Consider the following 41,441-nt stretch of genomic DNA (forward strand, 5'->3'; position numbering starts at 1 on the left):
ACTGCGGTAAGCTTTCGATTTTGTATGTATTGATACCGGTACAGAGAAAATTCAAGATCCGGGAATAAGTATCAATCAGCGGTAAGGCAGGATCCAGATTTTTGGATATTTAAATTCAATGATACATCCCTCACATATTCAGTAAATTTGTCAAACGTTTCATATCCTTTTTAAAGTTATCAGATCTCAAAAACGATGTTTATATTGAACAGTGATATCAATCAGGTAATCAAAAACAAAAGAAGCTGATGTATGGGAAAACGATGAAGCGGTAAAATATTTAGGAAAACTAATTGGAATTCCGGTTCATTCAGCACAATTTAATAATTTTACAGCTATGTTTAGCCAATTCAAAACTTACCTGGAACAGTTTACGGAAATTTCAGAAGATGAGATCCGGATGATCTGTGAAGCAGGGAGGGAACGTACTTTGCGGAAATCACAATCGCTGCTGCATGATGGGGAAGTCTGGAATTATAACTGTTTTATCGCCAGCGGATGTTTCAGGCTGTACCGTTTCGGCGAAGACGGTACCGATCATACGATGCGGTTCGGTATTGAGAACTGGTGGATGACCGATCAGGAAAGCTATAACAACAGCACACCGTCGGTATATAATATTGAAGCACTCTCCAAAAGCACCGTTATCCTCTGGACAAAAGAAACCTGGCAGCATCTGCTGTCGGCAATTCCGGTACTGAAGGTATTTGAAGAGGGTTTGCAGGCACGTGCCTATGAAGCCAGCCAGCGGAGGATCTTTTCCCTGATCAGCGGTTCGGCGGAAGAAAAATATACCGAATTTCAAAAGACGTATCCTAATGTTTTTAATAAAGTCCCTTTGTATATGGTAGCTTCCTACCTGGGGATGTCGCGCGAAACGCTGAGCCGGATCAGGAAAGACGGCAGCATAAAAAATAAGGCCTGACCATTTGCGCCAGACCTTAAATTTCAGATTTTTTAGCTGTTTTAAACAGCAGGGTGGAGATCCGAAACGGTGCCGGTACTTTCAAGCAAGGAGGCCACATGAAGAATCGTGGATTCCGCGTGCCAGCTTCCTGCAATCTGCACATTGATAGGCAGGCCCTCACGGCTGGTTCCGAACCGCATGGAAATGCCGGGAAGTCCTGTAATATTTAGAGGTACGGTGGCCCCCTGAAGATAGGTAGCGTCAACGGTTTCCCCATTGATGACAAAATGCTCCTCACCGTGCTTGTAAGCCGGAATGGGCAGCACATGGGTCAGCAGCACATCGTACTGGGAGAAATATTCTGCAAAACCGTCTCTTAAACGTTCGGCGGCCTGCTCGGCATTGAGGTAATCCTGCATGGAAGTATCCGGTAAAGAAAGCATTGTTTTTGCCATCTTGTACAGCTCATGTTCACTTCTTCCCGCTGTGGCCTGTCTGAATGCTGCTTTCATTTCCATCACATGGATACGATTGAAAACCTCCAGTGCAAAGTCTTTCTCAAGCGCCGGAATTTCAACCGGCTCTACCGTGTGGCCCAACGCTTTCAACGCGAGGGCTGCCGATTTTACAACATCGGTTACCTCGGGATCTACCGGTCCGAAACCGGGTCCTGTCATCCATCCGATCCGGAGCGGGCGATCCGGCAGGTTTTTCTGAAAATATCCTGATGAAAATCCATCCTTTCCATCGGGCCCCGATAAGACGGAAAATGCCAGGGAAAGGTCGCGGATGCTTCTTGCCATAGGCCCCACATGCCAGAAGCGTCGTGGAGCACGGGGCCAGATTCCCGTCATCGGGATACTTCCGTGAGTGGCTTTTAAAGAAACAATTCCGGTCTGTGCAGCAGGTCCGCGGACGGAGATGGCAAGATCGGTACCCAGTCCGACCGGTGAAAGGCCCGCCGCAACTGCTGCCGATTCGCCGCCGCTTGATCCGCCGGGAGTCAGGCTTAAATCCCATGGGTTATTGGTACGGCCGCTCAGTAAATTATCACTTTCGATCCAGTAGGAAAATTCAGGTTTTCCCGAGCAAAATTCCGCCGGCCGTCTTCATTCTCGCCACACTGGTGGCATCCGCATCCGGAACCCGTCCTTTAAAAACAGGCGATCCCCTCTGGGTGAGTACATTTGAGGTGTCGATAGAATCCTTTACGGTAAAAGGAACCCCGTGGAAAGGCCCCAGCTTTTCACCGTTCAGAACCATCTTTTCAGCCGTTTCCGCTTCCCGGATGGCACTGTCGGAAAGGGTGACAATTGCATTAATGGACGGGTTCAGCGAATTGATCCGTTCATGGTGGATTCTCAAAACCTCAACGGGTGAGATTTCCCGGTTCCGTATGAGTTCTGCCAGGCTGCTTGCGTCCTGATAATAAATAGGCTGTGTGCTCATATTCTTTTGAAAATTAAGGTTGGTTGTATAAAATGATTACCGTTACATTTTATTACATAGCAAAAGTAGCATGAGATCCCGTCCCGGGACAACGTCTTTTGACACAATATGAGCGTGACAATTGTCACAGAAACAGGCAGGTGTATGTGTCAAGGTGTCTGTTATCAGTAATATATGAATGGGGAGTCCAATCAAATGAAATGATGGCCTGTCGGAACTTTAAATCAAATCTCTTCATCAGGCTAATTATTCGGAATCCTGCTGTTGTTTTTTTAAGCCGGCATAGCCTCACCAATTATACTTATCTTTGCCCTTCTTAAAAACAAATCGGAAAAACACGGACTTCACTTGAAACAGCTAAAATATTATCTTGCCGCCATGATTGCCTTTGCCATCTGGGGGACGTTCAGCCTTGTTTTAAAACCGCTGCACGATTATTCATCTCTTGATATCCTTTTTTACAGGGTGTTCAGCTGCGCCGTCATCATGTCTCTGATTTCCGCCTTATTCAGAACGCAAAAACTGAAAGAAAACCTGGAGATTTTGAACAGCCTGCCTAAAAAAGCCAGGAAACGGACAATAGGGCTGAATATAGTAAGTAGTTTGCTTCTGACCGCCAACTGGTTTTCATTCATCTATGTGATGAACCACATCAGCGTAAGGGCTACTTCTGTCGCTTACCTGGTTTGCCCGATCATTACCACCATCCTGGCTTTCCTGATCCTGCGGGAAAAACTCAACCGGCTGCAGTGGCTGTCTGTAGCCTTAAGCGCACTGGGATGCATCCTGCTGTCGTATTCCAACCTGATGGATATGCTGTACAGCAGCCTGATCGGATTCAGTTATGCCGGTTACCTTATTCTCCAGAGCATCAACAAGAGATTTGATAAATTTATGATCCTTAACATCCACATCATTCTGGCTTCCCTGATCTTATTGCCGTTTTTCCCATCCTATTCGGGTACCGTTCCCGTTGAATTCAGATTTTATGTATTGATTGAGATTATTGCCGTTATGTATACCATTGTTCCGCTGCTTTTGAATCTCTATGCGCTGTCCGGGATTTCATCCTCCAAAGTGGGAATGATTTTAAACATCAATCCCATTATCGCTTTTATTCTGGCAGGAGCCGTTTACAGCGAAAAGCTTTCACTCGTACAGATCCTGGCTTATTCCATCATATTTTTAGCAGTAATTATTTTCAATGCGAAAGAAATCCTTTCCTTCAGGAGAAAATTGGCAGATTAAAACAGGATTAGTCCTCTGTCTGGTTAAATATCAATAGATAGTTTCCGGTATGATAAAACGATTAAAATCCGGATTTCATAATGAAAAGAATGTTTCAACGGAAGATTGTTTGAAAATAAGTAATAAATAAAATTTTATGATACCAATGTTTTATTAACTTTGAGAATATCAAGAATCATAAAAAATTTATAACTAAACAATTGTATTACTATGAAAAATTTAAAAAGTCTGTCAAGAAAAGAACTGAAAGGAATTAAAGGTGCCGCATCCGGTTCAAAATGTCCTCCGTTAACGTATTATTGTCCTGAAGCGGACGTTTGTGTCGCAATCAATGCAGAATGCTATATTATCGTGCCTGAACCGGTAGAAGGATAAACTTCTTCCCCGTTACATTTTAAAAAGTTCTTCCTCAGGGGAGAACTTTTGATTTAAATACATGGCGGTAATTTTTAATTCTGTCGATTGCTTCTTAAATAATCCGGAAAAGCAGGTGAAAGCCGATCTGTGATACACTTCCGTACAGAAAGAAATTCACCGGGAATCAAACGGGTTCTGATTCTTTTTGTTTCAGCACAAAAGAACATAACAGAATATTTACCTTAAATTTGTACGACTTTGAATTTCCAAACTATGAATACCAAACAGGAAAAGCTGGAAGCTTTCGGAAGATTACTGGATATAATGGACGACCTGCGCGAAAAATGCCCGTGGGACCAAAAGCAGACCCTGGAATCGCTCCGGCATCTGACGCTGGAGGAAACCTATGAATTGTCGGATGCGATTTTACAGAACGATCTTCAGGAGATTAAAAAAGAACTCGGCGACGTTCTGCTGCATCTGGTCTTCTACGCAAAAATCGGTTCTGAAAAAGAAAGCTTCGATATCGCCGATGTCATCAATTCCCTAAACGAAAAGCTGATTTTCAGGCATCCCCATATTTATGGAGATACCGAGGTGAAAGATGAAGAAGAGGTAAAGCAGAACTGGGAAAAGCTGAAACTGAAGGAAGGCAACAAATCCATTCTGGGCGGTGTCCCGAAAAGCCTGCCGAGTATGGTAAAAGCTTACCGCATCCAGGATAAGGTGAAAGGTATCGGGTTCGAGTTCCATGATGCGGAAGATGCCTGGAAAAAAGTGGATGAAGAAATCCGGGAATTCCATGAAGAAACCGATCCCGTTAAGAAAGAGCAGGAGCTGGGCGATGTCTTTTTCTCACTGATCAACTATGCGAGAATTTCAGGGATCAATCCGGATTCCGCCCTGGAAAGAACCAATCTCAAATTCATTTCAAGATTTCAGAAAATGGAAACCCTGGCTGCCGAGCAGGAAGTCAATCTTGCGGATCTGTCGCTGGAAGAAATGGATGTCCTTTGGGAACAAGCCAAACGCCTGCAGAAATGAAAGTAGAAAATCCGCTGCATCACCGGTTTCAGTACCTGCTGGAAATCAAACAGACGGAAAGGAAATGGCATTTTCCATTTCTGGCAGCCCTGTGCATCGGCAGCTGCCTGTTCATCGGGTATTTCCTGGGAAAACCGAACTACGGTGCACTTTCCAGCCTGGGGGCTTTAACGATCCTGTATTTCACCTCAGCTCCGATGGCCCAGCGGATGATCCATCTTATGGTCTGTGCTTTCGGGATTGTCTTTTCATTTACCGTAAGTTCCTTTTTCGGATTCAATATTTATTTTGCCGCTTTGTCGGTGGCCGTGATTTCATTCCTGGCCCATTTTATTTCGTCCTATTTTAAAATTCCGCCGCCCGGCAATTTTTTCTTTATCATGGTGGCAGCTATGGCGAGCACTTATCCGTTTGATCCGGAACTGATTCCGGTGAGGGTCGGTCTTGTGGCGATGGGGGCTATCCTGTCATGCTCACTGGCCTTCCTGTATTCGGTTTTTGTTGAAAAAAGTGAAGTGGTAACGGTTCCGCGGAGGATTTTCAACAAAAGAAGATATACAAGGTTCGTCGAAAGCACCATTATCGGATTTTTTATGGCCCTGACGCTGATTACCGGCCATCTGCTGGAATTTAAAAATACCTACTGGATTTCCATTGCGGCTGTAGCCATTATCCAGGGACGGAATTTCGAACACGTCAGGCAACGGAATACCCACCGGATCCTGGGGACTTTTATCGGCATCGGACTGGTCTGGCTGATTCTCCTGTTGGATCCTGATAAAATAACCATGATCATCATGATTACAGTCTTGCAGTTTATGATCGAATTTTTAGTGGTGAGAAATTACGGACTGGCGGTTATCTTTATAACACCGCTGACGATTCTTCTGGCGGAAACGGCAAGCGGTGCGCCTCATCACGTCGGCAGCCTGATGCAGGCCCGGCTTATCGATACCATCATCGGGAGCCTGATCGGTCTGGCAGCAGGATTTTTCCTCCACCATCAGCAGATTATTAATAAATTAGAGAAAAATATCAGGTTCTCTTATTTCCGGTTTAAAAAATTAAAAAAATAAATATGTTGCGCGTTGTTATTGTTTCTGCCTTTTTCCTCTGGAGCTGCAATCCGAAAGCCCAGGATTCGTCTGCAACCAACGAATTGAAAGTGGAATTTTCTCTGCCTAAAAAGCTGAAGGAAGTTTCAGGAATCGCCTTGTCTTCGGATAAGAAAACCCTCTGGACCATCGAAGACCAGGGAAATAAAAACGTGGTGTACGGCCTGAACCTGCAGGGAGAACTGACGGCAGACGTATTGGTGGAAAATGCAGAGAACCACGATTGGGAAGATATGACGGCAGATGCCCGGGGCAACCTGTACATCGGGGATTTCGGCAATAACGACAATGACCGGCAGAACCTGTCAATTTTAAAAATCGACCTTAAAAAGGCTGACCAGAAATCTACCCGGGTAACCCAGGAAACAAAATTCCATTATGAAGGACAGACGGAATTTCCACCCAAAAAATCAAACCTGCTGTACGACTGTGAAGCTTTTGTAGAGATGGACGGAAATTTTTACCTCTTTACCAAAAACCGGAGCAAAGGCTTCGACGGGACGTTTCTCGTTTTTAAAGTTCCCAATCAGCCCGGCGACTTTCAGGCTCAATTAATAGGTAAACTGAAGCTGAAAGGCGGATACAGCGATGCCGCCATTACTTCCGCGGCTGTTAACAGTGCCAAAGACCAGATCGTTTTATTAAACCACAAAAATATTCAGGTGCTGACCGGTTTTAGCCCTGATGATTTCAGCAAAACAAAAATCCGTACCGTCTCCCTGAATCACAATTCCCAAAAAGAATCCGTTGTTTTTTTTGATGACCATACTTTGATGATCGCCGATGAAAAGGACAAGAAAACGGGTGGAAAGGTGTACCGGTTCAATCTGAAATAAAATTCAGATCCGACTCATCGTTTGAGCTACAGAAATTTTTCAACGCAAAGATGGATGTTTCATACTGCAGATTTTGCAGATTTGTAAATAAGAAATTTTCAATACATGTCCATTAATGATATGACACATAAGCCACAGAAGAATTTTAGACAGGCTGAAAATATTTGTAGAACACATTAGAAAAAAAATCAAAGATTTTTAAATACTCATGCATTCTGAAATATTTCAAAGCATTTAACTGATCGTTTATGTTCACCACAGGTATAAAATTAGATCTACATACCTTAAATTACCCTATTTGTCATTAGCTGCATTGAATCTTTGATTTCCCGAAGGGAATCTCAACATCATATCAGAGCATCACAAGGAAAGATCTGCATTGAGATTTCTATTTAAATTCCAGATCTGATGTTGACGATGACAGGCGGGATGGATATTCCGGCATTCCGGTGAAAATCTTTGATTTTCTTCTTATATGCTCTACAATATGCGTAAAGCTTTATCTTTAATCTTATGTTTCTAATGTGTCAAAAGCCTTTTCGGCATTGTTGATGGTAACCTAGAATGCAAGCCCGACCCCGCCTGAAATCCTGCCGCCGTCTTCACCGGTAAAATAATCTACCCTTGCAGAGAACATTTCCAGGATATTGAGCCAGAATCCGGCACCTATGCCCTGATGCCATTTATCGGAAGATTCGCGGTCCATCCAGACCCTTCCGAGGTCATACCCGATCAGGACTCCCATATTGGCAGGTGCGATCCTGTTTTTGATGCGTCCGAAATCCCAACGGACTTCCGTATTGTTGACGAAATAGGATTTTCCGGCAAACCTTTCGTTCCGGTAAGCGCGCATTTTATTGTTTCCGCCGATGGCTGCAGCCTGGTAGAATTCAAAATTATTGTTGTTGATGATCATGGCATTGGCAGAATTGGCGAGGACAAATTTTCCGCGCTTATCGATCCGGTGAAAGATATTCAGCGTTCCCTGGAACGAAGCGAAATTCTGGCTGAATTCCGATACATTCGCTTTCCATCCTGCATTCAGGGCCAGCTCCAGTCCGAGGGTAGGAAAGGCAGTATTGTCGATATTCCTGAAGCCGAAGGTGTAATTGGCTCCGGCAAACTTCTGCCCGTTGAAAACCTCAGGATTCACATCCGCAGAAACGGCAATGAAGCGGTCATCGTTTCTCTGCACTTTGGCCTGTTCGAAATTCAGCTGGAACTGGTGTTTCAATCCGTTCCAGCCGGTGGTGGAAACGGAAGGTGCAAATTTAAATTGTGAAATCCTTACCCGGTTGTAATCGCGGTCCACCGCCTCTTTGTCATATACCGTCTCATTGCCCAGTCCGAAGAAGGTTCTTGCAAAAAACGGGGTGGTATAAGAAGCGTCAATTCCCGCATCCCAGCCGCCGATGGCTTTTTTAAAGACCCCTTTGTAGCCGACGTTGAATCCGCCTGTTGCGGTATACATATTTGCTCTGAGGGTATGTTTTTGGGTAAACGGGTCACGGATGAAATTATTCACCGTATAATTGGCCACAACGCCCAGAATCACCCCATCGTCAGGATTGAAATTGGCGTTCGGATAGCCTGCAAAGAAATTGTATTTCGGATGCTTATAGTCGTAGGTGTTGGTGTTGTAATCATCAGAAATATGCTTTGAGGCGCCCTTGGTATTATAGGTATTTTTCTGGGATTTAAAATCGTAAATCTTTACTTTGCGGCCGTCGGCAATGTTGTAGGTATCATGATTGTAGCCCCCGATCAGGCGGATATTCATCTTCGGCCTGCCGTCACCGGATACTTCATAGAGATCGTCATCTTCAAGCCCGTAGATCCAGAGTTCTTTGGTTTTGGAATCGTCGTAGGTCTTTTCGAAAACCAATTCCGGATTTTCTTTCTTTTTATCTAATCTGTACTGCTTTACATGAACGGTATTTCCCGTTTTTGTAATGACAAATTTATCGGGATGTACGGTTCCTGCCAGCGGCACTTTTTTCTGAAGGACATCATAATACTCGGAAGCATAAGTACCGAGTTTTGCTTTTCTTGATTTTAATTTCCGCTGAATACCGGCAAGGGTTTCATCCTGTACTTCTTCCGGTAAATTTTTGAAGGCTTCGTCGATATCCTGATCCGTAAGATGCTCCTGGATATATTTCGCCTGTGCCGCCCAGTCTGCTTCGGTAGCTCCTTTCAGGAACACCAGGTCGAGAGGATAGGGTTCCATAGAAAACCATTTTACGTTTTTAAGGTCGTCCTTAAAAGTTTTCATATGGCGGATAGCCGGAATGTTCATGATGACTTTAAACGCAGTTCCGTCGTAATTGCTGAAAGCCTGGTCCCGGTCTCTCGGAATCGGTTTATACAGCACTTTGTCGCCGTCTTTGTATTCGGCCCATTTCCATTGGTCGGCATGCCGGTCCCAGTCGCCGATCAGCATATCGAAAATCCGCGCCCGGATATACGTTTCCTGGTCAACGGAATATTTATAGCTTTTACTGAAATTTTTCAGGACGTCGTCCGTAGAGACAATATCGGTTGCATTGTCAAGGGATGCCAGTGTTTTCGGGTCCGATGAAAAGCGTTCTTCGATCATGTACAGCTCATCACCGTAATGCTGGTTGTATTCTCCCAAAGCCTTCTGCTTGGGAATATAAAACAACCTGGGGTTGCTGTGGTAAAGATCGATCTTATCAGCCATGTTCCCGACGGCAAACGGCGTAAAAGGGTGGTTGGTGGTATAAAAATCAAGGAGGAACCTTTCCGGAAAGGTATTGTCCAGCTCGTTTCCGAAAGTACTTTTCCTGAATGCCATGTTGTTGAGGAAACGGACGGCACTTTTCTTCACGCCGCGCATCACGAATTCCTGTCCGTCCTTCGCTTTCAGCCTTAAGCTGTTCGACTGGTTTCCGCCGCCTTCGCGGAAAGGCGTATAGCCGCCGTCCAACGTTGAAATATTGGCTGTCGGCGCTTCAACAGGCAGGCTGTAGTATCTCCGGTAGTGCTTTCCCCAAAGCCAGGTATAGAACTTTCCTTTTTGGGTTAATCTTTCAGGATAAATAGTGGATGTAACGGTGGCAGGAAAGGAATCGGGATAATTGTTTACAAAATCTTCAGGCTTGTCCATCACCTGAATGTGGGAAAGACTTTGCAGGGTATTGTCTTTGGTCGAAAAATATTCCACATCGGAACTTTGGTCTTTCCTGAGGTTTAGCACGGCAAAACCGCTGCCGCCGTAAGAAAAGTCGGTATTATCCCTTATCGAAGCAGGATCTACCTTGGAGCCGGCACCGCTGATGATCTGGCGGATGTTGCGGCTTTTATGATACTGCAGGTTATGGTCGTGGCCAGAAACAAAGATAATGTTTTCCCTGTCCTGGACGATGCTTCGGATACGGCCGGCCAGAGCAGCATAACGGCTGTTGTTGATATCCTCCGGGCTGGCTCCGGAAGCGCTTCTGGCCACATTCAGAAGGCTGGCTACGCCGGGTGCCGGAATCCTCCCTTTGAAAGGATAAAGGTTGGAGCGTGCAGAAGTGAATCCTGCGTGGGTCCCGCTGCTGATCAGCGGATGGTGCATCGCCACGATGATTCTTTTGTCCTGGTTTTTATTGATTAAATCTTTGAACTCCACAAAAAGGTCTTCGCGGGTTTTGATATCACAGTCTTTATTGATGCCGGGGTATTTGTCCCAGTTCAAAAGGGCCCACTCCGAATCGATTACGATCAGCCTGATGTCTTTGGTTAAGCTGATGTCATCAATCGGGCAGGAATTTTTCGGGAGAAATCCCTTTTTATCATTTAAATAATCTTTCACGAAATCTTCCTGTGCCTTAATCCCTTCAAGCCCGCTGTACCAGTCGTGGTTCCCGGGAATCACCAGGGTTCTTCCTTTAAAGTTCTTTGTGATGGCCAGCTGGTCTTCCAGTTTCTTTCTGGCCGTATCATAGTTTTTATCGGATTTTTCCGGCATTCCTTTCGGGTAAATGTTATCACCCAGGAAAATCAGCATGGAATTGGTGCCGGCACTATCCAGCTGGCTCTTCAGCAGGTCCAGGGTCTGCCGGGCCTGTGGCTCGTCCGCATTTCCCGCATCACCTACCAGGAAAAGCTTAAAATCATTTCCGGACGGGGTGCCGGTACGGTTTATTTCAGATAAGTTTTTGCCCTTTTTTACGTTATAGGTTGCGCATGAATATAGAACTCCTGCTGACAGGACAAGCCTGAGTGCAACGGAAGTATTTTTTAAATGCGTTTTCAAGTATAAATTCATAAATTTACATTAATAAAATTGCGGTGATGACTATTTTACACAAAGCCAAAGATTATGTGGAAACCTTATTCAAAGATAAACTATCTTCGGTTTACTTTTATCATAATTTCATACATACTACCTTTACAGTAAATAAAGCTGAGGAGATTCTCAGGAATACGGAAGTTTCTGTGGAAGATCAGGAAAAAGTTCTGCTGGCCTTATGGTTCCACGATACCGGGTACATAGAATGTGCCAAAGAGCACGAAGAAGCCGGCGTACGGATTGCAGAAAGATTCCTGAAGGATGAGCATTATCCTGAAGCAGGCATAGAAGAAATTTCCAGGCTGATCCTGGCGACGAAAATTGCCTACAAGCCCCAAAATCTCCTGGAGAAAATCGTAAAGGATGCCGACTGCAGCCATTTTGCCAGCCACGACTACAATGATATTTCCGATGCGCTGAGAAAAGAATGGGAACTGACGAACGTCCGTTGCTACTCTAATGATGAATGGAATGCCGGAAATCTGGATATGCTTAAAAACAAGCACCGCTTTTATACGGATTATGCCAAAAAGAACTGGCAGCCGCTGAAGGAAAAAAACATTAAAAGAATCGAGAAAAAGCTTGAAAAGGACGACGGTAAAAAACAGCCTTCCGAAAGCAGGAAGGAAAAGGAGCCGAAATCCGACCGGAGCGTGGACACTCTATTCCGGATTACCCTGGGCAACCATACCCGGTTAAGTGATATTGCGGACAGCAAGGCAAATATCCTTCTGTCGGTTAATGCCATCATTATCTCGGTCTGCCTTTCCGTACTGGTACCGAAGCTCGATGCCCCGAAAAATTCACATCTTATAATTCCGAGCTTTATTTTACTGGTGTCCAGTGTTCTGACGATTATTTTTGCGATCCTGTCAACCAAACCCAATGTCACCAAAGTACGGTTTACGGCCCAGGATGTAGCCGACCGGAAGGTCAATCTTTTATTCTTCGGGAATTTTAACCGGATGATTTTTGAGGATTACCAGAATGCCATGGATATTCTGATCAAAGACCGGGATTATATCTACGATTCCATGGTAAAGGATCTGTATTACCTGGGAAAAGTGCTGGACCGGAAATACAGGCTGCTGTCGATTACTTACCAGATTTTCATGGCCGGGATTATTATTTCCGTGCTGTCTTTCGGATATGCTTTCCTGAGCCTGTAAAATCCGTGAGAAAATTTTACCGCAAAAGTCATAAAAGATATGCATGTCGGATAAAAAGTTGACTGCTTAACGTTGCAAAAGCACTCAAAACTTTAAAAAGCTTTGATTTTTAATCTGATGTGGTTTAAAATATCCATAATCATTAAAATCTTTCTCCGTGACTTAGGTGTCAAAACAAAGTGAAATCATTCGTGAATATATAAGGGACTGGATTCATTTTCACTGCGCTAAAGAAACCCTTAAAGCCAGCAGTCCGGTGATTCCCTGAAGGTCTTCCACTTTTAAAAATTCGGTATCGTTCTGAAGAATTCCTTTTTTCTGGAGCCTGCTGATGTAATCCAGATATTCCCGCTGGTTTTCCATGCCGAAATACACGACGGTGATTTTTCCGGGACAGGTAATCCGGTCGGCAGAATCTTTCACATGGGCTTTGTCCAGGCGTTTTTTAATGACTTCATAGTAGGAATTATAAGCGCCGTCCACATCAAACCGTTTTTCGTCCATTCTGAAACGGATATCTATTTTTTCATTATACACAAAAACCAGAGAGGCAATTTCCAGGTCTACCGGGAGGTCTTTTTTGAAATTACGGAATTCCAGTTCCATATTGCAGATGGTCTTCAGCTGCCAGTATCTCAGCTTATGCACTACTTTGGAAGAGTAGTGAAGATCCGGAGCAATGTTCTGGCCGGTATATAAATTATGCTCGATACCATCCGATTTAAATCTTTCATAATAATGCGGAAAGATCTGCTGGGCCTCAAGTTGGGCCTCGTCCAGGACATCGGCCAGTTTTCTGTTGACCAGGGTTATGGAATCGTCCAGGCTCTTTCTTTTGGCGTAAAAGAGATCGGTCTGGATAAAAACCTGGGCAAAATAGTCTTTGATTTTTGCCTTTACTTCGCTGGACGATTTTATTTCCAGCTTTCCCTGGAGGAACGGGTGGATTTCGTCCCTTACCAATCTCTGGAAACGCTGCTCGGTATCGGCTTTGATGTCACTGTTGAGTTCGTATTCGAAAATTTCCAGTGCCAGCAGGTATTTTTCCGAATCGGAATGGATCATCATAAAAATATCATGAAGGCAGCCGATCTGCCGGTTAAGATCCTCCAGCATCAGATGGAATCTTTTTTCCGAAGAGGAACGGATATCGGAAAAGCCGAAAAGCGGCGTCAGATTTTTAAATGAAATCTGTTTTAAAGTATAAATCTTTTTAGACAGGGAAGCATTGAAATATTTTTCGGCTTCGTTCCTGAACTTCCAGACTACACTGTCGTGGATCGTTGTATATTCCCGCTGGATGATGGCCTCGATCTGATAATTTTTTTCAAAGCTGAACCGGTTGATCGAAAACAGGATCATATCCGTAAAAAACTCCATTTTTTTTAGCTTTAAACCGTTAAAGCTGTTGGCAATCGGGGAGGTGAATTCCATCATGGCCATGAGTTCGCCATCCTTCATGATCGGGATGACCATAAAGCTGTTGATGTTATTATCCCTTAAGATGCTGAAAGACGGCAGGGATTTGACAGAATGGTCCAGGTTTTCAATATTGGAAACAACAATAGGCCTGGAATTATAATTCAGATTGGTAAAGGTCTCCTTTCTGGTTTCCGCATCGAAGGTATTGATCCAGAAATCCAGGATATGGTTGGTAAAGACGTTTTCATAAATCGGCAGCTTTTCCAGCCGCTGGTCCTTTTTGTTGAAGAGCATCAGCCCGAAGCTCAGTTCGGCTACATCGAAATACGATTTGAAAATTTCAACCAGGTTTTCATCCGGCTTTATATTTTCAGGATCAATCCGGATCATGGTAGACTTCAGGTCGGACAATGCCACTTCGGAAGTGCAATCCACAAGAGAGACAATGGAGAACCCTTTCAGGACCCATGATTTTGAAGGGAAATATTTCTTCCAGAGCTTAAAGTCATCCAGGTTTTCGAGAAGCATATCAACTACCTCTTCTGAAGGGATTCTGGTACCTTCCGTAGGATAGACTTCCGTAAAATCGGCATTTACCGATATTTTATAGTGTTTCATGATGCCCTGCCGGTTGGGGATGTCATAATAAAAAGGCAGGTTGCTCTTGATGTCTCTTTTAAAGTAGCTTTGCAGGATCAGGCAGCAACAGAACACATAAAATTCGTCATCGTCGATATTCCGGAGTTCGATGGAAAAATCTTTTCCTGCATCTTTAAGAATGGCCTTAAACCTTTCGGTATAGTTGAAGGTAATATTGGATAGCGGAATACTGGCTGCTTTTATTTCATTATGCGTTAAGCCGGTAGGGAAGAGGTCTGCCAGCAAAAGCCGGATGAGGTCTTCATTTTTTTCCAGCAGGGAAGTATCCTGGAAGCCGTCTCTGAGTTCCCGGAAATTTTTCGTCTTTTCTATTAAAGATTCTGCATAGTTGACGCGGTATTCCAGCCGGTCGTTGTACCGGATATGTTCCAGTACATCCAGATAGCGTCCGAATGAGATATATACCTGAAAAGGGGTGTCTTTTTTATAAAGGTCTGACAAAGCTGAAATTTAGAGTAAAGGTAAAAAAAAACCACAACTTTAAGGTTGTGGTTTCTATTTTATAAGACTTTTTACAGCCCGAACAATCTTGCAAAGAGATCAGGGAAAATTCCCAGAACTACTACTGACGCAATCACGAATACGCCAACTATATTATAGGTAACGGTTACTTTTTCAGAAGATTTGAATGTACTTTCTTTAAAGAAGAACATGGAGATAATCAGTCTCAGATAATAAGCAATGGAAACCGCAGATCCCAATACAGCTACCAATACTAAGAATACCCCGTGTTTTGAATTCATCGCCTGAGAGAATAAGGCAAATTTCCCCATGAAACCGGCAGTTAACGGAATCCCGGCCATGGAAAGCATGGAGATTGCTGCAGCAGTGGCCAGTAAAGGCTCTGTTTTTGCCAATCCTTTGAATGCTCCGAAGGAGGTTTCCCTCTTCAGCTTTTCAACATAGATCAGGGCCATGAAAACCCCTACAGTGGATAAAGCGTAAGCAAACAGGTAGAAAGCCAGGTTATAAGTAGAAAGGCTGGTCATTCCGAAGAATACCAATCCGATATATCCTGCGTGGGAAACGGAAGAGTAGGCCAGCATCCTTTTGGCATTCGTCTGGGCCAGACCCATTACGTTTGCCAACAGTAAAGTAATGATCAGGAATACCCCGAATACGTTGATCCACTCCGCAGTAACGCCGCCGAATCCGATGGTCATCAGTCTGAACAGGGCAAAGAATCCTGATATCTTCACCACACTCGCCATAAAAGCAGTGATCAGCGAAGGGGCTCCGTAATAGACATCCGGGCTCCACATGTGGAAAGGCGCCAATGCTACCTTAAATGCCAGGGCACAAAGAATAAGCAATACTCCCAGAATAAACATTCCATCCTTGGGATTGGAAACTCCGAAATCCTGGATTTTATATAAATCAAAACTTCCGGTACTTCCGTAGATAAAGGCGATCCCGAACAACAGGAAACCCGTTGCGAATGCACCCATCAGGAAATATTTGATCGAAGCTTCGTTTGATCTCAGATCCGTCTTGTTGGCTCCGGCCATTACGTATAACGGAATGGAGAGGATCTCAACACCCAGGAATAAGGTCACCAAATTCTGGTATCCGAAAAGGATGATCCCGCCGCATAGCGCAAACAGCATCAAAGCATACAGTTCCGATTGGTGGCTTCTGTGGTTGCTGAATGCAAAACCTCCCAAAAAGAACAACAATAAAGTCGTTACGATTGATATTTTAGTGAACAGCGCCGCATTACCGGTGTAGTCGTACATATGCCTGTACTGTCCGAAGAACGAAAGCTCCGGCATAAAACTTACCCATAATGCGATGATTAATCCCAAAATCCCAATGTATCTTGCGAATTTCCCTTGTTCAAAAACTCCTGAAAATAACGCAACAACTGCCGTTAGGAAAACAATAATTAAAACACTCATTTCTTAAAATATCAAATTAGCTTACCATTGACTGGTAGATAAACTTCAACGAACTATTCACCATTTCGATGATCGGCTGCGGGAAAATACCGAATACGATCACAAAAACCGCTAAACCTGCCAATACTGAGAATTCAACTGCAGACAGGTCTTTTGCCGTACTCAACACTGCTTCATCACCCTGCCCGAACATGGCCTTTCCGTAGAATCTTAACAGATAGACTGCGGCAAGGATTACGGTAAGACCGGCAATCACTGCTGCCAATCCGTTAAAATCATATACCGATTTCAACAGGATGAATTCTCCGATAAATCCATTGGTTAACGGAACGCCCATTGAGCCCAGTATAATAATCAGGAACAACACCGCAAACTTTGGCGCTACTTTCGCAAGGCCGCCCATCTGCCTGATGTCTCTTGATTTAAATCTTTTATATAAGATATCACAGCAGTAGAACAGACCCACCACGTTGATCCCGTGAGCGAAGGTCTGTACCAAAGCCCCTTCAGCTCCTTCAATATTGAAGGTTCCTCTTAAAGAAATCACGGCAGAAGCAAAAATACCCGCAACCATCAACCCTACGTGAGAGAAAGACGAATATGCAATGATTTTCTTCATATCGGTCTGGATGATTGCAATCAAAGCTCCGTGAACAATCCCTATAATCGCCAGGATAATAACGATCTGTCCCGAAATTCCTGCAATCGGAATCGGGGTGATCGGCAACAGGTAACGCATTACCCCGTAAATTGCCATTTTAAGCATGATCCCGGATAAAAGCATTGATCCCTGAGTTGGCGAATAAGTATAGGTATCCGGCTGCCACGTATGGAAGGGGAATACCGGTAACTTCACTGCAAAGGCAAAGAAGATAAACCAGAACACTACCGTCTGTTGGGTTGCGTTCAGTTGCGCATTGTAAAGATCCGTCAGTGCAAAAGAGGCTGAGTGATTATAAACATAAATCAACCCGGCCAGCATAAACAGTGATCCTACAAACGTATAAACGAAGAATTTCGTGGTGAATTCAAACCTTTTATTTTCCTGCCCCCAAAGTCCGGCAATAAACCAGATCGGAATCAGCGTTACTTCCCAGAAAATGTAGAACAGCAATCCGTCCAGCGAAGTGAACACCCCGATCAGACCGAACTGCATCATCAGGATCAAACCGTAGAATGTATTTCTGTAGCTTACATTTTCATTGAATGAAGATAAAATAATAATCGGCGTTAAAATATTCGTCAGCAATAAAAGAAGCAGACTCATCCCGTCGATCCCGAAGTGAAGAGAGCTCTTCATGAATTGTGACCATGGATAGTTGATTTCGTGCTGCAATACGCTGTCTACCGTCGGATTAAAATCAAAATCCGCTGCAATGTAGAAGGTAACGAGCATCTGTACCAACGCAATTCCCAGTGCCAAATATTTGCTGGAATTGTTTTTCCAGGCAAAAACTAATCCCGAACCTACAAGAGGTAATAGCAATAATGTTAATAACAAACCCGACATTATTATTGTAATAAAAAGTTAACAATTAATATAATTCCTACTGCCAAAGACATGATAAGAATATAGTTCTCTACATTTCCGTTCTGGATTCGCTTCATAGCTCTTCCGCTGTCTTCAGCGCCATCGCCCACGAAGTCTACAAAACGGTCCAGAATACCTTTATCAAACATTCTTCCTCCGCGTCCTAATCCTTCAACCGTTTTTACAACAATTGCATTGTAAAGTTCGTCAACATATAATTTCTTGGCAGACAGTTTTTCCCATCCGGTGTACATTTCCTCCGGCAGGGCCTGCTTTTTCTTGTTAACGTATGTATTTTTTACCAGGAACCAAACCGTGAAGAACATCAGGACGGTTGCTCCCAAAAGGATCATTTCCGTTCCGAAAGGCACTCCTGAAAGAGTAGCTTCCATCTGGTTATAGCTTTCCTCGGTAAGCACCGGCTTCAGCCATTCCATTAATTTAGCATAATGGCCGTGTCCGATAAAGTGAGGAAGGTTGATGAACCCCCCGACTACGGAAAGGATGGCCAGCACGATCAATGGCAGCGTCATATTCGACGGGCTTTCGTGAAGGTGATGCTTCTGTTCTTCCGTCCCTCTAAACGCTCCGTGGAACGTCAGGTAATACAGTCTGAACATATAAGTTGCCGTAACTGCCGCTAAAATGAATAGCATAACCCAATAGATCGGGTTTTTGGAAAAAGCAGCTACAAGAATTTCGTCTTTCGAGATCATCCCCGATAGTAAAGGGAATCCGGAAATTGCCAGGGTCCCGATCAGGAAGGTAGCGTGAGTTACCGGAATGTATTTTTTCAGTCCTCCCATCAAACGCATGTCCTGCTCGTTGCTCATGGCGTGGATTACAGAACCTGCTCCCAAGAACAGCAATGCTTTGAAGAAAGCGTGCGTCATTACGTGGAACATGGCCGTGGTGTAAGCACCCAATCCTAAGGCAATGAACATGAATCCAAGCTGGGAAACGGTAGAGTAAGCCAGTACTTTTTTGATATCGTTCTGACGGAGGGCATAGAATCCTGCCAATGCAGCCGTCATGAAACCGATGAATAATATAATATCCTGAACGCTCGGTGCAAGGGTGAACAAGAAATTCGAACGTACCACCAGGTAGATCCCCGCCGTTACCATCGTCGCCGCGTGAATCAATGCAGAAACAGGGGTAGGACCGGCCATCGCATCCGGAAGCCATGTATATAAAGGAACCTGAGCCGACTTACCGGTAGCACCGATAAATAAACTTGCCGTAATAAAGATGATTACGCTGCCGTCCAGTTCAAATTTTCCTGCATTTTCTTTTATCGTAAGGTAATCTACAGCGTTGGTCTGGGAAGCCAGCATGAAAATCCCGATCAGTAACGCAAGGTCACCGATTCTGTTCATGATAAATGCTTTTCTTGCTGCCTTACCATATTCTTCGTTGGTATACCAGAACCCGATCAACAGGTAAGAACATAGTCCTACACCTTCCCATCCGATGAAAAGGATCAGGTAGTTGCTTCCCATTACCAATAGAAGCATGGAGAAGATAAACAGGTTAAGGTAAGTGAAAAACTTGTAGAATCCTTTATCGTGGCTCATATATCCGATGGAGTAGAGGTGGATTAAAGAACCGATTCCCGTAATGATCATCACCATCATCAGAGACAGCTGATCGATCTGGAACCCGAAATTGATCTGAACCCCGTTTACCCTGAACCATTCAAAAGCTTTTACGATCACCGGCTGGCTTTCGGAATTGAAACCCAGGAAAATGCTTACTGCAATGCAGAAAGAAGCAAAAACCATTGCCGTCGCCAGGCCGCCTACTACGATTTTCGGAAGATTTTTCCCGAATAAACCGTTAATAAGAAAACCTAAAAGGGGTAAAAGTATTATTGCATATACTAAATTTTCCATTCTTATCCTCTTAATTTATTAAATATACTTACATCAACAGAACGGGTATTTCTATAGAGCATAGCAATAATTGCCAGACCTACCGCTACTTCCGCAGCAGCCACCACCATAATGAAGAAAACTAAAAGTTGTCCGTCGCCGTTTCCTTTATACGCTGAAAAAGCAGCGAGTAAAAGGTTTACCGAATTCAGCATAAGCTCTACACAACCCAAGATAACAATAGCATTTTTTCTCAGCAATACGCCCAACACTCCCAGACAGAACAATACTGACGAAAGAATGATGAAGTAATTCAGAGGAACACTTTGTATAAATGTATTTACTTCTCCCATAATTTTATAAATCTTTTTTACCGATTAATACCGCACCTACAATACCTGCCAAAATAAGGATGGATGCAAGCTCAAACGGTAAAACATATTCATTAAACAAAAGTCTGCCCAGGTTTTTGGTAAGCCCGATGCTGCGGTCTGCATTTTCAACCACCACGTGGTTCTGCTGTACTCCTCTGAATACCCCTAAAACTCCGATCAGAAGAAGACCCGCCGTAAAAACGCCGGCAAATTTTAAAGTATTGCTCTTCTTACTTTCGTCTTGCTTATTAAGGTTAAGCATCATCAGGATGTACAGGAAAAGTACCATGATCGCCCCGGCGTATACAATGATCTGGATAATCGCAAGGAATTGTGCATTCAGAAGAATATACATGCCTGCAATCGAAAACATCGTCACAATTAATGACAGAATAGCATATAAAGGATTTCTGGCAAATACGAAGTATACCGCACTGGCCACTGCTAAAAACGCCACCAAGAAAAATAAAAACTGATCCATTATTTTACCGCATTTTTTTGTTTCTCGGATTGTCTTTCAGTAATGTCAATCCTTTCATTTATTTTTTCTACCAACTTATCTTTTCCGTAGATGAAAGACCCTCTGTTGGTTTCCACATCTACCAGTCGGTCGGTAAGATAGATCGCTGATTTCGGGCATGCTTCCTCGCACATCCCGCAGAAAATACATCTCAGCATATTGATTTCATATACCGATGCATATTTTTCTTCCCTGTACAGATTCTTTTCCTCTTTTGTTCTTTCAGCAGCCGTCATTGTGATAGCTTCTGCAGGGCATGCTACTGCACACAATCCGCAGGCGGTACATCTTTCGCGGCCTTCCTCGTCTCTTTTCAAGACGTGCTGGCCTCTCCAGATTTCGGCTCTCGGCTTTTGTACCTCCGGATAGGCATACACTGCCGGAGCTCCTTTCAGCACCGTTCTCACAGCATGCTTAAAGGTAATCCCCATTCCCGTAAAAATTGCAGGCAGGTAGATTTTTTCAGCAAGGGTCATTTCTTTATTGGAAACAACTTTTGATCTGTTTGTAAGTTTCATTATCTTTTATTATTAAATGTTAGACGATGGAAGACCATTACATCAACTCATCATCACATTATCAAATTTTCAAATTAATTTAATTTCAAATGATTAACTGCCGAAGGCTAAAATCACCGCTCCGGTAATCAGTAAATTCACCAGTGCCATTGGGATCAGCGTTTTCCATCCCAGGTGCATCAGCTGGTCATATCTGAATCTCGGAAGTGTCCATCTGATCCACATAAAGATCAGGATTCCGATGATTGTTTTTGTTAAAAATGCTACGACACTCAGGATCCCTGCGGTATTTTCGCCCCAGTGCTGCGTTACCCATTCAATTCCGGGATAATTATATCCTCCGAAGAAAAGAACGACCATAAACGCATTGGAGATAAACATGTTCACATATTCACCGAACATGTACAAACCTAATTTCATGGATGAATATTCCGTAGAATATCCGGTTACCAGTTCAGATTCACATTCCGGCAAATCGAAAGGGTGTCTGTTGGTTTCCGCCAAAGCGGCTACAAAGAAAACCAGGAAAGCAATGGGCTGGTAGAAAATATTCCAGTTCAGTCCGGAAACCCATGGAATAAAGCCCCATAATTTACCGTCAGTCTGGCTGGCGGTGATTTCTTTCAGATCCAGACTTCCCGTCATCATGATGATGGAAAGCAAAGCCAATCCCATCGCCAGTTCATAAGAAATCATCTGTGAAGAAGCACGGATAGCTCCTAACAATGAATATTTGTTGTTGGAAGCCCAGCCTCCGATCATAATTCCGTACACCCCGATGGAGGCCATTCCGATAATGAAAAGAACCCCAACGTCGATGTTGGCAACCTGCAGATCGTAAGACGTTCCGGCGATATTTAAACTTTTACCCCAGGGAATAACTGCTCCGGTAATCAATGAAATAAACATCACCAAAGCCGGACCCAGCACAAAAAGGAATTTTTCCGCATTGGCCGGGGTAAAGTCTTCTTTAAAGAAAAACTTTCCACCGTCGGCAAGAGGCTGCAGCAATCCGAAAGGTCCTGCTCTGTTCGGACCGATCCTGTCCTGCATGATTGAGGCCACTTTCCGTTCCGCCCAGGTAGAGTAGGCTGCAATCGTCAGTGAAAGCAGGAAAAGTGCCAATACAAGTATAAGTTTAAATGTAATTAAATCCATTTTTAATTTAAATGTTTTGAAGATGGGAGCCGGAAGCTGGATGTTCAGTACATCGTGGCATTAACTCATCATCACATTACTAATTTTTTATATTCTAAGACCGTTGATGTTGAAAGCAGTAGGTGAGTTTTATATTAAACTTCCAGCTTCCTTCTTCCAGCATCCAACTTTTTTATTTTTCGTCTTTTTCGCTGATTTCCTTAGCCATCGGATTGTCCAGGACTCTTAATTCATCCTTAGGCTTCTCGTAATGGTTCAGGGAAATTACGGAATGTCTGTCGATATGTCTTGGCCCTTCAATGTTCCAGTCCGACAGTTCTTTTCTTTCGAAACGGCAGGTGTCGCAGATGAATTCTTCCACTTCGCCCCACTGGTCTTTTCTGGCTGTTACCCTTATGATTTCATCCCCTTTCATCCACACGACTGCTTTTCCGGAGCATTTTCCACAGTTGCACGAAGCGTTCATAGGCTTCGTAAACCATACCCTGCTGGAGAAACGGGCGGTTCTGTCCGTTAAGGCACCTACCGGACAAACATCAATTACGTTTCCGATAAAATCATTATCCAGGGCTTTATTCAGATAGGTTGAAATTTCGGCGTGATCTCCTCTGAAAAGGATTCCGTGCTCTCTTTCTCCGGTCAGCTGATTGGCTGCCAGTACGCACCTTGCACACAGGATGCAACGGTTCATATTCAGTTTGATGTGAGGGCCAAGGTCATCGGCATCATAGGTATTTCTTTCGAATTCCGTTCTGGTGTTTTCGTTGCCGTATTCGTAGCCGAGATCCTGAAGGTGGCATTCTCCGGCCTGGTCGCAGATCGGGCAGTCCAACGGGTGGTTCAGCAATAAAAACTCGGTTACGGCTTTACGGCCCTCCTGTGCTTTTTCGGAAGTAAGGTTTTTCACTTCCATACCGTCCATGACGTTGGTTCTGCAGCTGGCCACCAGTTTCGGCATAGGTCGCGGATCTGCTTCAGATCCTTTGGAAACTTCTACCAGGCACGTTCTGCATCTTCCTCCGCTGGTTTCCAATTTGCTGTAGTAGCACATTGCCGGAGGTACCGATTTTCCACCGATCTGTCGGGCAGCTTCCAAAATAGAAGTTCCGGGCATCACTTCGGTCGTCTGTCCGTCTATCGTTATTTTAAATTTTTTAACCTCTTCGCTCATATTCTATGCTTTTCGCTTATGCCTTAGCCATTAAGCTCTGTTTAATTATACTTTTTCGTATTAAATGTATACCCAATTCCGGCCAGCACCTGTCCGAAAACAAAATCCTGACGGGCTTTATCCGGTTTGTTGTTCAACGTGGTTTTGATGTCCCACATGTTGATGTATCCGGCTTTGGCTTCTGCCCGGATCATCCAGTGGTTCCAGAAAACCAGGTTTAAGCTCGATCTCAGGTCAGTTCCCATTCCCGCTACGTGGAAACGGTCGCTTCTTTCATTACCGAAAAGCTTGACGTTGCTCTTCGGAAACATGAAGCCGAGTCCCGCTCCGTAAGACCATACCAGGTCTACATTTTTCTTGTGAACAAGATTCTTATATTTTTCAAGGCCTACATTTTCATAATTAAGGCCGTCCGTATGTTCAAATGTCAGGAACTGCTCATCAGATAAATTCACCTGTCCGTTCTGTACCATTGCGGCGTATTTCGAATCGGAAATCGTTCCTGAAAAATCAACGGTCTGGTTCTGGTTCATCACATATTTCATGTGGTCGATTCCTAAAACCAAAGCTAAATTGTCTTTAATAAAATAACCTGCTCTGAAGTTATACTGAACCACGGTGAACCATGACGGATCGATATATACAATTCCCAATTTCGTAGGCCGGTCTCTCGCTGATACATTATTCAGCTGAAAATCGTAACCGTTTCCGGTAAAATGGATATCCGAGTTGCTGAAAGCCCCTCTGTTCCAGCCGAAGAAAGCGAAGACCTGACCTTTTTTGCTTAATGGTAATGGCTTTTCCATTTTCTTAACAGGAGCAGTAAAAACATCGTCCAATGTTCTTTCTCCCAAGGTGTCTTTTTCTTTTGTCTGTCCAAAAAGAAAACCCGACATCATTAACCCGGAAACCAGTAAACTCTTCATCTTAAGCATTGTTTTCAACGGCAGGGATTGGATCAGCATAATGGGCCAGTCCATAGTTCTGTGTCTTACACAATTCAGGGTTTTTCACGTGCCATTCGAACTCGTCTCTGAAATGACGGATCGCTGCTGCCACCGGCCATGCCGCGGCATCACCCAGCGGGCAGATGGTATTTCCTTCGATCTTTCTCTGGATATCCCAAAGCAGATCGATATCTTCTATTTTTCCTTCTCCGTTCTCGATTTTCTTTAAAATCTTGTACATCCATCCCGTACCTTCACGGCAAGGGGTACACTGTCCGCAGCTTTCGTGGTTGTAGAATCTTGCCAGGGTCATGGTATGTTCCACCACGCACTGGTCTTCATCCAATACAATGAAACCTCCCGAACCCATCATGGTGCCGGTAGCAAATCCACCGTCGGCCAAAGATTCGTAGTTCATATATCTCGGTTCCCCGTTTACGGTTTTTAATAACAAGTTGGCAGGAACAATCGGAACGGAACTTCCACCCGGGATACAGGCTTTCAGTCTTTTTCCGTCCTTAATTCCGCCACAGTATTCGTCTGAATAAATGAATTCTTCAACGGTAATCGTCATATCAATTTCATAAACGCCCGGCTTGTTGATGTTTCCGCAGGCAGAAATTAATTTCGTACCGGTAGATCTTCCTACACCGATTTTGGCGTATTCAGCTCCGGTAATATCGATAATCGGAACGATGGCAGCAATAGATTCAACATTGTTTACAACCGTCGGTCTTTCCCAAAGTCCTTTTACGGCCGGGAACGGCGGTTTCAGTCTCGGATTTCCTCTTTTCCCTTCAAGGGATTCGAGCAATGCCGTTTCTTCACCACAGATGTAAGCTCCGCCACCTCTCTGAACATAAATTTCACAATCGAAACCGGTCCCTAAAATATTTTTACCTAAAAATCCTGCTGCCTTGGCTTCTTCAATCGCTTCTTCAAGAATATCAGGAATCCAGGAATATTCTCCACGGATATAGATATAAGAAACATTTGAACCTAAACAGTAAGATGAAATCAGCATTCCTTCAATCAACAGATGGGGAAGGAATTCCATCAGATACCGGTCTTTGAAAGTTCCCGGCTCCGATTCGTCGGCATTCACCACCAGGTGTCTCGGAACGCCTTCCGGTTTTGCCAGGAAGCTCCATTTCATCCCGGTAGGGAATCCGGCTCCTCCACGTCCGCGAAGTCCTGAAGCTTTCACTTCTTCCAGAACTTCTTCCGGTGTCATTTTCAAGGCTTTTTCTGCGGCAGTGTAACCTCCCTGTTTGCGGTAAGTTTCAAAGTAGCGGATGCCTTCGATATGTGCGTCTTTAAGTAAAAGTTTTTTACTCATTTCTATATGCTTTTAGCGAATGGCCGACAGCTTGTGGCTCCGGTGGTACGCTTCTTATTTATTTGATATTTAAAATTCAATTAGTCCAAAGCAACTTGTCCTTCTCTGCAAAGATCCAGGATTTCGTCTACTTTTTCAATCGTTAAATTTTCATGAAAGAATTTTCCCAGCTGCATCATCGGAGCATATCCGCAGGCACCCAGACATTCGGCCGGCTTTAGGGTGAACATTCCGTCCTCCGTCGTCTCTCCGTCCCTGATGTTCAGTTTGGTTCTGATGTGGTTCAGGATCTTTTCGCTTCCGGAAACCATACAGGGTCCCGTTCTGCACACTTCCAGTACATATTTTCCAACCGGCTTCATGTTGAACATGGTGTAGAAAGTAGCCACTTCATAGACTTCGATCGGTTTGATGCTCAGCAATTCCGCAACATAATCCATTACGGGAACATCCAACCATCCTCCGAATTCTTTCTGTGCCAGGTGAAGTACAGGAATAAGGGCAGATTTCTGTCTTCCCTCAGGATATCTTGCCATCATCTTGTGCACCAGTGCTAAACTTTCCGGTTTAAAAGCTATTGTTTCGCTCATTTTATTTTGTTGTAAAATGTACATTGTACAAGGTACAAAGTATTATTATCTGTTTATATTTTTAAGTACGCGGCACATTCACACCCTGTACTTTTTACCGTTTTATGCGTCTAATTCTCCTGCAATAATGTTCATACTACACATGGTAACGATCGCGTCAGAAATTACAGATCCTGTAATCATCTCCGGATATGCCTGGTAATAAATAAAGCAAGGCCTTCGGAAGTGCAGTCGGTATGGGCTTCTTCCGCCGTCACTTACTAAATAGAATCCTAATTCCCCGTTTCCTCCTTCTACAGCATGGTAAACTTCGCCTTTCGGAACATCCGTTTCACCCATTACGATTTTGAAGTGGTAGATCAATGCCTCCATCTTCTTGTAAACATCTGCCTTTTCAGGAAGGTAGAAATCCGGAACATCCGCATGGAACGGACCTTCAGGAAGGTTTTCGTAAGCTTGTTTGATGATTTTTATGGATTCCCAGATTTCCTGCTGACGCACCATAAAACGGTCATAGGTATCTCCTGAGGTACCCACAGGGATAATGAAATCGAAATCCTGGTAAGAAGAATAAGGCTGTGCTACCCTAACGTCATAATCAACGCCGGTCGCACGAAGGTTCGGACCTGTAAAACCATAGCTTAATGCTCTCTCGGCAGAAATGCCTCCGGCTCCGATGGTACGGTCCATAAAAATTCTGTTTCTTTCAAGTAACGTACAGAATTCCTTGAATCTTGGTGGGAAGGTTTTGAGGAAATCCTTCAGCAGCTCATGGAATTTCGGGGTGAAATCCCTTTCAAAACCGCCGATTCTCCCCATATTGGTGGTCATCCTCGCTCCGCAGATCTGTTCGTACATATCGTAAATACGCTCTCTCTCGATGAACATATAGGTAAGCCCCGTAATAGCGCCTGAGTCCATCCCGGTTACCCCGTTACAGATCAGGTGGTCACCGATTCTGGCAAGTTCCATTAAAATCACGCGCATATAATCTACACGCTTCGGAACTTCAACGCCGATCAGTTTTTCAACCGTCATGTGCCAGCCTAAGTTATTGATCGGCGCAGAACAGTAATTCATTCGATCGGTAAGGGTGGTAATCTGAGAATAATTCCTTCTTTCGGAAATCTTCTCAAAGGCCCGGTGAATGTAGCCCACGGTCTGTTCAGCGTGAAGGATCCTTTCACCGTCCATCGTTAAGATATTCTGGAAGATCCCGTGTGTTGCAGGGTGGGTAGGTCCTAAATTGAGGGTATACAGTTGCCCGTCAATCTGTTCCTTACTTTCGTATTGGTTGAGTATATTAGATAATGAGTTATCTTTCATAATGATTGCTTTTAGCTGTTTGCTTCCGGCTATTGGCTAGCTGCCGTTCGCCATTGGCTTTTTTATCTTCCGAACATATCATCGTTCTTGTCGGTCCTTGTCCCGTCTTCCAGACGATATTCCTTCAGCATCGGGTGGTAGCCCAGGTCTTCCATATTCAGGATAGGTCTGAGATCCGGGTGTCCTTTAAATTTAATTCCGAAGAAATCATAGGTTTCCCTTTCCATCCAGTTGGCGCCTGCATAAAGATCCACCAAAGAATCCACTTCAATGTTCTCTCTGGTCATAAAGATTTTCAGGCGCAGCCTGAAGTTGGCCATCATGTTCTGCAGGTGGTAAACCACTCCGATCTCCTTATCCGGGAATTCCGGGTAATGGATTCCGCATACATCGGTCAGGAAATTGATTTCCAGAGAGGAATCCTTCAGGTAATGGACGATTTTTTTCAGGTCCTCCTTTTTTACCTCAACGGTCAGCATCCCATAAGGTTCCGAGCTTGCAATAACGGATTCCGGAAATTCTCTGGTGATGGCTTCTAGTACAAATTCGTTGGTCATTTTCCGTTAGTTGCTAATGTTGTAAGAATCTAATAATTTCTGGTATTCTGGCGTATCTCTTCTTCTGATGCTTTCGCTTTCGGCGAGGGCCTGAACCTGCATTACCCCTTCGATGATCTGTTCAGGTCTCGGAGGGCATCCCGGAACATACACGTCTACCGGAATGATCTTATCGATTCCCTGCAATACGGAATACGTGTCGAAAATACCGCCGCTGCATGCGCAGGCCCCTACGGCAACTACCCATTTCGGCTCAGCCATCTGGGTATATACTTCTTTCAGTACCGGTCCTAGCTTTTTGGATATGGTTCCGCAGACCATCAGCAGATCGGCCTGTCTCGGGGAGAAAGAGTTTCTCTCCATCCCGAATCTTGATGCGTCATACGTCGGGTTCAGGGTAGCCATAAACTCGATACCGCAGCATGAAGTGGCAAAAGGCAGGGGCCAGAGAGAAAATTTTCTGGCCATCCCGATGACACTGCTCAGTTTCGTTGCGAAAAACCCTTCTCCTTCAAATCCTTCGGGAGCCGGTGCATCTGTTTTTATAATTGGTTTGTTGTCTGACATTTGATTGATTTAAGATTTTAATTTAGATCACCAAAGAGTGTTAATGTTAGTTATCAACCTCAGTTGTATCATCTAAAACAGTCATTTAAAATTTCTATTTCTTTACTTATCCCAATCCAGGGCGCCTCTTTTCCAGACATAGAAAAATGCCATGAAGAAAATCGCAACAAAGGTAAGAACCGCAAGGAAACCTTCCATACCGAATTCTCTGAAGTTGACCGCATACGGATAGAAAAATACGATTTCAATATCGAATAATACGAACAGTACCGCAGTTAAAAAGTATTTGATGGAAAACGGCGTTCTTGCATTTCCTTCTACCGGGACACCACATTCCCAGCTCTGGTTTTTTACAGAATCTCCTTTTTTCTGTTTCGGACCTAAGAAATGTGCTCCAAGCAGAGAAATTGCTACGAAACCTATCGCAACACCTGCCTGTAAAAGGATTGGAATATAACTTTCAGGTAAATTCATTTTTGCATTATTATCTCAATTTGCAAATTTAGCGAATAAACAAGAAAGCATGAAATTTATGAGGTTAAAAGTAGAATTAAAATCCGCTAAACCGGTAATTTAGAATCAATAAAAATTAGCTTTTAATAATTATTTTTTTCGCTTAGGTTTCTCCCTTTTTTTATAGTTAAAATGCAGAAAATGGACTTAAACAGAAATCTGCCGATCGACGGGTAGACGGAGCTGTTAAATCATCAGCCGGTTACTTTTTCATCTTTTTAAGAAGGGAGAAAGCCATAAAAGCGATGTAAGCGAAGATGATGCTGGCAAATAAGATATTGATTACGGTATTGGTACGTTCATCAGGGATCTGAAGAAAAAGGTTGTATACAATATATCCGGCCACCAGGACACCGAAAATAATAAGCTGTGGTTTCATGGGTTGACTTTTTAGAGTGTTTTAGAGTTTTAGGGTACTGGAGTAGGAGAGTTTGAGGATGGAAGCGTTTTAAGGCTGGAGAATTTCAGGAGGTTTTAACATCTTATGAAGAGGGAATTCACAGACTTATCAATGATTCACTCCCCATTATTCATCACCTATTACTCATTATTTATCTCCATGGCATAGGTTCTCCTTCTCTTATGGTTCACCGGATTATAATCCTGCCATAGGAGCTGGACGCTCTTGTTTTCTTCCAGCTCGGGGTTGGTTTCGAGATATTTTACCCCTTTTTTACGGAAGAGTTTCCAGATTTCCTTAAAGATAATGGAGGTAACGCCTCTTCTCTGATAATCAGGGTGGATTCCGATCAGGTAAAAGTTGGCGCGGTCGTTTTTCTTCCCGGCTCTCAGGAAATGCCACCATCCGAATGGCAGCAGTTTCCCTCCGGATTTCTGCAGTGCCCGGGAATACGAAGGCATGGTGATGGCAAAAGCCACCAGCTGATCCGTATCGTCGGCCACACAGACGATATAATCTTTGTCGATCAGTTTAAAATATTTCTCCTTATAGGTTTTACGCTGCTCATCTGAGATGGGAGTGTAAGTCGACAGATGTTTATAGGTTTCGTCCAGCAGGTCGAACATCGGATCCACGTAGCCGATGATTTCCTCTTTCGATTTGAATTCCAAAACTTTCAGCTTGTATTTCAGCGAAATCAGTTCGTTGAACTTGTGGATTTTTTCCGGCAGTACTTCCGGAAACTGCAGTTCGAATTCCACCCATTCCTTTTCTTTGGTGAGCCCCAGCTTTTCCAGGTGCTGCGGGTAATAGGCATGGTTGTAAATCCCGATCATCGTGGCCAGCTTGTCGAAGCCCATCGTCAGCATTCCGGCTTTGTCGAGATTGGTAAAGCCCATCGGCCCTTCTATTTTCCCGATGTTCTTTTCCCTGGCGTAATCGATGGCTTTCTGAATGAGTGCCCGGGAAACTTTTTCGTCATCAATAAAATCGATCCACCCGAAACGCACTTTTCTGATCCCTAGTTCACGCTCTTCCTTGTGGTTGATTATCACTGCGATCCTGCCCGCAATCTGCCCGTCTTTATGAGCTAAAAACTGCCGCGCCTCCGAATATTCGAGGGCCGGATTTTCCGCCGGATTCCAGATATTGATTTCTTCATTCACAAAGGAAGGAACATAATAGGGATTGTTTTTATACAGATCCATCGGAAATCTTACAAACTGCTTGAGCTGATCAGCACTTTTTACTTCAATAACTGAAATTTCTGACATGATTTTCTAGTGGAATTAATGAACAAATATAAATAAATTAATGCAAAACTTTGGCACAGTTTTTACATCATCTCGGTTGAAAAAATATATTACAAAGTTATTAGATGGGCGGTTATTATTTAATTATAATTATTTCAATGGCAGTGAGCTGGTTGGTATCATGGCGGTTGAAATCCAAATTTGAACATTACTCCAATGTTCATCTCCGGAACGGAATGTCCGGAAAAGAGGTGGCTGAAAAGATGTTGAGGGACAACGGAATCAATGACGTTCAGGTGATGTCGGTTCCAGGACAACTGACCGATCATTACAATCCGGAAAATAAAACGGTAAATCTTTCCGAAGCGGTTTATATGCAGCGAAATGCAGCAGCAGCGGCAGTTGCAGCCCACGAGTGCGGACATGCCGTTCAGCATAAGGTTGGCTACTCCATGTTGCAGCTCCGTTCCAGACTGGTACCGGTAGTAAGCATCAGCTCAAATCTGATGCAGTTTGTGATCATGGGAGGAATCATTGTGATGGCGATGAGCGGAAATAAGCTGATCTTAACGATCGGCGTTATTATGTTTGCTTTAACTACACTTTTTGCTTTTGTGACGCTTCCGGTAGAATACGATGCGAGTAACCGGGCCATGAAATGGCTGAGGGATACCGGGACGGTAACGACGGAAGAATACGTAGGTGTAAAAGACAGCCTTAAGTGGGCAGCCAGAACTTATGTTGTAGCAGCTATCGGCTCGCTGGTACAGCTGATGTACTTCGCTTCCCTGCTGATGGGCGGACGAAGGAATTAACCGGTAAAATCAAATGAAACATACTGCATCTCGGAAAGCTTTTCCGAGATGCTTTCTTTTTCAGACAGTTTCAGGGAAGCGGCAACGATGCATTTCTCATTGGCATCAAATTGTAAGACCTTTGCGTCATACTTTGAAAGCATGGTGAAAATAAGGTTCTGCTGATTGAAGTTAAATTCAATTTCAATATGCGTTTCGAGTTCTCTGGTAATAATCAGAGTTTCTTCAAGGGTAATTTTTGCCGATTCCTTATACGCTTTTACCAGGCCGGAAACCCCAAGCTTCGTCCCGCCATAATAACGTACGGAAATCACGAGGACGTTGGTGATTTCATTGGCAAGGAGCTGGTTGTAGATCGGCAGTCCGGCACTGCCTGAAGGTTCGCCGTCGTCGTTGGCACGGTAGTTTTCCCCATTCAGCCCCATTCTGAAAGCATAACAGTGATGCGTTGCTTTAGGATGTTCGGACCGGATCTTTTCCAAAGCCGTTTTAAGTTCTTCCTCATTATTTACCGGGAAAGCGAAGCCGATGAACTTGCTTCCTTTTTCTTTCAATAAGATATTTTCGACCGGAGATGCTATCGTTTTAAAGTTGAACATAGGGTATTGGAAAAATGATTCTGCCTGATATGTCAGGATTATTTTCCAAAGGTAAAATTTTTAAGGGAAAGACTGAAATCAGGGCAAGAAAAAAGAGAACCGCTAAAGTTCTCTCATTTATTTACAGTCTTCCGGTCTATGGCAGGTTACAGTTCAATTCCCGGATTGGCACAGGCCTGATCCAACGGGACACATCTGCCGTTGCAGTTGTAGGTGGTATGAGGGTTGCACGGGCAGATCCAGGTATTGGTCGACGGATCATAGTAACATTTTTCGATTCCTCCGTTCACGGATCTCAATTCTTGCTTTGATAATTTTCTTAAATTTTTCATGAGGTATTGGTTTAAATGGATCGTGAAGTTACGTAATTAATTTCAAAGTGTAGTGATAAATTGTGCGATTTTTATTTGCTAAGTTTTGATATTTAATAATTTACAACGTGAACTCAGGGAGAAAACCCGGATTAACAGGCTGGAAGAGCGGTGCTGAATGCCGGATGTTTCCCTTGCTGAAATACGATGAAAGGTCCTGACGGTTAAATGAGATCTTTTGTCATTCAATTAAAAGGAATTCTACTTAAAATCCCGGCTTAACCAGGCTTTAATTTTATTTTTAAATTATTGAACTGAACAAATTGAATACGATTGACTTTGTGTTGATTTACAGGATTTCCGCTTGATAAAATTCAATCCTGTTATCTCTGAAATTTTCTGTGCGTAAAGGTTTTCTGCCCGTAAGTTCCGGTGCCCGGGTTCCGTTTTCAAGCTTCAGGCTTTCGTTTTTAATAACAACAGCTTCATCCCATAGATTCCCGTCGATAAACTGCTGCAGGGTAAATCTACCGCCTTCAATAATCACCGACTGGATCTGCTCTCTGTACAAAGCGTCCATCAGTTCCTGCAGGAAATTTTCTTTTTTAATTTTAATAAAATGAATGTGCTCCCGGATTTCTTCCTTCACGGAATTGATAACAATGGTCCTGGCTTCAGTATGGTAAATTTTGAAATCCGAAGGGACTTTAAGATCAAAATCAATCAGTATTCTTACCGGATTTACACCTTCCACATTCCTTACCGTAAGAGAGGGATTGTCATTCAGCGCGGTTTGGGTTCCCACCAGGATGGCATGCTCGTCGGCTCTCAGCTGATGAACGAATTGATTGACCAAAGGATTTGAAATGGCTGTCGGCTGAAAATCTTTGTCCAGGAAACCATCGGCTGACCGGGCCCATTTCAGGATGATGTAAGGCCGTTTCTTTTCGTGATAGGTAAAGAACCTTTTGTTCAGCTCAATGCATTCTTTTTCCAAAACCCCGGATACTACTTCAATCCCGGCGTCCTGGATGATTTTTTTTCCTTTTCCGTTTACCTTATCGTGGGAATCCATGGCTCCGATCACGACTTTCCGGAAGCCCAGTTCTTTTATTTTCAAAGCACACGGCGGCGTTTTTCCGTAATGGGCGCAAGGCTCCAGCGTCACATAAATCGTAGACTCCGGAATCAGGGACCGGTCTTCCATCGATTCGATCGCATTGATTTCAGCATGGTTTTCCCCGGCTTTGCGGTGATAGCCTTCCCCGATGATTTTACCGTTGTGTACGATCACACTGCCGACCAAGGGGTTGGGGTAGGTGTGGCCTAAAGCTTTTTTAGCCAGCTCGATTCCTCTTTTAATATATAATTCGTCCTGCATAGTCCATGAAAAAAGCGAAGTCAAATGTTTTGCTCCGCTTTTAAGATTTAAGATTATTTTTTATTCTCCGGCAATGATGTTGTGGAGGTTCTGTTTTAAGCTTTCAAGATGTGCTTTTTTCTCGTCAATTGAATTGTACGTATCTTTCAGCAACGGGTTTTCCCTGGATGGGTTCTTGAAGAACGCCAGGTTGTTTTCCAGTTTTACGATTTCGGCTTCAAGGTCGGAGATCTGGCTCTTCATTTTTCTTGCTTTGTCGGTCAGCTGGTTTTCAGAAAGCCCTTCTTCCTTCAGCTCAAATTCATTGATCTTATTGAGCTTCAGTTTTTCCCTTAATGTCTTGTTGAATTCTGTATTGATGGAGATTTTATCCCTCGGCACTTTCCCGATGTTGTTCCAGGATGTTTTGATGGCCTCAATCCTTTCGATGCTGCCTTCTTCGTTGGTTACGGTTTTCAGGTCCTCGAGAATTGCTTTTTTCTGCTTGTAGTTTTCTTTCCAGTTATCGTTTGAGGCATTGCTCTTTTCACGGTAATTGTTGAAGAATGCGTTGCAGGCATCACGGAATTCGTCCCAGATTTTGTTGGTCATGCTCTTCGGAACGTGGCCGATCTTCTTCCAGTCTTCCTGAAGCTTTTTAAACAAGGGAACGGAAATATCCCATTCTTCGTTGTTCTGGTTGTCTTTTGCCGTCTGGATCAGTTTTAACTTTTCTTCCAGGTTGGCCTGCTGGGAACCTTTTAACGATTTGTAATAGGTATTTTTGGTGGTGTTGAAATTTCTGAGGGTGGTTTTGAAATCATTCCAGTTCTGGTTGGAAAGCTTTCTCGGCACACTGCCGGTTTTCAGGAATTCCGTACGGAGGTCCTCCACCTTCCGGATGGCGTTCTGCCAGTAATTGTGGTTCGGGTTTTCCGCCGGCTCAGACAGCTTTTTGATTTCGGCGATAATCTGGTTTTTCTTTTCCAGGTTGCCGGCCTGTTCGGTTTCGATAGCTGCGGAAAGCTCGGATTTCCTTTCGTGGATCTTGTTGGAAATTTCCTTGAATTCCTCCCATGTCTTCTCACGGAATTCTTCCGCTACCGGCTCCGCTTCTTCCTTCCAGAGCTTGTGAAGGTATTGAAGTTCGTTCAGCGCCTTCTGGATCACCGGCTCATGCTCAAGCTGCCTGGCGCGTTCGATGATGTGCTGTCTTTTTTCAAGGTTATGGCTGTATTCCTGCTCCAGGAATTCTTTATTCAGGTCCAGCATCTGATAAAACTGGTTCAGGTGATGGAAATAATTGTTATTCAGGATCCTGAATTCGGATTTTGCCACCTGCCCGGCATTGGACCAGTCTTCCTTGATCTCACGGATAGATTTGAAAAGGTTGGTACCGGGCTCGGAATTGGTGTACAGGTTTTTCAGCCTTTCAATAATGCTCTGGCGGTGGTCGAGGTTTTTCTTCTGCTCTTCCTCCTGGCCTTTCTGGAAATCGTCATGCTTTTCCCTGAAGATGTTCACCAGTGCGGAGAATCTTGCCTGGGAAGGATGCTCGTAACTGAAGGTTTCCGGTGCATTTCCGGCATCGGTGTACTCATGCTTTTTGTCTTCCACTTCATCATGGATGTAATGACTTGCTTTTTCTTTCAGCTGATTGAATTTTTTGAAATCTTCACCGGCATTCGGCGCATTGATGATTTTTTCCATTTCTTTCAGCGTATCGGCCAGGGAAAGGTCTACTTCTTCGTGCTCTTCTTCATGTTCCGGCTCTTCTTGCGGGGTGCTTTCATCCCGGGATGCAACAGGTTCTGGTGTCTGTTCCTGAGGTGTTTCCTGTTCGTTCCTGTTTTCCTCGTTCTCAGAAAGATTGTTTTCTGTAATCATAGCAAATCGTTTATGTGAGTGGCATTATAATATCCTCTAAATATATGGCTAAAAAGCCAAATACAATACTAAGTTAAGTTATTTTTTTTGAAAATTCCAAATTTCCCAGGCTTTTTCTGCCTGCTGTTCGAGCATATAATAGCCGTTCACGGTTTTGGCTCCTTTTTCTGAAGCATTGATGATGAATTTCGTATAGTTCGGGTTATAAATTAAGTCGATGATCAGGTGGTTTCCGGTAAGCCCGCCGAAAGGGAAATCCAGGCAGTCTTCTACATTCGGGAACGTCCCGACCGGCGTACACTGAACAATAATCTGATGTTGTGCCACGGTTTCCGCAGTGAGGTTCGTGTAATTGATTTCGGTTGTCCTGGAAACCGTCAGGGAAGGGATTCCCAGTTTGTCAAATACATATTTCACGGCCTTGGCTGCCCCGCCGTTCCCTAAAATAAGGGCGGACTGATGGTGCGGCTTCTTATGGAGCATCAGCGTTTTCTCAAACCCGAAGGCATCGGTATTATAGCCTGTCTTTTTACCGTTTTCAATCCGGACGCAGTTCACGGCACCTATTTTCTGTGCTTCATCGCTTAATTCATCGAGGTAGCCGATGATCTTTTCCTTGTAGGGGATCGTTACATTGAAGCCCAGCAATTCAGGGTCGGCAAAAAGGGCTTCCGCTTCATGGAGTTCCGGCAGATCGAAAATGCTGTATGAATAGCCTTTCAGCATCAGCTTCTGGAATTTATCTTCAAAGTATTTTTTTGAAAAGGAATAGGAAATGTTTTTCCCGATCAGCCCTAATTTTTTATTGGAATCCATCGGATAAAAATAAAAAAAAGACCGGATAAATCCGGTCTTCCGCATGAAATATTTCTTAAATCTTAGTCTACGATGAATTTCGCAGCAAAAGCATCGGTCTTCAGGATGTAATTTCCTTTTACCAGGCCTTTAAGATCGATTTTATTTGAATGTTTGAAAGGGTTTTCAATAGTTTCGATCAGTTTTCCGGAGAAATCGTAGATCTGTGCTTTTGAAATTCTGTTCAGGTTTTCACCTTTTACAAACAGTTCGTTGTTTTTTACCGGATTAGGGTAGATGCTGAAAGACGGTTTGTCTTTAGAAATCTCGCCCGTGGCCAGTACGCTGTAGCACGTCCAGCTCAGATCATCGATGGAAATTCTTTTTCCGGTTTCGGAATTGATGATCTTGATCACTGCATTGCCTGCTACATTGATGTTGCTGATCGTCGTGGTGGTTGCCGCTGCGCTGAAAGGGATCGTACCCGCATTGGTTCCGTTGATCTGTAAAGTCAGGTTTCCTGCCGTATCGGAAGAGAACGGAATTTTGGTCGTTACCGTAAGAGAGCCTACGCCTCCGGAAATCGTTGAGCTGGTCAGGTTTCCGTTTCTGATGTTGATGGCCTTGCCAACGATCGTCTGATCCGTTCTGGAATCGGTTGCCGTCCAGGTAATGTTGTTGCTGGTCCAGGTCTGCGTGGCATACGAAGAGCTTGCTGCCGGAATATTGGAGAAGTCTTCCGTTCCGCAGCTTCCTCCCGGCTGTCCGCCTGCAAGGGTGGTGCCCGGTGCGGTGTTGCTGGCTGTGGAAGCGTTACCTGCCGCATCCTTTGCAACTACGTAGAAGTTATAAGTGGTGGACGGGTTCAGTCCGGAAACGGTGGCCGTTGTTCCTGTAACGGTTACATAGAAAGTTCCGTCTTTATAAATATCATACCCTGTTACTCCGATGTTATCCGTAGAAGCCGTCCAGCTTAAGGAGATCGAGTTGGAAGAAGGGTTGCTGGTGATTAAGTTCGCAGGGGCGGTCGGTGCCTGGGTATCCACCACCGGGGTACCCCAGATCTGGGCCGCATATTCAGGATGATCGATAAACGGGTTACGGTTTCCCTGGTAAATATACGAGGCATTGTTTCTGGAAATTTCCATCGGTGATACCGGATCGGCCAGGTGCCAGGCCAGCAGCTGGTTCAGCTCCCAGGTCTGTAATCCGGGATAAGCTGAATTCCCCAGCATGTTTCCTGAGCTGAAACCGGACAGCTGGCTCTCGTATCTCGTTACGAAATAAAAGATCATCCGCGCAACGTCGCCCTTAAAAGCATCGATCGGCTCGAAAACCGTCCCGGAATAGCCCGTTGAAACGGAAGTGCCCAACTTTGAACCGTTTTGTGAAATGTAAGAAGTGATTCCTACTTTTCCGAAAGGGAAATTGGAGCGGTATCCGTTTACTTTACCGTCGGTCGGCCGGATGAAATTGATATCGGAGTACATCGGCATGGCGCTGCCGAAAAGGCTTTGAGGCACGATGTGCTCTCTGTTGTAGCAGTCGCCTTCACTGGAATAGTTTCCGCACTGGCTGGATGAAGTATGCTGGTAAACATAAGGATCCGTTCCCGCAGGATTTTCGGAATAAATGTCCAGTACGCTTCCGTCGTTTTCATAAAAATTATCGCTGTCCGTACTTACATACCCGTTGTACAGGTTGTTGTACGTTTTGGGGATGTGGCCGGTCGTAATGATCTGGCTGAGTGCCGTTTTCAGGTTGGCACCGGTAAGCCCGGCTGCTGCATTGTAATAGGTTGCAGGGGCCTGTGCCCATGCATTGAAAAATGCAAGAACCAGTAAAAAAGGGAATAGATGTCGTTTCATTTTTAAAAATTGGGCCGTAAAGGTACAAAAAAATGAAGACTGAAGATGTTAATTTTTAGTAATATAGTCTTTGCTGATCTTGGAGAATGCCCATGAAATGCCGAATCCGAAGAGGGAAGCGGTGAGGGCCACGGTCAGGTAATTCCTGCCGACAATCTTTACCGGGAACGGCAGGCTTTCATTGGCCTTGAAGAATTCCGTGTACTGCTGGAAATAGCAGAGGCCTGTTCCCAGGATCAGTCCGGAGATAATTCCCAGCACCACGATCAGGATCCCGGTGTAGAAATACACCTGCCGCAGGTGGCTCAGCGGGAAGCCGAGGGAAACCAGGGATTTTGCCTGCTCCTTCTTATCCAGCTGCAGGATGATGATGGCTCCGGCGAGGTTGAAGGTTGTGATGAAAATAACCAATGCGAAAATCAGGTAGATAAACAGCTTTTCGGTGTTGATCATCTTCCAGAACGCGGCATTCTCTTCCTGCTTGGTCTTGATTTCGAGCTGCTTCCCGGCCGGCATTTTTTCGCCCTTCAGGCTGCCGCCGAGGGAAGTCGTAAGCTGCTGTTTGACCGCATCGGCATTCTCAGGGTTCTTAAGCCTGATCACAATCTGATAGGCCGAATGTTTCGGCAGGCTGAGCAGTTCTTCCGTCAGTTCGATCGGGGCAATGATGTAGTTGTCGAGCTGGTCTTTCCCCGGGAAAAGCCCGGTAACCAGGATGTCTTTTTTGTTGTAGATGTCCTCTTCCTTATTGATGATCCCGGTTCCCGGCTTCGGCATGAATATCGTGGCATAGCCGTTTTCGGTGGATACCGGAACCGACAGCCGGATGTCCAGCGAATTTTCCATCAGCACTTCATTGGAATACTTAAATCCGGGATAAGTGCCGAAGAACACCTCTTTGTCAATGGGATTCACCTTCGTATAAGCCGAATCGACCCCGCGGAGGTAAGCAATGTCGCCTTTGCCGTTGAAGCTGATGTATACCTTTTCCTCGATCACCCTTGAAAAATGGCTGATTTCCTTATTATTTTTTAAAACGGAGGTAATCCGGTCCAGGTCGTTCAGGGTTTTGCCGGACGTGCTTTTGATCGTCAGGTCGGCATGGAGGTTGGAAATCAGGTCTTTGTTGAGATCCTCAAGACCCGAAAATACGGAGATGATGACAAACATTGCGGTAACGGCTACCGTCATCGCACCTACCGCCAACCAGGTAATAAAGGTCACGGCCGTGCTCCCTTTCTTGGACAAAAGGTAACGGGAAGCAATATAAAAAGCAATGTTTTTCAAAGTTTACAGAATCGGGTTATCGCCTTCGCCTCTCAGTTCGCGCTCCAGTTTTTCCACATCGTCCAGCGTCGTATCCAGGTAGAAGCTGATGTTGGGGATCACACGTACCTGCTTCGCCATTTTCTGGCCGATGAAATTGCGGTACTGCGCCTTGTTTTCCTCGATCTCCTTCATCACCGCCTTGCGGTGTTCCTGCGGGAAGATGCTTAAATAAATCTTGGCAATGCTGAGATCCGGCGTCACTTTTACATCCGAAACGCTTACCAGAATGCTCTGTTTGCTTTCCGAGGCCTGCTTGCGGAATAGTTCTGCGAAATCTTCCTGTATGATCTGGGCTACTTTTCTTTGTCTGTTACTTTCCATAATTTCTGCAAATTTAGTACTTTTGTTTGAATTGCTGCCCCGAAATCCGGCGGCTCTTTCAAAATTACGACTTAATTTATTTTATTCTTTATGAAATTAGAACATATCGGTATTGCCGTACAATCCTTAGGGGTTTCCGACGAACTTTTTGCGAAGCTGCTGGGAAAGGAATCCTATAAAAAAGAATCGGTGGAGCGGGAAGGCGTAACGACGTCCTTTTATGCCGCCGGCGAAAGCAAAATCGAGCTGCTGGAAGCGAGCCGGGAAGACAGTCCTATTTCCAAATTCATCGGCAAAAAAGGAGAGGGCATCCACCATCTGGCATTCGGCGTGGACGATATTGCGGCCGAAGTGCAAAGACTGAAAAAAGAAGGCTTCGAATTTATCTCCGAAGAACCCAAAGAAGGTGCTGATAATAAACTCGTTGTCTTCCTTCACCCCAAATCCACCAACGGCGTCCTCGTAGAATTGTGCCAAGAAAAACCCTAAATAATTTTGTAGGAACAGAAATTTTGCTATTTTTGCAATCACAAAATTTAACCAAATTTTTGAGGTCCTATAGCTCAGTTGGTTAGAGTCCCTGACTCATAATCAGGTTGTCCTTGGTTCGAGCCCAAGTGGGACCACGTTGAAAAGCACTTACAGTTGTAGGTGCTTTTTTTTATTGATATCTGTATCTGAAGGAACAAGTGATAAACTGGTGTGGAAAATCCGAAAAGATAAGAGTTGACAACGAACCCGGCATTCAATGCGGAAAAGTTGAAAGATTGGTGCAGCAGGAATAAAATCTTGCTCCATTAGATACAGTTCGGAAAACCAACACACAATGTTCTGATAGAAAGGTTCAGCAGTAGTTTTCATACAGAATTCCTGGTTGTTTATTTATTTGAGAACATCAGATGAGAAATTATTCAAAAATATGGATGTGGATGTGCAACAACGGACGACCTCGCCAATCATTTGCAGTACCTAATATCAAGGAATTTTTTGTTGAAAATGGAAAGCTCAACAAGCTGAGACTAGTTAGTCATTCCTTAAAAAGCCATTTTTTTATTTTGAAAATTATATCCGTGTAAAAAGATTTTGAAAACCATTTCAAGCCAAAGAAGGATT

At 44.2% G+C, this 41,441-nt stretch carries 36 protein-coding genes, 1 tRNA gene and 1 pseudogene; 10 read left to right on the forward strand and 28 right to left on the reverse strand.

All coding sequences use genetic code 11. The features are described from left to right. Positions 1 to 337: 337 nt before the first annotated feature. Entirely contained in the window at positions 338 to 925 is a 588-nt protein-coding gene (locus CHA01nite_RS17800) for a Crp/Fnr family transcriptional regulator (protein ID WP_146943871.1), read from the forward strand. A 41-nt stretch (positions 926 to 966) separates the two neighbouring features. Here CHA01nite_RS17800 and CHA01nite_RS17805 read toward each other — a convergent pair. After that, a pseudogene (locus CHA01nite_RS17805) lies at positions 967 to 2,356 on the reverse strand (amidase). 348 nt (positions 2,357 to 2,704) lie between these two features. Here CHA01nite_RS17805 and CHA01nite_RS17810 point away from each other — a divergent pair. The 5 genes from CHA01nite_RS17810 (at position 2,705) to CHA01nite_RS17825 (ending at position 6,956) form a co-directional block, all read left to right on the forward strand. After that, positions 2,705 to 3,604, forward strand: coding sequence for an EamA family transporter (locus tag CHA01nite_RS17810; RefSeq protein WP_146943874.1), 900 nt, complete (start codon positions 2,705 to 2,707; stop codon positions 3,602 to 3,604). 210 nt (positions 3,605 to 3,814) lie between these two features. Then, positions 3,815 to 3,979: a bacteriocin-like protein gene (locus CHA01nite_RS20585; RefSeq protein WP_170234768.1), complete on the forward strand. Its 165-nt coding sequence runs from the start codon at positions 3,815 to 3,817 to the stop codon at positions 3,977 to 3,979. Positions 3,980 to 4,234: 255 nt separating this feature from the next. Next, positions 4,235 to 5,005: a nucleoside triphosphate pyrophosphohydrolase gene (gene mazG / locus CHA01nite_RS17815; RefSeq protein ID WP_146943876.1), complete on the forward strand. Its 771-nt coding sequence runs from the start codon at positions 4,235 to 4,237 to the stop codon at positions 5,003 to 5,005. Next, entirely contained in the window at positions 5,002 to 6,081 is a 1,080-nt protein-coding gene (locus tag CHA01nite_RS17820; protein ID WP_146943878.1) for an FUSC family protein, read from the forward strand. The genes mazG and CHA01nite_RS17820 overlap by 4 nt, the downstream gene beginning before the upstream one ends. 2 nt (positions 6,082 to 6,083) lie before the next feature. Then, on the forward strand, positions 6,084 to 6,956 hold the full coding sequence (locus tag CHA01nite_RS17825; RefSeq protein WP_146943880.1) for a hypothetical protein: 873 nt from the start codon (positions 6,084 to 6,086) through the stop codon (positions 6,954 to 6,956). A 559-nt stretch (positions 6,957 to 7,515) separates the two neighbouring features. Here CHA01nite_RS17825 and CHA01nite_RS17830 read toward each other — a convergent pair. Further along, a complete protein-coding gene (locus CHA01nite_RS17830) occupies positions 7,516 to 11,232 on the reverse strand; it encodes a metallophosphoesterase (protein WP_146943882.1) in 3,717 nt (1,238 codons plus the stop codon). Positions 11,233 to 11,258: 26 nt separating this feature from the next. On the opposite strand from CHA01nite_RS17830, the gene CHA01nite_RS17835 reads away from it, so the two are divergent. Further along, on the forward strand, positions 11,259 to 12,425 hold the full coding sequence (locus CHA01nite_RS17835) for a Pycsar system effector family protein (RefSeq protein ID WP_146943884.1): 1,167 nt from the start codon (positions 11,259 to 11,261) through the stop codon (positions 12,423 to 12,425). A 219-nt stretch (positions 12,426 to 12,644) separates the two neighbouring features. Here the strand turns inward: CHA01nite_RS17835 and CHA01nite_RS17840 are convergent, their stop codons facing one another. From CHA01nite_RS17840 to CHA01nite_RS17920, 18 genes are all read right to left on the reverse strand, one after another. Next, the gene (locus CHA01nite_RS17840) at positions 12,645 to 14,948 is read right to left on the reverse strand and encodes a GAF domain-containing protein (protein ID WP_146943886.1); all 2,304 of its coding nucleotides are present in this window, start codon (positions 14,946 to 14,948) and stop codon (positions 12,645 to 12,647) included. 71 nt (positions 14,949 to 15,019) lie between these two features. Next, positions 15,020 to 16,405, reverse strand: a complete 1,386-nt coding sequence (locus CHA01nite_RS17845; protein ID WP_146943888.1) for an NADH-quinone oxidoreductase subunit N — start codon at positions 16,403 to 16,405, stop codon at positions 15,020 to 15,022. A gap of 16 nt (positions 16,406 to 16,421) precedes the next feature. Further along, positions 16,422 to 17,915, reverse strand: a complete 1,494-nt coding sequence (locus CHA01nite_RS17850; protein ID WP_170234769.1) for a complex I subunit 4 family protein — start codon at positions 17,913 to 17,915, stop codon at positions 16,422 to 16,424. A 2-nt stretch (positions 17,916 to 17,917) separates the two neighbouring features. After that, entirely contained in the window at positions 17,918 to 19,831 is a 1,914-nt protein-coding gene (gene nuoL / locus CHA01nite_RS17855) for an NADH-quinone oxidoreductase subunit L (RefSeq protein ID WP_146943892.1), read from the reverse strand. A 2-nt stretch (positions 19,832 to 19,833) separates the two neighbouring features. Then, complete coding sequence (nuoK, locus tag CHA01nite_RS17860; protein WP_034703571.1) at positions 19,834 to 20,163, reverse strand: NADH-quinone oxidoreductase subunit NuoK; 330 nt, start codon at positions 20,161 to 20,163, stop codon at positions 19,834 to 19,836. Between the two features lie 4 nt (positions 20,164 to 20,167). After that, positions 20,168 to 20,665: an NADH-quinone oxidoreductase subunit J family protein gene (locus CHA01nite_RS17865; RefSeq protein ID WP_146943894.1), complete on the reverse strand. Its 498-nt coding sequence runs from the start codon at positions 20,663 to 20,665 to the stop codon at positions 20,168 to 20,170. After that, complete coding sequence (locus CHA01nite_RS17870) at positions 20,665 to 21,222, reverse strand: NuoI/complex I 23 kDa subunit family protein (RefSeq protein ID WP_146943896.1); 558 nt, start codon at positions 21,220 to 21,222, stop codon at positions 20,665 to 20,667. Before CHA01nite_RS17870 ends, CHA01nite_RS17865 begins: the two co-directional genes overlap by 1 nt. Positions 21,223 to 21,315: 93 nt before the next feature. After that, positions 21,316 to 22,380 (reverse strand): NADH-quinone oxidoreductase subunit NuoH, encoded by a 1,065-nt coding sequence (gene nuoH / locus CHA01nite_RS17875; RefSeq protein WP_146943899.1) that lies wholly within the window; start codon positions 22,378 to 22,380, stop codon positions 21,316 to 21,318. 172 nt (positions 22,381 to 22,552) lie between these two features. Then, on the reverse strand, positions 22,553 to 23,551 hold the full coding sequence (locus CHA01nite_RS17880) for an NADH-quinone oxidoreductase subunit G (protein WP_146943901.1): 999 nt from the start codon (positions 23,549 to 23,551) through the stop codon (positions 22,553 to 22,555). A gap of 41 nt (positions 23,552 to 23,592) precedes the next feature. Then, on the reverse strand, positions 23,593 to 24,357 hold the full coding sequence (locus tag CHA01nite_RS17885; protein ID WP_307726001.1) for a hypothetical protein: 765 nt from the start codon (positions 24,355 to 24,357) through the stop codon (positions 23,593 to 23,595). Positions 24,358 to 24,478: 121 nt separating this feature from the next. Then, positions 24,479 to 25,837, reverse strand: a complete 1,359-nt coding sequence (nuoF, locus tag CHA01nite_RS17890) for an NADH-quinone oxidoreductase subunit NuoF (protein ID WP_146943905.1) — start codon at positions 25,835 to 25,837, stop codon at positions 24,479 to 24,481. Between the two features lie 80 nt (positions 25,838 to 25,917). Further along, the gene (locus CHA01nite_RS17895) at positions 25,918 to 26,427 is read right to left on the reverse strand and encodes an NADH-quinone oxidoreductase subunit NuoE family protein (protein ID WP_146943907.1); all 510 of its coding nucleotides are present in this window, start codon (positions 26,425 to 26,427) and stop codon (positions 25,918 to 25,920) included. A 102-nt stretch (positions 26,428 to 26,529) separates the two neighbouring features. Then, positions 26,530 to 27,753 (reverse strand): NADH dehydrogenase (quinone) subunit D, encoded by a 1,224-nt coding sequence (gene nuoD / locus CHA01nite_RS17900; protein WP_146943909.1) that lies wholly within the window; start codon positions 27,751 to 27,753, stop codon positions 26,530 to 26,532. Between the two features lie 62 nt (positions 27,754 to 27,815). Further along, positions 27,816 to 28,310 carry an NADH-quinone oxidoreductase subunit C gene (locus tag CHA01nite_RS17905; RefSeq protein WP_146943911.1) on the reverse strand — a complete coding sequence of 165 codons (495 nt, stop codon included), beginning with the start codon at positions 28,308 to 28,310 and terminating at the stop codon, positions 27,816 to 27,818. Positions 28,311 to 28,316: 6 nt separating this feature from the next. Continuing rightward, a complete protein-coding gene (locus CHA01nite_RS17910; RefSeq protein ID WP_146943913.1) occupies positions 28,317 to 28,877 on the reverse strand; it encodes an NADH-quinone oxidoreductase subunit B in 561 nt (186 codons plus the stop codon). Positions 28,878 to 28,979: 102 nt separating this feature from the next. Beyond that, a complete protein-coding gene (locus tag CHA01nite_RS17915) occupies positions 28,980 to 29,351 on the reverse strand; it encodes an NADH-quinone oxidoreductase subunit A (protein WP_146943915.1) in 372 nt (123 codons plus the stop codon). A 241-nt stretch (positions 29,352 to 29,592) separates the two neighbouring features. Further along, a complete protein-coding gene (locus tag CHA01nite_RS20590; protein ID WP_170234770.1) occupies positions 29,593 to 29,769 on the reverse strand; it encodes a hypothetical protein in 177 nt (58 codons plus the stop codon). Between the two features lie 161 nt (positions 29,770 to 29,930). Then, positions 29,931 to 31,064 carry a GNAT family N-acetyltransferase gene (locus CHA01nite_RS17920; RefSeq protein WP_146943917.1) on the reverse strand — a complete coding sequence of 378 codons (1,134 nt, stop codon included), beginning with the start codon at positions 31,062 to 31,064 and terminating at the stop codon, positions 29,931 to 29,933. A gap of 104 nt (positions 31,065 to 31,168) precedes the next feature. Here CHA01nite_RS17920 and CHA01nite_RS17925 point away from each other — a divergent pair, with 104 nt between their 5' ends. After that, complete coding sequence (locus tag CHA01nite_RS17925; RefSeq protein WP_146943919.1) at positions 31,169 to 31,858, forward strand: zinc metallopeptidase; 690 nt, start codon at positions 31,169 to 31,171, stop codon at positions 31,856 to 31,858. Here the strand turns inward: CHA01nite_RS17925 and CHA01nite_RS17930 are convergent. The 8 genes from CHA01nite_RS17930 to rbfA form a co-directional block, all read right to left on the reverse strand. Then, positions 31,855 to 32,457: an IMPACT family protein gene (locus tag CHA01nite_RS17930; RefSeq protein WP_146943921.1), complete on the reverse strand. Its 603-nt coding sequence runs from the start codon at positions 32,455 to 32,457 to the stop codon at positions 31,855 to 31,857. The genes CHA01nite_RS17925 and CHA01nite_RS17930 overlap by 4 nt on opposite strands. A 146-nt stretch (positions 32,458 to 32,603) precedes the next feature. Further along, complete coding sequence (locus CHA01nite_RS17935) at positions 32,604 to 32,789, reverse strand: bacteriocin-like protein (protein WP_146943923.1); 186 nt, start codon at positions 32,787 to 32,789, stop codon at positions 32,604 to 32,606. A gap of 328 nt (positions 32,790 to 33,117) precedes the next feature. Further along, positions 33,118 to 34,149, reverse strand: coding sequence for a bifunctional diaminohydroxyphosphoribosylaminopyrimidine deaminase/5-amino-6-(5-phosphoribosylamino)uracil reductase RibD (gene ribD, locus CHA01nite_RS17940; protein WP_146943925.1), 1,032 nt, complete (start codon positions 34,147 to 34,149; stop codon positions 33,118 to 33,120). A 60-nt stretch (positions 34,150 to 34,209) separates the two neighbouring features. Then, the gene (locus CHA01nite_RS17945; protein WP_146943927.1) at positions 34,210 to 36,015 is read right to left on the reverse strand and encodes a DUF349 domain-containing protein; all 1,806 of its coding nucleotides are present in this window, start codon (positions 36,013 to 36,015) and stop codon (positions 34,210 to 34,212) included. 78 nt (positions 36,016 to 36,093) lie between these two features. Beyond that, on the reverse strand, positions 36,094 to 36,831 hold the full coding sequence (locus CHA01nite_RS17950) for a shikimate dehydrogenase family protein (RefSeq protein WP_146943929.1): 738 nt from the start codon (positions 36,829 to 36,831) through the stop codon (positions 36,094 to 36,096). Between the two features lie 62 nt (positions 36,832 to 36,893). Then, positions 36,894 to 38,678 carry an endonuclease gene (locus CHA01nite_RS17955; RefSeq protein ID WP_146943931.1) on the reverse strand — a complete coding sequence of 595 codons (1,785 nt, stop codon included), beginning with the start codon at positions 38,676 to 38,678 and terminating at the stop codon, positions 36,894 to 36,896. A 48-nt stretch (positions 38,679 to 38,726) separates the two neighbouring features. Further along, positions 38,727 to 39,965, reverse strand: coding sequence for an ABC transporter permease (locus CHA01nite_RS17960; protein WP_146943933.1), 1,239 nt, complete (start codon positions 39,963 to 39,965; stop codon positions 38,727 to 38,729). Positions 39,966 to 39,968: 3 nt separating this feature from the next. Further along, positions 39,969 to 40,328, reverse strand: a complete 360-nt coding sequence (rbfA, locus tag CHA01nite_RS17965; RefSeq protein WP_146943935.1) for a 30S ribosome-binding factor RbfA — start codon at positions 40,326 to 40,328, stop codon at positions 39,969 to 39,971. Between the two features lie 90 nt (positions 40,329 to 40,418). On the opposite strand from rbfA, the gene mce reads away from it, so the two are divergent. Further along, a complete protein-coding gene (gene mce, locus CHA01nite_RS17970) occupies positions 40,419 to 40,817 on the forward strand; it encodes a methylmalonyl-CoA epimerase (RefSeq protein ID WP_146943937.1) in 399 nt (132 codons plus the stop codon). 63 nt (positions 40,818 to 40,880) lie between these two features. Further along, positions 40,881 to 40,954: transfer RNA gene (locus tag CHA01nite_RS17975), tRNA-Ile, on the forward strand. Positions 40,955 to 41,441 lie beyond the last annotated feature (487 nt).

It is taken from the genome of Chryseobacterium hagamense, assembly GCF_007991455.1.
Classification (GTDB): domain Bacteria; phylum Bacteroidota; class Bacteroidia; order Flavobacteriales; family Weeksellaceae; genus Chryseobacterium; species Chryseobacterium hagamense.

Coding starts and splice junctions, on each gene's coding strand:
- CHA01nite_RS17880 (WP_146943901.1), bottom strand. CDS start 23,551: ATGAGCGAAGAGGTTAAAAAATTTAAAATAACGATAGACGGACAGACG.
- ribD (WP_146943925.1), bottom strand. CDS start 34,149: ATGCAGGACGAATTATATATTAAAAGAGGAATCGAGCTGGCTAAAAAA.
- nuoF (WP_146943905.1), bottom strand. CDS start 25,837: ATGAGTAAAAAACTTTTACTTAAAGACGCACATATCGAAGGCATCCGC.
- CHA01nite_RS20585 (WP_170234768.1), top strand. CDS start 3,815: ATGAAAAATTTAAAAAGTCTGTCAAGAAAAGAACTGAAAGGAATTAAA.
- CHA01nite_RS17850 (WP_170234769.1), bottom strand. CDS start 17,915: ATGTCGGGTTTGTTATTAACATTATTGCTATTACCTCTTGTAGGTTCG.
- CHA01nite_RS17845 (WP_146943888.1), bottom strand. CDS start 16,405: ATGAGTGTTTTAATTATTGTTTTCCTAACGGCAGTTGTTGCGTTATTT.
- CHA01nite_RS17925 (WP_146943919.1), top strand. CDS start 31,169: ATGGGCGGTTATTATTTAATTATAATTATTTCAATGGCAGTGAGCTGG.
- CHA01nite_RS17930 (WP_146943921.1), bottom strand. CDS start 32,457: ATGTTCAACTTTAAAACGATAGCATCTCCGGTCGAAAATATCTTATTG.
- CHA01nite_RS17910 (WP_146943913.1), bottom strand. CDS start 28,877: ATGTCAGACAACAAACCAATTATAAAAACAGATGCACCGGCTCCCGAA.
- CHA01nite_RS17915 (WP_146943915.1), bottom strand. CDS start 29,351: ATGAATTTACCTGAAAGTTATATTCCAATCCTTTTACAGGCAGGTGTT.
- CHA01nite_RS17825 (WP_146943880.1), top strand. CDS start 6,084: ATGTTGCGCGTTGTTATTGTTTCTGCCTTTTTCCTCTGGAGCTGCAAT.
- CHA01nite_RS17895 (WP_146943907.1), bottom strand. CDS start 26,427: ATGAGCGAAACAATAGCTTTTAAACCGGAAAGTTTAGCACTGGTGCAC.
- CHA01nite_RS17835 (WP_146943884.1), top strand. CDS start 11,259: ATGACTATTTTACACAAAGCCAAAGATTATGTGGAAACCTTATTCAAA.
- CHA01nite_RS17955 (WP_146943931.1), bottom strand. CDS start 38,678: ATGAAACGACATCTATTCCCTTTTTTACTGGTTCTTGCATTTTTCAAT.
- CHA01nite_RS17820 (WP_146943878.1), top strand. CDS start 5,002: ATGAAAGTAGAAAATCCGCTGCATCACCGGTTTCAGTACCTGCTGGAA.
- CHA01nite_RS17920 (WP_146943917.1), bottom strand. CDS start 31,064: ATGTCAGAAATTTCAGTTATTGAAGTAAAAAGTGCTGATCAGCTCAAG.
- nuoD (WP_146943909.1), bottom strand. CDS start 27,753: ATGAAAGATAACTCATTATCTAATATACTCAACCAATACGAAAGTAAG.
- nuoK (WP_034703571.1), bottom strand. CDS start 20,163: ATGGGAGAAGTAAATACATTTATACAAAGTGTTCCTCTGAATTACTTC.
- nuoH (WP_146943899.1), bottom strand. CDS start 22,380: ATGGATTTAATTACATTTAAACTTATACTTGTATTGGCACTTTTCCTG.
- mce (WP_146943937.1), top strand. CDS start 40,419: ATGAAATTAGAACATATCGGTATTGCCGTACAATCCTTAGGGGTTTCC.
- CHA01nite_RS17830 (WP_146943882.1), bottom strand. CDS start 11,232: ATGAATTTATACTTGAAAACGCATTTAAAAAATACTTCCGTTGCACTC.
- CHA01nite_RS17945 (WP_146943927.1), bottom strand. CDS start 36,015: ATGATTACAGAAAACAATCTTTCTGAGAACGAGGAAAACAGGAACGAA.
- CHA01nite_RS17800 (WP_146943871.1), top strand. CDS start 338: ATGTTTAGCCAATTCAAAACTTACCTGGAACAGTTTACGGAAATTTCA.
- CHA01nite_RS17870 (WP_146943896.1), bottom strand. CDS start 21,222: ATGAAACTTACAAACAGATCAAAAGTTGTTTCCAATAAAGAAATGACC.
- CHA01nite_RS17950 (WP_146943929.1), bottom strand. CDS start 36,831: ATGGATTCCAATAAAAAATTAGGGCTGATCGGGAAAAACATTTCCTAT.
- CHA01nite_RS17865 (WP_146943894.1), bottom strand. CDS start 20,665: ATGGATCAGTTTTTATTTTTCTTGGTGGCGTTTTTAGCAGTGGCCAGT.
- mazG (WP_146943876.1), top strand. CDS start 4,235: ATGAATACCAAACAGGAAAAGCTGGAAGCTTTCGGAAGATTACTGGAT.
- rbfA (WP_146943935.1), bottom strand. CDS start 40,328: ATGGAAAGTAACAGACAAAGAAAAGTAGCCCAGATCATACAGGAAGAT.
- CHA01nite_RS17905 (WP_146943911.1), bottom strand. CDS start 28,310: ATGACCAACGAATTTGTACTAGAAGCCATCACCAGAGAATTTCCGGAA.
- CHA01nite_RS20590 (WP_170234770.1), bottom strand. CDS start 29,769: ATGAAACCACAGCTTATTATTTTCGGTGTCCTGGTGGCCGGATATATT.
- CHA01nite_RS17935 (WP_146943923.1), bottom strand. CDS start 32,789: ATGAAAAATTTAAGAAAATTATCAAAGCAAGAATTGAGATCCGTGAAC.
- CHA01nite_RS17885 (WP_307726001.1), bottom strand. CDS start 24,357: ATGGAAAAGCCATTACCATTAAGCAAAAAAGGTCAGGTCTTCGCTTTC.
- nuoL (WP_146943892.1), bottom strand. CDS start 19,831: ATGGAAAATTTAGTATATGCAATAATACTTTTACCCCTTTTAGGTTTT.